Source organism: Curvibacter sp. CHRR-16, from assembly GCF_018474005.1.
Classification (GTDB): domain Bacteria; phylum Pseudomonadota; class Gammaproteobacteria; order Burkholderiales; family Burkholderiaceae_C; genus Allorhodoferax.
The window spans coordinates 173,015-230,685 of sequence record NZ_JAHCSH010000005.1 but is presented as its reverse complement, the minus strand read 5'-3'; the positions used below and the strand labels follow the sequence as shown (position 1 = coordinate 230,685).

General features: G+C 52.9%; 54 protein-coding genes and 2 tRNA genes (1 of these 56 cut by a window edge). 23 read left to right on the top strand and 33 right to left on the bottom strand.

Annotation, left to right across the window (positions count from 1 at the left end; all coding sequences use genetic code 11):
* Positions 1-66 precede the first annotated feature (66 nt).
* Both KIK84_RS12825 and KIK84_RS12820 read left to right on the top strand, forming a co-directional pair.
* Positions 67-1,380, top strand: a complete 1,314-nt coding sequence (locus KIK84_RS12825; RefSeq protein WP_214123490.1) for a polyhydroxyalkanoate depolymerase — start codon at positions 67-69, stop codon at positions 1,378-1,380.
* Entirely contained in the window at positions 1,377-2,036 is a 660-nt protein-coding gene (locus tag KIK84_RS12820; protein ID WP_214123489.1) for an RnfABCDGE type electron transport complex subunit B, read from the top strand. The genes KIK84_RS12825 and KIK84_RS12820 overlap by 4 nt, the downstream gene beginning before the upstream one ends.
* Before the next feature lie 49 nt (positions 2,037-2,085).
* On the opposite strand, the gene KIK84_RS12815 is transcribed toward KIK84_RS12820, so the two are convergent.
* The 11 genes from KIK84_RS12815 to KIK84_RS12765 form a co-directional block, all read right to left on the bottom strand.
* A tRNA-Pro gene (locus KIK84_RS12815) sits at positions 2,086-2,162 on the bottom strand.
* Between the two features lie 22 nt (positions 2,163-2,184).
* Positions 2,185-2,577, bottom strand: a complete 393-nt coding sequence (locus tag KIK84_RS12810; protein ID WP_214123488.1) for a MerR family transcriptional regulator — start codon at positions 2,575-2,577, stop codon at positions 2,185-2,187.
* A 29-nt stretch (positions 2,578-2,606) separates the two neighbouring features.
* Positions 2,607-2,924, bottom strand: a complete 318-nt coding sequence (locus KIK84_RS12805; protein ID WP_214123487.1) for an integration host factor subunit alpha — start codon at positions 2,922-2,924, stop codon at positions 2,607-2,609.
* Positions 2,925-2,938: 14 nt separating this feature from the next.
* On the bottom strand, positions 2,939-5,353 hold the full coding sequence (pheT, locus tag KIK84_RS12800; protein WP_214123486.1) for a phenylalanine--tRNA ligase subunit beta: 2,415 nt from the start codon (positions 5,351-5,353) through the stop codon (positions 2,939-2,941).
* 28 nt (positions 5,354-5,381) lie between these two features.
* The gene (gene pheS, locus KIK84_RS12795) at positions 5,382-6,458 is read right to left on the bottom strand and encodes a phenylalanine--tRNA ligase subunit alpha (protein WP_214123485.1); all 1,077 of its coding nucleotides are present in this window, start codon (positions 6,456-6,458) and stop codon (positions 5,382-5,384) included.
* A 95-nt stretch (positions 6,459-6,553) separates the two neighbouring features.
* Entirely contained in the window at positions 6,554-6,913 is a 360-nt protein-coding gene (gene rplT, locus KIK84_RS12790; RefSeq protein ID WP_214123484.1) for a 50S ribosomal protein L20, read from the bottom strand.
* A 25-nt stretch (positions 6,914-6,938) separates the two neighbouring features.
* On the bottom strand, positions 6,939-7,142 hold the full coding sequence (gene rpmI, locus KIK84_RS12785) for a 50S ribosomal protein L35 (protein WP_214123483.1): 204 nt from the start codon (positions 7,140-7,142) through the stop codon (positions 6,939-6,941).
* A 119-nt stretch (positions 7,143-7,261) separates the two neighbouring features.
* Positions 7,262-7,867: a translation initiation factor IF-3 gene (gene infC / locus KIK84_RS12780; protein WP_349815932.1), complete on the bottom strand. Its 606-nt coding sequence runs from the start codon at positions 7,865-7,867 to the stop codon at positions 7,262-7,264.
* Between the two features lie 19 nt (positions 7,868-7,886).
* Positions 7,887-9,800, bottom strand: a complete 1,914-nt coding sequence (thrS, locus tag KIK84_RS12775; protein ID WP_214123482.1) for a threonine--tRNA ligase — start codon at positions 9,798-9,800, stop codon at positions 7,887-7,889.
* 37 nt (positions 9,801-9,837) lie between these two features.
* Positions 9,838-10,851 carry a 3'-5' exonuclease gene (locus KIK84_RS12770; protein WP_214123481.1) on the bottom strand — a complete coding sequence of 338 codons (1,014 nt, stop codon included), beginning with the start codon at positions 10,849-10,851 and terminating at the stop codon, positions 9,838-9,840.
* A gap of 13 nt (positions 10,852-10,864) precedes the next feature.
* Positions 10,865-13,135 carry a YgiQ family radical SAM protein gene (locus KIK84_RS12765; protein WP_250207956.1) on the bottom strand — a complete coding sequence of 757 codons (2,271 nt, stop codon included), beginning with the start codon at positions 13,133-13,135 and terminating at the stop codon, positions 10,865-10,867.
* A 132-nt stretch (positions 13,136-13,267) separates the two neighbouring features.
* On the opposite strand from KIK84_RS12765, the gene KIK84_RS12760 reads away from it, so the two are divergent.
* Positions 13,268-15,319, top strand: coding sequence for a sensor domain-containing diguanylate cyclase (locus tag KIK84_RS12760; RefSeq protein WP_214123480.1), 2,052 nt, complete (start codon positions 13,268-13,270; stop codon positions 15,317-15,319).
* Positions 15,320-15,322: 3 nt separating this feature from the next.
* Here the strand turns inward: KIK84_RS12760 and ybgC are convergent, their stop codons facing one another.
* Genes ybgC through KIK84_RS12740 form a run of 4 tightly spaced genes read right to left on the bottom strand, consistent with a single transcriptional unit; the run spans position 15,323 to position 17,532 of the window.
* On the bottom strand, positions 15,323-15,742 hold the full coding sequence (ybgC, locus tag KIK84_RS12755) for a tol-pal system-associated acyl-CoA thioesterase (protein ID WP_214123479.1): 420 nt from the start codon (positions 15,740-15,742) through the stop codon (positions 15,323-15,325).
* Positions 15,743-15,747: 5 nt separating this feature from the next.
* On the bottom strand, positions 15,748-16,095 hold the full coding sequence (locus KIK84_RS12750; protein WP_214123478.1) for a hypothetical protein: 348 nt from the start codon (positions 16,093-16,095) through the stop codon (positions 15,748-15,750).
* A gap of 5 nt (positions 16,096-16,100) precedes the next feature.
* A complete protein-coding gene (gene rlmB, locus KIK84_RS12745) occupies positions 16,101-16,847 on the bottom strand; it encodes a 23S rRNA (guanosine(2251)-2'-O)-methyltransferase RlmB (RefSeq protein WP_214123477.1) in 747 nt (248 codons plus the stop codon).
* A 10-nt stretch (positions 16,848-16,857) separates the two neighbouring features.
* On the bottom strand, positions 16,858-17,532 hold the full coding sequence (locus KIK84_RS12740) for an ABC transporter ATP-binding protein (protein ID WP_214123476.1): 675 nt from the start codon (positions 17,530-17,532) through the stop codon (positions 16,858-16,860).
* A gap of 67 nt (positions 17,533-17,599) precedes the next feature.
* Here KIK84_RS12740 and KIK84_RS12735 point away from each other — a divergent pair, with 67 nt between their 5' ends.
* Positions 17,600-18,214, top strand: a complete 615-nt coding sequence (locus KIK84_RS12735) for an arylesterase (RefSeq protein WP_250207955.1) — start codon at positions 17,600-17,602, stop codon at positions 18,212-18,214.
* Here KIK84_RS12735 and KIK84_RS12730 read toward each other — a convergent pair.
* From KIK84_RS12730 to hfq, 8 genes are read right to left on the bottom strand one after another with little or no spacing between them, the layout of a single operon-like run.
* Positions 18,200-19,447: a PLP-dependent transferase gene (locus KIK84_RS12730; RefSeq protein ID WP_214123474.1), complete on the bottom strand. Its 1,248-nt coding sequence runs from the start codon at positions 19,445-19,447 to the stop codon at positions 18,200-18,202. The genes KIK84_RS12735 and KIK84_RS12730 overlap by 15 nt on opposite strands.
* Positions 19,448-19,972, bottom strand: a complete 525-nt coding sequence (locus KIK84_RS12725) for a phosphoribosyltransferase (RefSeq protein ID WP_214123473.1) — start codon at positions 19,970-19,972, stop codon at positions 19,448-19,450.
* 14 nt (positions 19,973-19,986) lie between these two features.
* Positions 19,987-21,363, bottom strand: a complete 1,377-nt coding sequence (locus KIK84_RS12720; RefSeq protein WP_214123472.1) for an adenylosuccinate synthase — start codon at positions 21,361-21,363, stop codon at positions 19,987-19,989.
* 24 nt (positions 21,364-21,387) lie between these two features.
* Positions 21,388-22,536: an ATP phosphoribosyltransferase regulatory subunit gene (locus KIK84_RS12715; protein WP_214123471.1), complete on the bottom strand. Its 1,149-nt coding sequence runs from the start codon at positions 22,534-22,536 to the stop codon at positions 21,388-21,390.
* 48 nt (positions 22,537-22,584) lie between these two features.
* Positions 22,585-23,484, bottom strand: a complete 900-nt coding sequence (gene hflC / locus KIK84_RS12710; RefSeq protein WP_214123470.1) for a protease modulator HflC — start codon at positions 23,482-23,484, stop codon at positions 22,585-22,587.
* Between the two features lie 9 nt (positions 23,485-23,493).
* On the bottom strand, positions 23,494-24,849 hold the full coding sequence (gene hflK, locus KIK84_RS12705; RefSeq protein ID WP_250207954.1) for an FtsH protease activity modulator HflK: 1,356 nt from the start codon (positions 24,847-24,849) through the stop codon (positions 23,494-23,496).
* 25 nt (positions 24,850-24,874) lie between these two features.
* On the bottom strand, positions 24,875-26,026 hold the full coding sequence (gene hflX / locus KIK84_RS12700; RefSeq protein ID WP_214123469.1) for a GTPase HflX: 1,152 nt from the start codon (positions 26,024-26,026) through the stop codon (positions 24,875-24,877).
* 21 nt (positions 26,027-26,047) lie between these two features.
* The gene (gene hfq / locus KIK84_RS12695; protein WP_502757558.1) at positions 26,048-26,293 is read right to left on the bottom strand and encodes an RNA chaperone Hfq; all 246 of its coding nucleotides are present in this window, start codon (positions 26,291-26,293) and stop codon (positions 26,048-26,050) included.
* A 105-nt stretch (positions 26,294-26,398) separates the two neighbouring features.
* Here hfq and KIK84_RS12690 point away from each other — a divergent pair, with 105 nt between their 5' ends.
* Positions 26,399-27,448: a quinone-dependent dihydroorotate dehydrogenase gene (locus KIK84_RS12690; protein WP_214123468.1), complete on the top strand. Its 1,050-nt coding sequence runs from the start codon at positions 26,399-26,401 to the stop codon at positions 27,446-27,448.
* Positions 27,449-27,450: 2 nt separating this feature from the next.
* Positions 27,451-28,122, top strand: a complete 672-nt coding sequence (locus tag KIK84_RS12685) for a PilZ domain-containing protein (RefSeq protein ID WP_214123467.1) — start codon at positions 27,451-27,453, stop codon at positions 28,120-28,122.
* A gap of 41 nt (positions 28,123-28,163) precedes the next feature.
* On the opposite strand, the gene KIK84_RS12680 is transcribed toward KIK84_RS12685, so the two are convergent.
* Positions 28,164-29,363 carry an amino acid aminotransferase gene (locus KIK84_RS12680; protein WP_214123466.1) on the bottom strand — a complete coding sequence of 400 codons (1,200 nt, stop codon included), beginning with the start codon at positions 29,361-29,363 and terminating at the stop codon, positions 28,164-28,166.
* 133 nt (positions 29,364-29,496) lie between these two features.
* Between KIK84_RS12680 and uvrB the strand changes: the two genes are divergently transcribed.
* The 11 genes from uvrB (at position 29,497) to KIK84_RS12625 (ending at position 38,967) form a co-directional block, all read left to right on the top strand.
* The gene (uvrB, locus tag KIK84_RS12675; RefSeq protein WP_250207953.1) at positions 29,497-31,575 is read left to right on the top strand and encodes an excinuclease ABC subunit UvrB; all 2,079 of its coding nucleotides are present in this window, start codon (positions 29,497-29,499) and stop codon (positions 31,573-31,575) included.
* A 110-nt stretch (positions 31,576-31,685) separates the two neighbouring features.
* Positions 31,686-32,222, top strand: coding sequence for a Fe-S cluster assembly transcriptional regulator IscR (iscR, locus tag KIK84_RS12670; RefSeq protein WP_214123465.1), 537 nt, complete (start codon positions 31,686-31,688; stop codon positions 32,220-32,222).
* A 7-nt stretch (positions 32,223-32,229) separates the two neighbouring features.
* Positions 32,230-33,450 carry an IscS subfamily cysteine desulfurase gene (locus tag KIK84_RS12665; RefSeq protein WP_214123464.1) on the top strand — a complete coding sequence of 407 codons (1,221 nt, stop codon included), beginning with the start codon at positions 32,230-32,232 and terminating at the stop codon, positions 33,448-33,450.
* Positions 33,451-33,468: 18 nt separating this feature from the next.
* On the top strand, positions 33,469-33,855 hold the full coding sequence (iscU, locus tag KIK84_RS12660) for a Fe-S cluster assembly scaffold IscU (RefSeq protein ID WP_214123463.1): 387 nt from the start codon (positions 33,469-33,471) through the stop codon (positions 33,853-33,855).
* A gap of 6 nt (positions 33,856-33,861) precedes the next feature.
* Positions 33,862-34,185, top strand: coding sequence for an iron-sulfur cluster assembly protein IscA (iscA, locus tag KIK84_RS12655; RefSeq protein WP_214123462.1), 324 nt, complete (start codon positions 33,862-33,864; stop codon positions 34,183-34,185).
* The gene (gene hscB, locus KIK84_RS12650) at positions 34,182-34,697 is read left to right on the top strand and encodes a Fe-S protein assembly co-chaperone HscB (protein ID WP_214123461.1); all 516 of its coding nucleotides are present in this window, start codon (positions 34,182-34,184) and stop codon (positions 34,695-34,697) included. Before iscA ends, hscB begins: the two co-directional genes overlap by 4 nt.
* A 14-nt stretch (positions 34,698-34,711) precedes the next feature.
* Positions 34,712-36,583 (top strand): Fe-S protein assembly chaperone HscA, encoded by a 1,872-nt coding sequence (hscA, locus tag KIK84_RS12645; protein ID WP_214123460.1) that lies wholly within the window; start codon positions 34,712-34,714, stop codon positions 36,581-36,583.
* Between the two features lie 3 nt (positions 36,584-36,586).
* The gene (gene fdx / locus KIK84_RS12640; RefSeq protein ID WP_214123459.1) at positions 36,587-36,925 is read left to right on the top strand and encodes an ISC system 2Fe-2S type ferredoxin; all 339 of its coding nucleotides are present in this window, start codon (positions 36,587-36,589) and stop codon (positions 36,923-36,925) included.
* Positions 36,926-37,645, top strand: coding sequence for a DNA polymerase III subunit epsilon (gene dnaQ / locus KIK84_RS12635; RefSeq protein ID WP_214123458.1), 720 nt, complete (start codon positions 36,926-36,928; stop codon positions 37,643-37,645). It begins immediately after the preceding gene.
* A 21-nt stretch (positions 37,646-37,666) separates the two neighbouring features.
* Positions 37,667-37,741, top strand: a tRNA-Val gene (locus KIK84_RS12630).
* A gap of 164 nt (positions 37,742-37,905) precedes the next feature.
* Positions 37,906-38,967: a porin gene (locus tag KIK84_RS12625; RefSeq protein ID WP_214123457.1), complete on the top strand. Its 1,062-nt coding sequence runs from the start codon at positions 37,906-37,908 to the stop codon at positions 38,965-38,967.
* Positions 38,968-39,026: 59 nt separating this feature from the next.
* Here KIK84_RS12625 and aceA read toward each other — a convergent pair whose 3' ends face one another.
* The 8 genes from aceA to KIK84_RS12585 form a co-directional block, all read right to left on the bottom strand.
* Entirely contained in the window at positions 39,027-40,355 is a 1,329-nt protein-coding gene (gene aceA / locus KIK84_RS12620) for an isocitrate lyase (protein ID WP_214123456.1), read from the bottom strand.
* A 247-nt stretch (positions 40,356-40,602) separates the two neighbouring features.
* The gene (locus KIK84_RS12615; protein WP_214123455.1) at positions 40,603-42,081 is read right to left on the bottom strand and encodes an aldehyde dehydrogenase; all 1,479 of its coding nucleotides are present in this window, start codon (positions 42,079-42,081) and stop codon (positions 40,603-40,605) included.
* A gap of 14 nt (positions 42,082-42,095) precedes the next feature.
* Positions 42,096-42,956, bottom strand: coding sequence for an ABC transporter permease (locus KIK84_RS12610; RefSeq protein ID WP_214123454.1), 861 nt, complete (start codon positions 42,954-42,956; stop codon positions 42,096-42,098).
* Positions 42,957-42,969: 13 nt separating this feature from the next.
* Positions 42,970-43,890, bottom strand: a complete 921-nt coding sequence (locus tag KIK84_RS12605; RefSeq protein WP_214123453.1) for an ABC transporter permease — start codon at positions 43,888-43,890, stop codon at positions 42,970-42,972.
* Positions 43,891-43,904: 14 nt separating this feature from the next.
* A complete protein-coding gene (locus tag KIK84_RS12600; RefSeq protein ID WP_214123452.1) occupies positions 43,905-45,005 on the bottom strand; it encodes an ABC transporter ATP-binding protein in 1,101 nt (366 codons plus the stop codon).
* A 93-nt stretch (positions 45,006-45,098) separates the two neighbouring features.
* Positions 45,099-46,265 (bottom strand): extracellular solute-binding protein, encoded by a 1,167-nt coding sequence (locus KIK84_RS12595; protein ID WP_214123451.1) that lies wholly within the window; start codon positions 46,263-46,265, stop codon positions 45,099-45,101.
* A 75-nt stretch (positions 46,266-46,340) separates the two neighbouring features.
* On the bottom strand, positions 46,341-47,747 hold the full coding sequence (locus tag KIK84_RS12590; RefSeq protein ID WP_214123450.1) for an aspartate aminotransferase family protein: 1,407 nt from the start codon (positions 47,745-47,747) through the stop codon (positions 46,341-46,343).
* Between the two features lie 27 nt (positions 47,748-47,774).
* Positions 47,775-49,142: a glutamine synthetase family protein gene (locus tag KIK84_RS12585; protein WP_214123449.1), complete on the bottom strand. Its 1,368-nt coding sequence runs from the start codon at positions 49,140-49,142 to the stop codon at positions 47,775-47,777.
* Between the two features lie 149 nt (positions 49,143-49,291).
* On the opposite strand from KIK84_RS12585, the gene KIK84_RS12580 reads away from it, so the two are divergent.
* Positions 49,292-50,248 carry a DMT family transporter gene (locus tag KIK84_RS12580; protein WP_214123593.1) on the top strand — a complete coding sequence of 319 codons (957 nt, stop codon included), beginning with the start codon at positions 49,292-49,294 and terminating at the stop codon, positions 50,246-50,248.
* Positions 50,249-50,323: 75 nt separating this feature from the next.
* Here the strand turns inward: KIK84_RS12580 and ppsA are convergent, their stop codons facing one another.
* Complete coding sequence (gene ppsA / locus KIK84_RS12575; protein WP_214123448.1) at positions 50,324-52,717, bottom strand: phosphoenolpyruvate synthase; 2,394 nt, start codon at positions 52,715-52,717, stop codon at positions 50,324-50,326.
* A 169-nt stretch (positions 52,718-52,886) separates the two neighbouring features.
* Between ppsA and ppsR the strand changes: the two genes are divergently transcribed.
* The 5 genes from ppsR to KIK84_RS12550 all read left to right on the top strand — a co-directional run.
* Positions 52,887-53,708: a posphoenolpyruvate synthetase regulatory kinase/phosphorylase PpsR gene (gene ppsR, locus KIK84_RS12570; RefSeq protein ID WP_214123447.1), complete on the top strand. Its 822-nt coding sequence runs from the start codon at positions 52,887-52,889 to the stop codon at positions 53,706-53,708.
* Positions 53,709-53,818: 110 nt separating this feature from the next.
* On the top strand, positions 53,819-55,978 hold the full coding sequence (locus tag KIK84_RS12565) for a TonB-dependent receptor (RefSeq protein WP_214123446.1): 2,160 nt from the start codon (positions 53,819-53,821) through the stop codon (positions 55,976-55,978).
* A gap of 1 nt (position 55,979) precedes the next feature.
* Positions 55,980-56,663, top strand: coding sequence for a Fe2+-dependent dioxygenase (locus tag KIK84_RS12560; RefSeq protein ID WP_214123445.1), 684 nt, complete (start codon positions 55,980-55,982; stop codon positions 56,661-56,663).
* Positions 56,664-56,676: 13 nt separating this feature from the next.
* On the top strand, positions 56,677-57,402 hold the full coding sequence (locus KIK84_RS12555; RefSeq protein ID WP_214123444.1) for an energy transducer TonB: 726 nt from the start codon (positions 56,677-56,679) through the stop codon (positions 57,400-57,402).
* Positions 57,403-57,425: 23 nt separating this feature from the next.
* A protein-coding gene (locus KIK84_RS12550) for a MotA/TolQ/ExbB proton channel family protein (protein WP_214123443.1) crosses the window boundary here: on the top strand, positions 57,426-57,671 show its 5' portion. The gene runs 465 nt beyond the window's last position; the window shows 246 of its 711 coding nt (coding positions 1-246); its start codon is at positions 57,426-57,428; its stop codon lies off the right edge, out of view.

Genomic DNA, 57,671 nt, shown 5'->3' with positions numbered 1-57,671 from the left:
ATGATGTCGCATGTTTCTTGCTTGATGCTGTTATATTGACCTCACACACATGACAGGAGTTCTTCCATGCTTTATCAGCTCTACGAAATGCAACGTTCCATGATGGAGCCTTTTGCTGATTTCGCCCAAATCGCCTCCAAGTCATTGAACAACCCACTGACGGCATTAGGACAAATCCCTTACGCGCAGCGCTGGTCAGCAGCCTACGCCTTGATGCATCGCTTGGCTAAAGACTACGAAAAGCCAGAGTTTGGTATTCGCACTATCGATGTTGATGGGGTCGATGTCGCCATACATGAGCGCATAGAAATTGACAAACCCTTTTGCCAATTGCGCCGCTTCAAGCGTTTTAGCGATGATCCAGCAACTTTGTCCAAAATGAAAGGCCAGCCTGCGGTACTGATTGTGGCACCCTTGTCAGGCCACTATGCCACATTGCTACGTGACACTGTCCGCACGATGCTCAAAGACCATAAGGTCTATATCACAGACTGGAAAAACGCGCGCACAGTGCCTTTGTCAGAAGGATTATTCCACCTTGATGACTACGTGAATTACGTGCAGGAGTTCATACGGCATGTTCAATCCAACTATAGCAACTGCCATGTGATGAGCGTATGTCAACCCACAGTTCCTGTGCTTGCGGCGGTTTCTTTGATGGCTTCGCGCGGTGAAAAAGCCCCCCTGAGCATGACCATGATGGGGGGGCCTATCGATGCGCGCAAATCACCGACTGCAGTGAACAACTTGGCCATGACCAAGAGCCACAATTGGTTTGAAAACAATGTTATTTACCGTGTTCCAGAAAGCTTTCCAGGTGCCGGCAGACGCGTTTATCCTGGTTTTTTACAGCACAGTGGTTTTGTGGCAATGAACCCAGACCATCATGCTAAGAGTCACTACGATTATTTTGAGGATCTACTCAAAGGGGATGATGCCAGCGCGGAAGCGCATCGTCGCTTTTACGATGAATACAATGCCGTACTCGATATGGATGCTGAGTACTACCTCGAAACAATTCGGGTCGTATTCCAAGACTTTGCACTGGTCAATGGCACATGGGATGTCCGCTCTCCTGATGGCAAACTCGAGCGAGTAAAGCCTGCTGATATTCGAACCACAGCATTACTGTCCGTGGAAGGAGAGCTTGACGATATCTCTGGATCCGGTCAAACCCAAGCAGTTCATGATCTGTGCAGTCAAGTCCCAATCACTCACAAACGCCATTACGAAGCCAAGGGTGCTGGACATTACGGTATTTTCTCCGGCCGCCGCTGGCGCGAAATGGTATACCCTCAAGTGAAAGATTTCATCTTGGCACACCAAACCACAATCAAGCCAGTGACAGCAGCAAAAAAATCAAAAGTCAGTATTGGATGAGCGATTTTGAAGAACGGGTTGTACAAATACATGCAGCCCTCCCCCAAACCCAATGCCAGCGCTGCGGGTTCGATGATTGCTTTGCTTATGCGCAAGCGATTGCCAAAGGCGAGGCAATTAATCGTTGCGCACCGGGTGGACAAGAAGGCATTGAGCGTATAGCCCATATTACCCAGCAAGCTTCTGTCGCTTTGGATGCCAATTATGGTCAAGAACAGGCTCGTACGGTTGTATGGATAGATGAGGATTGGTGCATTGGTTGCACGCTGTGCATGAAAGCGTGTCCAGTGGATGCGATTATTGGAACCAACAAGCGCATGCATACCGTATTGGAAAACGTCTGCACAGGATGCGAATTGTGCTTGCCAGTATGCCCTGTAGATTGCATGCGTACCGATACGGTAAGTGGTTTGCAAACTGGCTGGGCGGCTTGGTCAAGTCAGCAAGCGGCCGATGCATTGGCGCGCTATACACTGCGTCAGCAACGACAAACCAGAGAGGCGCGCATCCATCAAGAAGAAATGGTTGAAAAAGCACAGGCCAAATTAGCTGACATTGCACAGCATTCTCAGATAGCGGAGACCGCTGTACTGGATGTCAAAAAGACCATGATTGAAGCAGCGATTCAGCGCGCAAAAGTGCGACTGAAAAATTAAGCATATACAAAGAAAAAGCGCGTTAGCTTTTAGCTAACGCGCTTTGAATTGGTCGGTGTGAAAGGATTCGAACCTTCGACCCCTTGCACCCCATGCAAGTGCGCTACCAGGCTGCGCCACACACCGAAGACTTGAATTCTACACCGATTTATTTGAGCAAATCCCGAATTGCGATTAATTCTTGGCGAAGATTCGTCCAGTCTTGTTTTGTTGCTGGCCTTGGTTCCTCTAACAGCGTTTTGGAAGCCACATTCGACTCATGGGGCGCAGTAGGCGGGGCCAACTCATCCAATGCTTCTTGTATCCGGTTGCGTGCACCGCTGATGGTAAATCCTTGGTCGTATAACAACTCGCGAATACGCCGAATCATCAGTACCTCATGGTGTTGGTAATAACGGCGATTACCCCTGCGTTTGATGGGACGCAATTGGGTGAACTCTTGCTCCCAATACCGCAGCACATGCGGTTTTACATCGCACAACTCCCCTACTTCACCAATTGTGAAGTAGCGTTTCGCGGGTATAGCAGGCAACGACGACATGATCCGTCAAGTAAAGAAACTGATCTTGTTCATTCAACCACTTGAAGAGAGTCTTTCAACTTCACGCTGGGATGGAACGTGACTACATGACGCTCTTGTATGGGAATGACTTCACCAGTACGCGGATTACGCCCTGGACGGGCTGCTTTTTTACGAATCTGGAAATTTCCAAACCCACTGAGTTTGACGTCCGTACCATGCAGTAGAGACTCGGTGATTTGATCGAAGAAAGCATCTATCAAATCTTTTGCCTCGCGCTTGTTCAAACCGATTTGCTCAAACAGCAAATCGGCCAATTGCGCTTTGGTAAGCGCAGGCGTTTCAAGACTTTCGAAGGAAAAATCCATAGTGTTTAGACAAACTAAGCGCGTAAACGAGCACCAACTGCTGCCGTCAATTGTGCCAAGATTGCTTGAATACTGGCTTCAATTTCTGCCTCAGTCAAATTGCCTTGTTCACTTTGCAATACAAGACGAATGGCCCAACTGGCTTCAGCAACATCTACACCTTGTGGTTTGTAAATATCAAACAAAGTTGCATCTTGCAGGAGACCATTGGTAGGGGCTTGCCAAATCGCTCCCATCAAGTCTCCATAAGTAACGCCAGCTGGTACCAGTACAGCGATATCCTTTTGAACAGATTGGTACTTACTGACTGGCAGAGGCTTGGGAAGTGTGCGATTAAGGACCGCTTGCCAGTCCAACTCAAACACGATTGGAGCCAAAGAGAGCTCATATTTTTGCACCCACAAGGGATGCAGCTGCCCCATAAAGCCTATCACTTGGTCATCAATGTATATTTCTGCACTGCGACCGGGGTGCAAAGCAGGGTGTGATTTGGCAACGAAACGGGGGAAAAGAGGTGCCAACAGCGCTTCTACATCGGCTTTGATGTCGTAGAAATCCACTTCACGACTCTTCACACCCCATTGCATCGCTGTATGCGCGCCAGCGGCTAGCCCTGCAACGCGCATAGGTTGCTCAAATCCGCGCACGGTGGCCAGCGAGTCTGTGATTGTGCTGTTGTGCCAGAAAACACGCCCGACTTCAAAAATGCGCAAGCGTGGCTGCTTGCGAGCCAAATTGAACTGAAGCACTTGAATCAATGAAGGCACGATGCTAGAGCGCATCACATCCAGCTGGCTAGCAATCGGATTGAGCAAGCGAATAGACTTATCCACGCCCCCCAACTGTTGATTGGATGCCGAGTCAATGAAACTGAAATTGATGGTCTCTTGGTATCCAAGCGATGCTAACAAACGCTTAGCTTGGAAAATTGGACGTTTTTCCTCAGAATGAATCCGTGCTGTCACCTGCGCTAGTGGCGCGGTGTCGGGAAGGTTGTTATACCCGATGATGCGCACCACTTCTTCCACCAAATCCTCTTCAATCTGAATATCAAAGCGGTAAGACGGAACCGTGACTGTGATCACGTCACCGCCAACTTGGAATGGCAAACCCAAGCGAGAAAAAACATCGGTGCACTGTTCGCAAGTCAAAGCAATGCCAATGATTTTGGCAGCACGACTAACGCGCATGTTGACCTGTCTGGTGGCCGGCATATTAACAACTTGGTCATCGATTGGACCCACTTGCGTCTCTGATGTGCCGCAAATATCCAAAATCAACTGGGTGATGTGGTCAATATGCTCTGGTATGGATGCTGGATCGACACCTCGTTCGAAGCGATGACCTGCATCGGTCGAAAAATTAAATCGACGTGAGCGACCTGCTATAGCTTCTGGCCACCAAAATGCTGCCTCAATGTAAATATTGCGGGTTTCATCACCAACAGCGGAGGCCTCTCCCCCCATGATGCCAGCGAGAGACTCAAGTCCTGCGGTATCGGCAACCACTCCAACTTGTTCATCAACTGTGATGGTGCTGCCATTGAGCAATTTCAGTGACTCTCCAGCTCGCCCCCAGCGTACTTGCAGATCGCCAGTGATTTTGTCTAAGTCGAAAATATGCGAAGGACGCCCCAACTCAAACATCACGTAGTTAGAAATATCGACCAGTGCATTGACACTGCGTTGACCACTGCGTGCTAAACGATCCACCATCCATCTAGGGGTTATTGCCTTCGGATTAATACCACGCACAATTCGACCTGCAAAACGGCCACACAAATCCGGTGCTTGAATTTGAGCGACTTGTCGCTCTGCAAGAGTAACTGCAATGGCGCTAGTTTTAGGCTCCACAAGGGGGGCACCAGTCAGTGCAGCAAGCTCACGCGCGACCCCATAAACACTTAGGCAATGAGCCAAATTAGGTGTTAATTTGAGCGTAAATAGGGTGTCGTTGAGTTGTAGATATTCACGAATGTCTTGCCCCAAAGGCGCATCCAGAGGCAACTCCAGCAAACCTCCAGTGTCCTCGACTTTCAAGCGCAACTCACGGGCAGAGCACAGCATGCCGTAACTCTCAACTCCCCGGAGTTTTCCTACTTTGATTGAGAAGGGTTTACCATCTTCACCGGGCGGGAGTTCCGCCCCCACCAAAGCACACGGAACACGGATTCCGACTCGTGCGTTCGAAGCACCACAAACAATGGTGAGCAATTCAGCGCCAGTATCGACTTTGCATACACGCAAGCGATCCGCATTCGGATGCTGCTCTGCTTCTTTAATTTCCCCGACCACAATTTTGTGAAATGGAGGAGCAACAGGCTCCAAATCCTCTACTTCCATGCCTGCCATCGTCAATACATCGGCCAGCGCCTGTGTCGATAGCGAGGGATTACAAAATGATCTCAACCAAGATTCTGAAAATTGCATGACAAATAGGCCCGTAGGCTACAAGGTTTTATTGAAACTGCGAAAGGAAGCGAATATCGCCTTCAAAGAATTGGCGTAAATCACTCACCCCATAACGCAGCATCGCCAAGCGATCAATTCCGGAGCCAAATGCAAACCCTATATATCGCTCAGGATCTAACCCCATGTTTCGTATCACGTTGGGATGCACTTGGCCAGAGCCAGATACTTCTAACCAACGTCCTTTTAGTGGACCTGATTCAAACATGATGTCGATTTCAGCACTGGGCTCAGTGAAGGGAAAGTAACTTGGACGGAAACGCAACTTCAGAGCATTTGTCTCAAAGAACTGGGTTATGAAATTGAGATAAACAGCTTTCAAATCCTTGAAGCTGACGGCCTCACCAATCCACAAACCTTCTACCTGGTGAAACATAGGGGAGTGAGTCGCATCACTGTCTACGCGGTAGGTACGCCCAGGGGCAATCACACGAATCTCGGGCATATCCCCGGCAAATAACTGGTTCTTCGCAATATCAAAATCCCCCCCATGTTTCCTCACATGGGCCTGCGCATAACGTACTTGCATTGGACTGGTGTGTGGGCGCAAGTTGTAATAGTTGCCATCCGCACCAACCGCATCTACATAAAACGTATCCTGCATGGATCGTGCAGGATGATTGGGGGGGTTGTTCAACGATGTAAAGCTGAACCAGTCACTTTCGATTTCGGGCCCATCGGCCACGTCAAAGCCCATAGAAGCAAAAATAGCCTCAATGCGCTCTTGGGCCAATGTAATGGGGTGCAATCCACCTTGGGCAGACTGCCGCCGCCCAGGCAACGTTACATCCAATTGCTCAGATGCCAACTGTGCCTGCAATTCTTGGTCGGCTAATTCTTGGCGGCGTTGCTGTAATGCTGCCTCAATGGCTTGCTTGGCGACATTGATAGCAGCTCCTCGTGTTTTCTTCTCGTCCACAGAAAGTGCAGCCAGCCCTTTCATCAACTCCGTAACCTTACCTGTTTTACCCAGAAACAGTGCTTTGGCATTTTCTAATTCTGCAGGTGTTTGTGTATTTGCAAAAGCAGAGTGCGCTTCTTCTACAAGGGCTGAAAAATCTGTCATGTTCTATGGAGTAATCAGTAAAAAAGGGCTAGTGCATAAAGCTCTAGCCCTTTTCAGGTACGCAACCGCTACAGTTTATTGCAGCTCTGCGTGCATCAAGCAGCCAGCTTGGCCTTTACTTGAGCCACGATACCAGCAAATGCTGCCATGTCGTGGATTGCGATGTCAGACAAAACCTTGCGGTCGATCTCGATATTCGCTTTCTTCAAACCATTGGCAAATTGGCTGTATGTCAAACCACATTGGCGTGCTGCAGCATTGATACGAGCGATCCACAATTGGCGGAACACACGCTTCTTGGTGCGACGATCACGGTAAGCATATTGACCAGCCTTCATCACAGCCTGCTTGGCTATGCGGAAGACATTTCCACGGCGACCACGGAAACCTTTGGCCAGAGCCAAAACTTTTTTATGACGGGCTCGTGCGGTAACACCACGTTTTACGCGAGGCATAGTAACTCTCCTTGTACGCCGTTAATTAAATGCCTTGGCCGGGCAACATTTGCGCCATATGACCCATATTGGTCGAATGGACATTGGTTGCTCCGCGCAATTGGCGTTTATTCTTGGTAGTCTTCTTGGTCAAAATGTGGCGCTTAAAAGCTTGACCACGCTTGACAGTGCCACCTGGGCGTACACGAAAGCGCTTCTTGGCCGCGCTTTTGGTCTTCATCTTGGGCATGAATAGCTCCTTTTTTTGTGCTCACGAGGCGTCTGGAAATTGCTCCAGCCTTGTTGGCCTTGAGTCACTTCTAAATCCACCCAGATCCAAAGATCTGGGTAGCCAAGCATTATAGCCTATCAGGCCTCTGTAGTAGATTCTGTTTGGACTTTGCTTTGGCTCGCCGCGCCTGGTTTTTTCTTGCCTGGCGCAATCATCATGATCATTTGACGACCTTCCAACTTGGGAAATTGCTCCACAACAATGGAATCACCCAAATCATCACGCATGCGCTGCAACATTGCCAAACCAAGCTCTTGGTGTGTAATTTCGCGACCGCGAAAGCGCAAGGTGATTTTGCACTTGTCCCCGTCTTCTAAAAAACGGCGAATATTGCGCAACTTGATGTTGTAGTCACCGTCATCCGTGCCTGGACGGAATTTGACTTCTTTGACATCAATGACCTTCTGCTTTGACTTGGCTTCTGCAGCTTTTTTTTGCTCTTGGTATTTGAACTTGCCGTAGTCCATCAGACGGCAGACTGGTGGGGATGCTGTGGCAGCAATTTCCACCAGATCGACATCCAGCTCTCCTGCCATGCGGAGGGCCTCCATCAAACTCACAACTCCAATGGCCTCGTTGTTGGGGCCGACCAAGCGAAGCTCTGGCGCTGTGATTTCTCGATTCAGACGATGCTTGCGCTCTTCACGTTGGCGGCGATCACGAAATTCGGTAGCGATGGCTATATTCCTTTATAACAATTAATTAAATGACAGATTTTTCACGAATACTGGTCAGCACTTTTTCTGCAAAAGTTTCGATGGCCATCACGCCCAAATCCGCCCCACCCCTTGCTCGAACAGCGACTTGACCTGCGGCCATTTCTTTATCGCCAATTACAAGCAAATAAGGTATTTTTTGCAACGAATGCTCACGTATTTTAAGTGTGATTTTTTCATTGCGAACATCCAAGTTCACACGCACCCCTTGCGCTTGCAGTGTTCTCGCGACGTTGCGAGTGTATTCTGACTGCGAATCGGTGATATTTAGCACTGCAACCTGTACAGGGGCAAGCCATACGGGCAAAGCACCTGCGTGCTGTTCAATCAAAATGCCAATGAAGCGCTCTAAACTGCCAACAATTGCACGATGCAGCATGATGGGGCGATGGCGTTGACCATCTTCTCCAACAAATTCTGCGTCTAAGCGCTCTGGCAAATTGGGATCCACTTGAATAGTACCGCACTGCCATGGACGACCCAGTGCATCTTTGAGCGTGTACTCGATTTTCGGACCGTAAAACGCTCCCTCTCCCGGCAAGTATTCAAAGTCACAACCAGAAGCATGCAAACCTTCTGCCAGCGCATTTTCTGCACGATCCCAGCTTTCTTCGCTGCCAATACGCTTTTCAGGGCGAGTAGATAGCTTGTAAATAATGTCGGTAAAACCAAAGTCTTTATAGACCTTTTGAAGCAACGCCGTGAAAGCCGTGACTTCGGACTGTATTTGGTCTTCAGTGCAAAAAATATGGCCATCATCTTGTGTGAAACCGCGCACACGCATGATGCCGTGCAAGCCCCCTGTGGGCTCATTGCGGTGGCATTGACCGAACTCTCCAAACCTCAGCGGCAAATCGCGGTAGCTCTTAATGCCTTGCTTGTAGATAAGGATATGACCGGGGCAGTTCATCGGCTTGAGCGCATAGTCACGCTTTTCCGACTCGGTCGTGAACATGTTCTCACGGTACTTGTCCCAATGGCCAGTTTTTTCCCACAGCGTTTTGTCGAGGATTTGAGGCCCTTTGACTTCCTGATACCCATTGTCGCGGTACACACGCCGCATGTACTGCTCCACTTCTTGCCACAAAGTCCAGCCCTTGGGATGCCAGAAAACAGTGCCAGGAGAGTGCTCATCCAAGTGGAATAAATCCAGTTCACGTCCCAATTTGCGGTGGTCACGCTTCTCAGCCTCGTCCAGCATGGTGAGGTAACTCTGCAAATCTTCTTTGCTAGCCCACGCCGTTCCGTAAATACGCTGCAATTGCTCATTGCGGTGATCACCACGCCAATAAGCACCAGCTACTTTCATGAGCTTGAAGAAACGCAACTTTCCAGTACTGGGTACGTGAGGGCCGCGGCACAAATCCTCAAAAGCACCCTCACGGTAGAGAGAGACCTCTTCACCAGCTGGAATGCTTTGGATGATCTCGGCTTTGTATTTTTCACCAATAGAAAGGAAGTACGCCACCGCCTCATCGCGTGGCAGTACACGGCGCAATACAGACTCATCCTTGGCAGCCAGTTCTGCCATTTTTTTCTCGATGAGAGCCAAATCTTCCATGGTGAATGGACGATGGAATGAGAAGTCGTAATAAAAGCCGTTCTCCACCACGGGGCCAATGGTTACTTGCGCTTCTGGAAACAACTCTTTCACGGCGTAGGCTAGCAAATGAGCTGTCGAATGGCGAATAACCTCCAGACCGTCTGTATCCTTACCCGTCACTATGGCTACTTTTGCATCTTTTGACACGGTGTAGCTGGTATCAACCAACTGGCCATCCACCTTACCGGCAAGAGCGGCTTTGGCCAAACCTGAACCAATTGATGCTGCAATTTCAGCGATAGAAACAGCCTGTGCATACTCGCGCACAGAGCCATCGGGCAAAGTAATGTGGATCATTTTTTCTTCAGTAAAAGGTCTATTTTATCGGCGCTTGTTAGAGCCACAGCTTGCGCATACCAGAAGAGCGTGTTGTAAAGCGCTCTTGGGCTGATTGCTCCAACACACCCACCTGCACAGAGGCTGAATACACGTTGGTTTTCAACCAATGCAAAGTAGCATCCAAGGCATCGGAAGTGATATTCACCGTCCAGCACCGCTCGTCAGCATTCCAACGGTAGCCCGCTTGGCGCAAGGTGTCCTTGGCTGTGAATGGTGCTTGCAGTGCGTACACCGTCAAATAACGGGTGTGGCAACGTTCCAATACGTGTTGTAGGGCCGTATTTTCAGTCAAGCTCGTGGCTGCCAAAACCGCCAACAAGGCATGGCAATCAACCTCTGCACGGTGTGCGGCATAAAACCACCCGTGGTGTGCTGCCAAATCCTCCAAGCGCGCCGACTTGAGCCCTGAGGCTTTCCAATCCACGTCGGCCAACGAGCAAGCCCAATTGACTTGGGCAAATGGGGGCAAGCGACGCTCCACAAAGGGTCTGTCAAAAGCTGCATTGTGCGCGATCACGACGTCTGCGCCATCCAGCAAGTTGGCAATGCGTGCTTCATCGAGTTGCTGACCTTGGACATCTTCGGCGCGAATACCGGTAATGGATGTAACGGCCTCAGTGATGGGAATGTCCGGGTCTTCCAAACCGTCATAGACCTGTACATCTCCCACAGGCAAACCAGTGCGCATATCAACCGCTACTCGCAACATAGCCAACTCGATGATGCGGTCATTGGCAGTATCCAAGCCGGTGGTTTCGGTATCCAAAATCACCACCTGGCGCAGGGCATGGGCACGAACTGCGTCGGCAGAGATTTCGCCCCAGTGCAGACGCGGTTGCAAGCGGCGAAGCACCTTGTAATCAGGGTGCTGCTCCAGTGCTTGCGCCATCTCTTCAGGCGATATGGCAGCAGGCGCGGTGCGCTTTTTGCCTTTGGATACCGGCTTTGGGGTGGAGGCCAAAACCGGCTCTAGGTCGCTAAACCCGAGTCCTAATTGTTCTGCGTGCATGGTGAGGAAGCGGTTAGCGTTTTTTGCGAGGTGGCAAGCCCGTGTGCTGGGTTAGCAGGCGTCCCGGCTTAACACCGACAGGTGTGCTGTTTTTTCGACGGGCAGACTGGTAAGAGCCATCTGTCATGGGCTGGTAGGTCGGAATCAAATGGTGTTTTCCATTACCAATCAGGTCTGCGCGCCCCATCGCCTTGAGCGCTTCGCGCAGCATGGGCCAGTTGTTGGAGTCGTGATACCGCAAGAAGGCCTTGTGCAGGCGGCGACGCTTTTCGCCGCGCACGATGTCTACTTTCTCGGCCCGAGAGCTATCGCGGCTAATGCCCTTGAGCGGATTGAGTCCCGAGTGGTACATGGCCGTAGCGGTGGCCATAGGGCTAGGATAAAAGGTTTGCACTTGGTCTGCACGAAAGCCATTGCGCTTGAGCCAGAGCGCCAAGTTCATCATGTCTTCATCGCTGGTACCTGGGTGGGCGGCAATAAAGTAAGGGATAAGAAACTGCTGCTTGCCAGCCTCAGCACTGAACTTCTCAAACATTTGCTTGAAACGGTCATAGGTGCCAATACCGGGCTTCATCATCTTGGACAAAGGCCCTTGCTCTGTGTGCTCCGGCGCGATTTTTAGGTAACCACCGACGTGGTGTGTCACCAGCTCACGTACATACTCAGGCGAGCGCACAGCCAAGTCATAACGCAGCCCCGAGCCAATCAAAATTTTCTTGATGCCCTTGAGCGCACGGGCGCGGCGGTATAGCTGGATCAAATGACTGTGGTCGGTACCCAAGTTGGAACAAATGTCTGGGAATACACAGCTGGGTTTACGACAGGCAGCCTCAATTTCAGGGCTCTTACATCGCAAACGGTACATATTGGCCGTGGGTCCGCCCAAGTCGGAAATAGTACCGGTGAACCCCTGCACCTTGTCCCGAATGTCCTCAATTTCACGAATGATGGAGTCTTCCGATCGGCTTTGGATGATGCGGCCTTCGTGCTCGGTGATAGAGCAGAAAGTGCAGCCACCGAAGCAGCCTCGCATGATGTTGACCGAAAAGCGAATCATCTCCCACGCAGGAATCTTGGTCTCCCCGTCGTGGCGCCCGTTTTTATCGGCATACAAGGGATGGGGACTGCGCGCATAGGTCAAGTCAAACACATAGTCCATTTCCGCTGTGGTAAGGGGAATTGGCGGCGGATTGATCCACACCTCCCGCTTGGTAGCCCCCTCCCCGTGCGCTTGTACCAAAGCACGGGCATTGCCAGGATTGGTTTCTAGGTGCAGCACACGGTTGGCATGGGCGTACAGCACTTGATCGCTCTTGACTTGCTCGTAGCTTGGCAGGCGAATAACCGTGCGTTCGCGCGGGGTCATCAAGCGGCCGCCCTTGGCACGTTGCAAACCGTGGATTGACACCACTTTTTCAGTGGCTACCGCTGTATTGGCTGCACCTTGCGGATCGCACACCTGCCCTTGGGCTGCAGCCTGCTCTTGCTCCATGAGGTAGGGGTTGGGAATGGCATCAACAGCCCCGGGTCTATCTACTTCGGTGGAGTCGAGTACAAACCACTCATCCAGACCTGCTGAATCGTCACGGCGCACAAAAGCGGTGCCCCGCACATCGGTGATATTGTCAATGGGCTCTTTGGCGGCCAAGCGATGAGCCACCTCCACCAATGCGCGTTCTGCGTTGCCATAGAGCAGCAAGTCGCATTTGCTATCCACCACAACAGAGCGGCGAACTTTTTCACTCCAATAGTCGTAATGTGCAATGCGGCGCAAGCTGCCTTCAATTCCGCCCAGAATAATGGGCACGTCCTTGTATGCTTCGCGGCAACGCTGGCTGTACACAATGGCAGCGCGATCAGGGCGCTTACCACCTACATCACCGGGGGTATAGGCATCGTCAGAGCGGATTTTGCGATCAGCCGTATAGCGGTTGATCATGGAGTCCATATTGCCAGCTGTTACCCCCCAAAACAGATTGGGTTTGCCCAGCGCTTTAAACGGCTCGGCACTGGTCCAGTCGGGCTGGGCAATGATGCCCACGCGAAAACCCTGCGCTTCCAGCAAGCGGCCAATCACGGCCATACCAAAACTCGGATGGTCTACATAGGCATCGCCCGTGACGATGATGATGTCGCAGCTATCCCAGCCCAGCTTGTCCATTTCAGCACGGGACATGGGAAGAAATGGAGCCACGCCAAAGCGATGGGCCCAATATTTGCGATAAGCCGTCAAGGGTTTGACGGACTTTTTCGTCATCGGATCGAGGATGTCTGTGGAACTCATGCAAAAACCAAGGGTAAGTGAGTAGTGTAAGCGGTAGCCCTTCTTGGATAGGCATCTCCTAAACACAACACCGCAATTAAGGGACATAGTAGGACTGCTATTTGCAGCATTTTCAGCATGTAAGATTTGTCCATGGTCGATACGACTTCCACTTTGTTTGAGCGCTTGCCTATTGGTGTGTACCGTTTCACACCGGATGGACATTTACTGCATGCCAACACCACGTTTTGCCTCTTCAATGGCTTTAACAATGTGGAAGAACTGCGTGCTTGGTTGGAAAAACACCCGGAAGCACCGTACGTTCAACCGGATCGTCGGCAGACCTTCTGGCGCATGCTCATGCGCGACAAGCAGGTGTACCGGTTTGACTCCGAGATGTACCGGCTCAAAACTGGTGAACTGATGTGGGTGCGAGAACATGCCTATTTGGTCGAAGACAGTGATGGCAAGCCCCTGTACTGCGAAGGCACCCTCGAAGACGTCACCACAGAGTACATCGCTCGCTTTTACGTCAAACAAAACGAATCATTACTGCGCCAAGTGCTGCAAACCATGCCCGGCAATGTCTGGCTGCGCGATTTGGATGGGGTCTTCATTGCCGCCAATGACGCGTATGTCAAATCCTTGCACACCACGCATGACAAATTGATTGGCAGTCGCCTGCACGACCACATCAATCCAGTGACAGCCGATGCTATGTACCAAACTGACATATGGGTGCTGCAACGTAACGCATCTATCACCTATGAAGAACAATCGCAGGTGGATAACGAGTTGCTCCCCCATCTGTTTGAAGTGACCAAAGTGCCACTGCACGACGATGATGGCAACATCATTGGCGTACTGGGGGTTTCCAAGGACATACAAGACCGAAAGACTGCCGAAAACCTGCTACGCGAAACCACTGAGCAGCTAGAACTGGCGCTGATGGGGGCTGACCTAGGCCGCTGGAAATTGCGCATCGGGGCCGATATGGGTTTTAGCGTGGATGCCCGCACCTGCGCGATATTGGGCTATCCGGAGTCGGTATCGCAAGAAGTCAGCTCATGGGTCGATTGGATACACCCAGAAGACTGGAGCGATGTCATGACGCAGTTGCAACAGCATCTGCGAGCCCCACAAGCTGGTGTATTCCAAGGCGAATACCGCACAGCCAACGTCCATGGTGATTGGGTCTGGGTCAGTTTGCGTGGCAAAGCGGTGCAGTTTGACAAAAATGGAAGCGCCCAGTGCTTGGTTGGCACCCTTATGGACATCTCGGAGCGCAAGCAAGCAGAAGCCCAACTGCGCGCCACGCAGGCTGAATTGCAAGCCACCTTGGCAGCCGTTCCCGATTGGATGTTTGAGTTCGATGCGCAAGGAACGTTTTTGGCCATCCACTCCCAAGGCAGCAGTGCCGCCAATAGCGCCAATCTGGCCTACTACCGCTTGCACACCTCGGTGGTGGACACACTCCCCCAACATGCCGCAGATGTGTGCATGCAAGCAATTCGACAGGCCGAACAAGATGGCGCTTCGTATGGGCTGCAGTATGCGCTGGAGGAGCAAGGTTCTCCCGCTTGGTACGAACTGTCGGTGGTGCGCAAAGAAAAGCAAGACAACGAAGATCTGCGCTTTATTGCTATAGCCCGCAACATCACAGCGCGCAAACTCAGTGAAGAAGCCATGGCCCATTTGGCCTACCACGACCCTTTGACGGGGCTACCCAATCGCCGCGTCTTGATGGATCGCCTGCACAAAGCGATTGCCCAAAATCAGCACAAGAGCGAACACGCAGCCCTGCTCTTCTTGGACTTGGACCGCTTCAAGCACATCAATGACACGCTAGGCCATGAGGTGGGTGATTTGCTCCTAAAAGAAGTGAGCAAGCGACTGCAGCACAACGTGCGCTCGGTGGACACCGTTTCACGCCTAGGCGGAGACGAATTTGTGGTCTTGATTCAAGAGTTGGCCCAAGAGCGTGCGCTGGCCCAAGAGCATGCCTTGGTGGTGGGTGACAAACTGCTAAGCGCCCTCAACGCTCCCTATGTGCTCGACCAAACGCATTTGGTGACCACGCCCAGCATTGGGTTGGTGCTATTTCACGCGGAGGTCACAGACCCCACCGAATTGCTCAAGCAGGCCGATGCAGCCATGTACCAAGCCAAAAAACGGGGGCGCAACAACGTGTGCCTGCACGGCTAAGCCCTATACAGTCATCAGTACGCGAGCCACGCTATCGGGCAAGCGGCATGGCTTCCAACTAGCCTGCTCGACGCAGCCAATACGCACCGTGCTTTCAGCCAATAGTGCATCCCCGTTGCGCACGGTTTGCCGCACCACAATGCTGGCCGCACGCTGCTCCAGCAAGCTCACATCCACAGTCAACAAGTCATCTAAACGGGCGGATTTTTTGTACCGGATGTTCACATCGAGCACCACGAACACCACACCGGTGTCAGCTTGCAACTGCAGCTGCTCTACCCCCAAATGGCGCAACCATTCAGTGCGGCAACGCTCCATGAATTTGAGGTAGTTGGCGTAGAACACCACGCCTCCAGCGTCAGTGTCCTCCCAGTACACGCGAAGGGGCATCGCGTATTGCCGGGCGTTTATTGGCTCATCCATGCGCTTTAGCGAGGGCCCTCAAAGAATATGTAGTTGCCAGCGTAGTCACTGACCTCAAAATACACCTTCTTTTCACCGGGATCGGCTTGCATATTGAGGTTTTCGTCCAAGACGCCATAACCGTAGCGGTAAGGGCGTGGCTTGCCATCCTCGGTGCCCATAGCGGTAGAGAGTTTGTCGATGTGTATGAAACGGCGCACCAACTTGTCCCCAGCATAAAACTCCAGCACGCCATTGGTGCCCGTCCAGTTCTGGATTTCGCGGCCAATTTTGTTCTGCTGCTCTTGCGTACATCCCATAAGAAAAATGGCCACAAAGCCCGTCAGCATTGCTGAAGAAGCTATCTTTTTCATAGCAATCACCCCGTTTTTCGTTGGCGCAGTGCCTCGTACAAACACACACCACTGGCCACCGAGACATTCAGACTTTCCACGGCGCCTTGCATTGGAATACGCACTAGCTGGTCACAGGTTTTGCTGGTGAGTTGGCGCATACCTGCACCTTCAGCGCCTAGTACCAAGGCTACTGGCCCTTTCAAATCCACTTGGTACACGTCATGCGTTGCTTGGTCGCTGGTACCAATCACCCAGATATTGCGCTCCTTGAGCTCATTGAGCGTGCGGGCCAAATTGGTCACCATGAAATACGGCACCGTTTCGGCGGCACCACTGGCCACTTTGGCCACGGTGGCATTGATACCTGCAGCATGGTCTTTGGGCGCGATGACACAGTGTGCGCCGGCACCATCTGCTACGCGCAAGCAAGCGCCAAGATTGTGTGGATCGGTCACCCCATCGAGCACCAAAATGAGGGTCGGCTGGTCTGCTGGCAGGCTATCGAGTAAATCGTCCAGCGAATGGACTTGCGCAATCGGGTTGACCCGTGCCGCTACACCTTGGTGCCCATGACTGCCTGCCAATTTGGCCAAGCGCATGCCGTCAGCTTCTATGAGCCGCAGCCCCGCTTCTTGGGCACGTTGCACAAACTGGCGCATGCGTGCGTCACGGCGGCTCGGATCGACATAAATTTCGACAATGGATTGGGGCGCTGTTTTGACGCGCACACCGACGGCGTGAAAGCCGAACAATACTTTGGCTGAAGACATGGGGGGATTATCAGTCAGCCGTCACATGCCCAGCTGCAACTTGGATGCGGCGGCTGCAACGCTGGGCCAGTTCACGGTCATGGGTGACCAAAACCAAGGTGGTGTGCTGCTCGGCATTGAGTTGCAGCATCAACTCCATCACAGCTTGTCCTGTGGCGTAATCCAAACTACCCGTGGGTTCATCGGCCAACAGTACCTGCGGCTGTACCACGAAAGCCCGTGCCAAGGCGACGCGTTGCTGCTCCCCACCAGACAAGACCTTGGGATATGCATTCATACGCGCAGACAAGCCCACGCGTGCCAGCATGTCTTGCGCTCGTTCGCGGGCTTTGGCTACACCCACCAACTCCAAAGGCAGCATGACGTTTTCGACCGCACTCAAATGGGCCAATAGTTGGAAGTTTTGGAACACAAAACCCATGTGCCGAGCACGCAAAGCAGCGCGCTCGTCCTCCGACACAGCGAACATGTCTTGACCTGCGAGCTTGACGGTTCCCTGTGTCGGAACATCCAAACCAGCCATGATGGAGAGTAAGGTACTCTTACCAGACCCCGAAGCCCCCACAATCGCCACGGTCTCGCCCGCAGCAAGGCCAAAATGGATGTCGTGCAGAATGGGCAAAGTACCCGTGGAATCTTGCACCGTCTTGTATACGTGCTCTACCGAAATGATGTTGTCTGCCATGCTTTTCTCTGAAAAATACCGCCGCATAGTGCACTACTGCTTGTTGTCCCTTGCGGCGTGGTGGGCTATGACCACTGCCCTGCCCGCTTATGCCAACTCCGCTAACAGCGTGGCAAGCACCCCCCGCATCTTGGTGCTGGGGGACTCTCTGAGCGCCGAATACGGGCTACCACGCGGCAAAGGGTGGGTGGCTTTGTTGGAGCAACAACTGCAGCAGCGGCACATTGTCGCTCAGGTTATCAATGCGAGCATCAGCGGAGAAACCACCGCTGGCGGACGTAGCCGCTTAGCGACTTTGTTAGGGCAGCACAAACCCAGCGTGGTGGTGATCGAGTTGGGTGCCAACGATGCACTGCGCGGCTTGTCGCTGGAAATGACACAAGCCAATCTGCAAACCATGGTGGGCCAAGCCAAAGCGGCTGGGGCCAAGGTGCTGCTTGTGGGCATGCAAGTCCCCCCTAACTATGGGCCAGATTACACCCAGCGCTTTGCCAAAATCTTTGAGCAAACTGCCAAACAAGAGAGGGTGTCTTTAGTTCCGTTTTTACTTGATGGCGTAGCCAATGCTGCCAATACAGAGCAGTTATTCCAAGCAGATCGCATCCACCCAACAGCGCAGGCCCACCCCCGCATTCTGCAAAACGTGTGGCCCAGTTTACAAAAACTGCTAGCGGCTCGCTAAGAGCGACTGGTGCATAGCCTCCAAAGCCTGCATGAGGTCGGCTTGCAGGTCGGCAACCTCTTCCAATCCGATGGAAAAGCGTACCAACGTGCCTTTGGCTAAATGCGCTGGCCATGTTGTGCGCATAGTTTCTAGCTCATAGGGCACTACCAAGCTGATGGGGCCACCCCAGCTATAACCTAGCTTGAAAAGGCGCAAAGCATCGCAAAACGCATCGACAGCATGCTGGGGGTAACAGGCATCGATGATGACGCTGAACAGACCTGCTGCTGTGCCTACTGCACTGCCACACAAAGCTTTCCAGTCTTGGTGACCGGGGGATGTTTCTAGGGCTGGGTGCAGCACTTGCACAAACTCGGGCTGTTTTTGAGCCCAGCGTGCCAATGTGCGAGTAGCAGCATCGTGCGCTTGGTAGCGCAATGCCATGCTGGGCAAGCTGCGCAGAACACTCTCGACATCGTTCATGCCCACGCCAAAACCAAAACGCATGTGAGTTAGCTTGAGCTGGTGGTGCAGTGCTGCGTTGCGTGTGATGACGCTGCCCATGAGTACATCACCGCCACCACTGGGGTATTTGGTCAGCGCATGGGTGGAAATATCCACCCCTACAGAATGCGGGCCAGACTCGGCATCCAAGTCAAAAGGACGAAATGCCAGTCCAGCACCCCACGTATTGTCCAAGGCCGTAAGCACTTTGCGGCGCTGGCAAACGCGCACCATTTCCAATAAGTTGGGAAACTCCAAGGTGACCGATCCTGCCGCCTCTAGCCAAACCAGCTTGGTACGGCTGGAAATTTGGGCTTCTAAGTCCTCTGGATCCATAGGGTCGTAGTACTGGTGCGTGATGCCCCAGTTGCGCAGCTCCCCTTCGGCAATCGCTTTATTGGGTCCGTAGGCGTTGTCAGGGATCAGGACTTCATCGCCCGTTTTGAGCAGAGACAGCGCCACCAGCCCCAGTGCAGCCAAGCCGCTGGGCACCAGCAGGCATTGCAAGCCGCCCTCTAAGGCGCACAGGCGCTCTTCCAGCAGGTAGCTGGTCGGGGTGCCATGCAAACCGTAGGTGTAGCCCGATTTGTCCATCCAGCGGCGCGTGCGCATAGCTTCTGCCGTCGGGAAAAACACCGTGGATGCCTTGAATACGCCAGGCTGGGGGGCTGCGTATTGCGCAGGAGGAACATAAGGGTGGTGAATTAGCTGGGTGCGTGGATCCAGCTTGCTGTCCCAGTCAGTCAATCAAACGCTCCATTTTTCAATCAACTGCTGCGGACGCATGGCGTCATAGCCTTCGAAAGGCTGGTGAATCCATGGGTTAGTGGGCAAGAATTCCACCGAGTAATCGGGTGTGAAGACAGATACTTCTTTAGTCCAAATCACCGCACTGCGCAGCTCGGTAATCGGTGGATAGTTGTTTTTGAGCTGGTCAATCACTGCACGCAATGTGTGCCCAGAATCAGCCAAATCGTCAACCAACAGCACGCGTCCAGCAATTTCCCCTTTGGGCGTGGTGATGTAGCGGGCGATGTCCAAAGCGCCTTGCTTCGTACCAGCATCGGCACGGTAGGAGCTGGTGGACATGATGGCCAAAGGCTTGTCAAACACCCGCGAGAGGATATCCCCAGGGCGCATACCACCGCGCGCCAAGCACAAAATAGTGTCAAACTCCCAACCTGACTGGTAGACCTTAATGGCTAGCTTTTCAATCAAGTTGTGGTATTCGTCATAGCTAACGTACAAATGCTTTCCGTCTTCAGTCAACATCGGTGCGCTCCTTCTTATTCAGGCAGAAAGGGATGGTGCATCATGATCGTGTGATCGCGATCGGGGCTGGTCGATACCAAGTGAATGGGTACCCCAGTGACTTGCTCAATGCGCTGGAGATACAGGCGTGCATTAACAGGCAGCTTGTCAAACTGGGTCACACCCACGGTGCTGTCTGTCCAGCCTTCCATCACCTCGTAAACAGGTTTGCAGCGCTCAATGTCGTCGGCCCCCAAAGGAAGAATATCTATTTGCTCTCCATCGAGTTCGTAGCCAATGCACAGCTTCAACTCAGACAAGCCATCAAGCACATCCAACTTGGTGAGACACAAACCGGTCAAACCATTCACTTGGGCAGAGCGCTTGAGCAAAGCAGCATCGAACCAGCCGCAGCGGCGTGAACGACCTGTAGTCACGCCCTTTTCCGCGCCTACAGTGCTCATATGGTAGCCAGGTGTGCCGGGCTTTTCCCATTCCAACTCAGTAGGGAATGGCCCGCCCCCTACACGGGTGCAATACGCCTTGGTAATGCCCAGCACATAGTGCAGCATACCGGGGCCAACACCTGATCCAGCAGCTGCATTGCCAGCCACACAGTTACTGCTGGTCACATAGGGGTATGTTCCATGATCCACATCCAGCAAAGTACCTTGGGCACCTTCAAACAGGAGGTTGGCCCCAGTGCGGTGCGCTTCATTGAGTTCACGCGACACATCCGCAATCATGTTCCGGATGATGTTGGCGTGCTCCATCGCTTGGGCATAGACCGGTTCAAATTGGATGCGCCCATTGGCCATAAAAGGCTTGAGCACATCACCAAAGTCGAAACTTTCTGACCCCAAGAACGTGGTCAATACATGGTTGTGCAAATCCAGCAACTCATGCAGTTTGGCCGCGAAGCGCTCTGGGTGCTTTAAGTCTTGCACGCGCAAAGCGCGGCGGGCAATTTTGTCTTCGTATGCCGGGCCAATACCGCGGCCCGTTGTACCAATTTTGGCATTGCCGCCCTTCTCTCGCGCCACTTCACGCGCCAAGTCCAAGGCCATATGAAAGGGCAATATCAAGGGGCAGGCCTCACTGATACGCAAGCGCGAACGCACTTCGACACCGGCTTTTTCAAGACCTGCGATTTCTTCCAACAACTTGGCCACCGACAGCACCACACCGTTGCCGATATAGCACTTCACGCCGGGGCGCATGATGCCGCTTGGAATCAAATGCAAGGCGGTTTTCACACCATTGATAACCAAGGTATGGCCGGCGTTGTGACCACCTTGGAAGCGCACCACCCCTTGGGCGCTCTCAGTCAGCCAATCGACCAACTTGCCTTTACCTTCATCGCCCCATTGGGTACCGACTACTACTACATTGCGACCTTTGACTGCGTTCATTGCTAATGTCTCGCTGGAAATGGCTTAAACAGCCTGGACAACCCATTGACCGCCAGCCATCACCAGCTCACGATCACACTCAAACTCATCTACTTCACTTTCATGTCCCGGAAGGACACACACCACCGTCTCGCCTTGGCGGCGCAACTGGGCTATTGCTTGGCGCAATGCTGGCTCCTCTCCCCATGGTGCGCGTATGGCGGCACGCAAAGGCTGCTGCGCGACTGCATTGGCCAGTGCTTTGACATCCAAACTAAAGCCCACAGCTGGGCGTTTACGGCCAAAAGCAGACCCCACTTCGTCGTAACGGCCTCCACGGGCTACCGCATCGCTACTGCCGGGCACATACAACGAAAAACGCATGCCGGTGTAATACCCGAATCCACGTAAGTCGGCCAAATCAAAGGTAGTGCGCACAGTTGGCGCATGCAGGGACAGCCATTGCAACTGCTCCAGCGCCTCGTGAACACCTGGCAACGCTGGCAATACAGTGCGTGCTTTAGCCAAAATGCTGGCATCTCCGTATAGCTGTGGCAGTGCCAATAAGCCTTGGCGAATGGATTCAGGACAAGCTACAAGCAGCTGGGCCAAGGTCTCAGAGTCTTTGGCGCTCAAGGCTGCATGAATCGCTTCGCGCTGCCCCTGTGGTACTGCCGCTGCGTCCAGCATGGCTTGCACTACGCGGACATCAGCCATATCGAGTGTGACCTCTGACAAGCCAACCGCTTGGAGCGCATCCAACGCCAATGTCAATACTTCCAAATCCGCCTCTAGACCGGCATGCCCATACAACTCAGCACCAAATTGCAATGGTTCACGGGTAGCAAAGGGAGCTGCAGGATGGGTATGCAGCACCGGCCCGCAATAGCACAAACGGGTCACTCCTATGCGATTTAGCAAATGGGCATCGATGCGTGCCACTTGCGCTGTGGAGTCGGCACGCAAGCCAAGGCTTTTGCCAGATAACTGGTCAACCAGCTTAAAGGTTTGCAGATCCAGTGTCTGGCTGGTGCCAGACAGTAGGGATTGCAGATGCTCCAACAAAGGAGGAATAACCAACTCGTAACCATAGCAGCGGGCCATGTCGAGAAGGTTGCGACGTATTTCTTCGATGTGGCGCGCCTCTGAAGGCAGCACATCGGCAATGTGATCCGGTAGGACCCAAGCAGACATGGGAAAACTGTGCAGCTATTAAAAAGCGGATTCTACCGGGTATGGCTGTCACTTTTTCCCTGGAACGCTGGAAGCACCGTTTCGCATGACTTTGAAAAAATCCGTATTAGAGGGATCTAAGACCATCACGTCAGACTTGCTCGCAAAACTTGCCTTATAGGCTTCTAGGCTGCGATAGAACTGGGCGAACTGCGGATCCTTGCCAAAAGACTCAGCGTAAATACGTGAAGCCTGCGCATCCCCCTCGCCTTTGATTTGCTGAGCCTCTTTATAGGCATTGGCGATAATGATTTCCCGCTGACGATCGGCATCGGCACGAATTTTTTCACCTTCCGCTCCGCCAGTTGAGCGCAATTCATTGGCAACGCGCTTGCGTTCAGCCTCCATGCGTCGGTATACCGATTCGGTAATGGCTTCCACATAGTCCACTCGTGTCAGACGAACATCCACAATATCCACACCCCAAGGTTTACTGCTTTTAACAGCATTCAACACCTCTTTTTGGACGTCACTCATGAGCGCCTCTCGCTTCAAAGACAACAAATCTTTGACGGTACGCTTGTTGATTTCTTCTTGAAAAGCGTTACGCACCACTCGATTGAGCTGCGTGGCTCCAGCCAACTCGGTCAAACCAACGTTGCGAATATAGTTGGATGGATCTGTGATGCGCCATCGCACATACCAATCAATCACCACACGCTGTTTTTCTGCTGTCAGCATGGGCTCGGAGTCGGTGCTATCCAAGGTGAGTAGACGCTTGTCAATGTAGTTGACGTTCTGAAAAGGCACAGGCAGTTTGACGTGCAAACCTGGCTCCGTCACCACATCGGTGATTTGTCCAAATGCGTACACAACGCCAAACTGGCGCTGATCCACCACAAATAGCATGGAGCTGGCCACGAGCACAGCCACCACAGCAGAAATCACATAAACAATGGCTTTTTGCATGGCAAATTCCTAGCGAGGATCGCGGTCACGGGTGCGGCTGGAGTCGCGGCTGCGCGAATCGTTGCCCAAACTGTTGCTAGCAGTGCCAGCGGCACCACTTGCACTGGTATCCGAGGTTGCCGATGCAGGGTTGCTAACGGCACTTCCAACTGATACAGATGAGGTGCTTTGCATGATTTTGTCCAAAGGCAAATACAACAGATTGCCGTTCTGACGCGAGTCCACAATCACCTTCGTCACATTGCTGTATATCTGTTGCATGGTGTCCAAGTACATGCGGTCACGCAGCACTTGCGGTGCTTTCTGGTATTCGGTCAATACCGAACGGAAACGCTGCGCATCGCCTTCTGCTTGAGCCACTACACGGGCTTTGTATGCTTGCGCCTCTTCTTTCAATCGAGACGCCGTCCCCACTGCACGGGGAATCACATCATTGGCATATGCTTCGGCTTCGTTTTTGGTACGTTCGCGTTCTTGCCCTGCTTTGAGAACATCATCAAAAGACGCCTGCACTTGTTCAGGTGGGCGAACACCGCCTTGCTGCAAATTGATGCCAACGACTTCAACGCCCACGTGGTAGCGATCCAGAATTTTTTGCATCAATTCGCGCACACGGGGAGCTATCTGGTCACGCTCTTCTGACAGCGCTGCATCCATTCGCATTTTGCCCACTACTTCACGCACAGCAGTTTCTGCCGCTTGCACCACGGCCTCAGACGGGTTTTTGCTCTCGAACAAATAAGCACGCGCATCACTCAATCGATACTGCACTGCAAATTTGATATCCAGAATATTTTCATCCTCAGTCAGCATTGCAGACTCTTTCAAGCCCGTGGCCTTGAGCACACTGTCTCGGCCAATGTCCAAAGAACGAATTTGGCTAACAAAGACTGTCTCGTGGCGTTCAATCGGATACGGCAAACGCCAGTTCACACCAGCACCCACGGTTGACTTGTATTTCCCAAATTGGGTGATGACAGCTTGTTGGCCTTCTTGGACGATAAAAAAGCCCGTTCCCAACCATAGCAGCAACAAAATGCCAGCGATCGTTCCAGCCATTCCCCATACAGGCCCATTTCTGCCCGGAGTAGGCGGCTGAGAACCGCCCCCTTTGCCCAGCAATGCAGCGAATTTGCGATTCAGATCACGCCAAAATTCATCCAAGTCTGGAGGGCCATCTTGTTGGCTTTGCTGCGGGCGTATAGGGCGCTGTTCTTCTGGTTTGTCCGATGAATCACCAACAACGGGCTTGCCTGATGACGAACTGTCATCACCACGCCCCCAGCGGGGATCATTCAAATTGAACATGCCTGGTAGCCGTGCTCCCCATTCAGCCAGGCGGAGCTTGAGTGCAAAAAAAGTCATTCGCATTAACCTCTATAGGTAGGCTTTACATTGTGCCGAATTCGGCGGCATCCCCGGCGTACTCAGGGCTATTTCTCGTTGCAGCGATAGCGGCCAACTTGATTCGCAACACGTCCAGGCCCATATTGCGCATGGCGCTGACAAAAACACGCGGAACCTGCAGGCCGTCAATATCGTAAAAATCTTCCATGACAGCCGGCATGCGCTCGGCAGGCAATCGATCTACCTTATTGAAAACCAACAACTGCGGGATATCTTGGGCACCAATTTCCGCCAACACCTGCTGTACCTGCCCTACTTGTTCAGGGAAATTAGGATTGGATGCATCGACCACATGCAGCAGCAAATCAGCGTCTATTGCTTCTTGCAAGGTGGCTTGAAAGGCATCCACTAAACCGTGTGGCAAATCGCGAATAAACCCCACCGTATCGGACAAAGACACTGAACGTCCAGCCTGCGCCAAATACAACTGGCGCGTGGTGGTATCCAATGTGGCGAACAGTTGGTCAGCAGCGTACGCTTGCGCTTTTACCAAAGCATTAAAAAGCGTGGACTTTCCTGCATTGGTATATCCGACCAAGGAAATATTGAACGCATCACGACGCTCTCGCTGGCGGCGCTGAGTTTGACGCTGTTTGCGCACCTTGGCCAACCGCTCCTTTGTGCGCTTGATTGCATCGGCAATCATCCGTCGATCCAACTCAATTTGGGTTTCACCAGGACCACCACGGGTACCAATCCCACCCCGTTGTCGCTCCAAGTGGGTCCAGCGGCGAACCAATCGGGTGCTGAGGTATTGGAGTCGTGCCAATTCAACTTGCAATTTGCCTTCATGGCTGCGTGCACGTTGGGCAAATATTTCCAGTATCAGGTATGTCCTGTCGTTAACAGGCAAACCCAATGCGCGTTCAAGATTGCGTTGTTGCCCCGGACTCAGACTTTGGTCAAACAGCACCTCACTGGCACCATGTATCCGAGCTAACTCGGCAATTTCTTCGGCCTTACCCTGACCGACGAACAGCGCCGGATCAGGCGCTCTGCGCTTACACGTGATGCGTGCAACAGGATCGAGCCCTGCCGTCTGAGCCAACAAGCCAAGTTCTTCGAGTTCGGAGTCAAAAAACGGCTTCCCAAAATCAACCCCCACCAGCACTGTGGCTGTGGGGGTTTTTTCCATAGCAGTCAAAGTAGAAAGCTATTAAGCAGTGGGTTCAGCTTCGTTACCCAAGCTCAAATTCACAGCACGGCCGGGTACGATGGTGGAAATGGCATGCTTGTAAACCATTTGCGTCACAGTGTTGCGCAACAAAACGACGTATTGGTCAAAGGACTCAATCTGGCCTTGCAGCTTGATGCCGTTTACCAAGTAGATGGAGACTGGCACATGCTCACGACGCAGGGCATTTAGGAATGGGTCTTGCAAAAGTTGACCTTTATTGCTCACGATATTCTCCGTGTTCAAGAGTTTTTGAAATGGAGCGTGACGATACCACACTGGAGCCCCCTTAGGGATGAAGGACAATACAGTCATATTTTCCATAGAACATCCATGTCTCTGTTTCCCTACGCTTTGCTGCGCCCAGCGCTATTTGCTCTCGACCCTGAAAAGGCCCATGAAACCACGCTGCATCTGCTGCAACATACGCAAAACACCCCATTGCAAAAGCTGTATGCAGCGAAGCAAGTGCAAAAGCCCGTGCAAATAGCCGGTTTGACCTTCCCGAACCGTGTTGGTATGGCGGCTGGCCTAGACAAAAATGCCCTGTGCATTGATGGATTGGCCGCCATGGGATTTGGCTTTGTCGAAGTGGGGACTGTTACCCCACTGGGGCAATCTGGTAACGCCAAACCACGACTGTTCCGCTTGCCACAAGCCCGCGCCTTGATCAACCGCATGGGTTTTAACAATGATGGGTTGGATGCGTTTGTGCGCAACGTTCAGCAAGCTCGCCAGCGCCAGCGCATCATTTTGGGACTCAATATTGGCAAAAATGCCAGCACGCCTATTGACAAGGCAAGCGACGACTATTTGAAGTGCTTAGAGGGTGTTTACGCCCATGCTGACTACATCACTGTCAACATTTCTAGCCCTAACACAAAAAATTTGCGCGAACTACAAAACGATGAAGCATTGGACAAGCTGCTCAGCACACTGGACAGCGCCAGCATTCGCTTGGCGCATACGCACGGCAAGCGCAAACCAATTTTTCTCAAAATTGCTCCTGATTTGAACACCGAGCAAATTCAGTCTATAACCCATACGCTGCTGCGATATGGGGTTGCAAATGGTGCCACCAACCAGCACTGGGGCGTGATTGCGACCAATACCACCTTGTCACGCCAAGCTGTTGAAGGTTTGCCATACGCCACTGAGACTGGTGGCTTATCGGGGGCACCAGTGCGAGCAGCCAGTACCGCCGTCATACGCCAACTGCGTGTCGGCTTAGGCCCCGACTTTCCCATCATTGGCGTTGGGGGAATATTCTCTGCCGAGGATGCACGCGAAAAAATAAAAGCAGGTGCTGACCTCGTGCAAATTTATACAGGACTCATTTACCAAGGCCCATCTTTGGTGTCATCTATTGCCAAGGCACTATAACCATGAGCACTGACAACCTCCCCTTCGAGGAATCCGCTCGCCCTTACGCCCAAGCGGTAGAAAAGGCTGTATTGCGTAACCTCAACCTGCGCACAGGCATGGCCATTCAATTTCGCAAATTGGCGGCAGGTGCCAGTAAACGCGAGGGACAGTTTTACGGGGCAATTGATGGCAAGGGGGTCATGCTCGGCCCCAATGAAAAAGAAGACTTGGGCCTCAAGCAAGACGACATATGCATCGTGCGCGGCTTTACGGGCGTATACGAATTTTCGTTTGTCAGCAAAGTCTTGCAGATATTCAGCACGCCATTCCCCTACGCGCTGCTCGCCTATCCCGCAACAGTGGATGCGCAACGCGCTCGCCAGTCCATGCGCACTCCTTGCGTATGGCCTGTAGTCGTGCAAGCCGCTGCTGAAAAAATATTGGCGCAGACGGTGGATTTGAGCCCACACGGCGCCATGCTCTCAAGCGGTCAACCATTGGGGCGCGTGGGAGACTGCTTGTCGTTGCAGTTGCAAGTCACCATAGAAGGCAACGCAAGTAGCATTGGGCTGCTGGGCAATATTCGCCATCAGTCACAAACACCCGGAAGCAGTTCCTACATCAGCGGTGTTGCATTCCAAGCCACGGGAGAGCAAGAGAAACTAATGCTGCACTACCTCTGTCAAAAGTAGTGCAGACGCCAAGCCAGTTTGCTTGGCGTTCGGTCTAGCAATTAGGCAACGACCTTGGCAATCGCTTGGCACACATAATCAATATTCTTGCTATTGAGTGCCGCTACACACATACGACCTGTATCAGTGCCATAAACACCAAATTCAGAGCGCAAACGCACCATTTGGTCTTTATTCAAACCAGAGTAGCTAAACATACCAATCTGACTGGTGATGAAGCCCATGTCTTGCTTAACGCCTGCTGCCTTGAGCCCATCCACAAGCTTTTGGCGCATGGCTTTGATGCGCACACGCATGTCGCCCAACTCTTTTTCCCACAAAGCACGCAATTCTGGGTTATTCAAGACAGCAGCGACAACTGCACCGCCATGTGTTGGAGGATTGGAGTAATTGGTGCGAATCACGATCTTCAACTGGCTCAGCACACGTGCGCACTCCTCTTTGTCAGCACATACAACAGACAAAGCCCCAACACGCTCGCCATAGAGGCTGAAGCTCTTGGAGAAAGAGGTTGAAACGAAAAAATTCAAACCTGCTGCAACAAACTTGGTCACCACAGCACCGTCTTCTGCAATGCCATGGCCAAAACCTTGGTATGCCATATCCAAGAAAGCGGTCAGGCCGCGCGCCTTGACCACAGCGATCACTTGATCCCACTGGGCCGGAGTGATGTCATAACCCGTAGGATTGTGGCAACAAGCGTGCAAGACAACCACCGTCCCTGCAGCAGCTGCATTCAAACTGGCCAACATGCCTTCGAAGTTCACGCCACGGCTTGCTGCATCGTAGTAAGCGTAGGTGTCCACAACAAAACCTGCATTGGTGAACAACGCGCGATGATTTTCCCAGCTAGGGTCAGAGATCAACACCTTGGCAGAAGGATTGAGTTTCTTCAAAAAATCCGCACCAATTTTCAAACCACCTGTGCCGCCCAACGCCTGCACAGTGGCTACGCGCCCCTCGGCCAGCACCGGACTGTCTGCGCCAAAAACCAATGTTTTGACCGCATTGTCATAGGCGGCAATGCCATCGATAGGCAAATAGCCACGCGCTGCAGGCTTGTCCATCAGCGTTTTTTCTGCTGCTTGCACGCATTGCAGCAAAGGCAGCTTGCCGTTGTCATCGAAGTAAACACCCACGCCCAAATTGACTTTATTGGGATTGGTGTCAGCAGCGAATTGCTCGTTCAAACCCAGAATCGGGTCGCGAGGGGCCATTTCAACGGCGGTGAACAAAGACATGTGTGTACCTGTAGATGGTTGAAAAATAAGTCTTGCTGCACACCTTTGGTGCAGCAAGGGAGAATTTTAACAATCCAGCGCGAGTTACGGGCTTCCCCCGTAAACTTGAAAGTTTTAGCCACGGAGCGACCCTTTGAGCGCCGACACTGCAGCCCCCTCTAGCGCACATGTAGTGCGGTTCCCGGATTCCCCGTTTGAACTGCACCAACCTTATCCCCCTGCTGGTGATCAACCAGAAGCAATAGAGAAGTTGGTTTCCGGCATTCAAGATGGTGAGGTGTTCCAAACCCTCCTAGGCGCAACAGGTACCGGCAAGACCTTCACTATGGCCAACGTGATTGCCCGCCTTGGTCGCCCTGCGATTGTGTTTGCCCCCAACAAAACGTTGGCAGCACAACTCTATAGTGAATTTCGCGAATTTTTCCCCACCAATGCAGTGGAGTATTTCGTCAGCTACTACGACTATTACCAACCTGAGGCCTACGTACCGCAACGCGATTTATTCATTGAAAAAGACAGTGCCATCAATGAACACATTGAGCAGATGCGCTTGTCCTGCACCAAGAGCCTACTGGAGCGGCGTGATGTGGTGATCGTGGCCACCGTGTCGGCCATCTACGGCATCGGCAATCCCCAGAGCTACCACCAAATGGTGATGACACTGCGCATCGGAGACCGCATGGGGCAGCGCGACATGATCACCCAGCTAGTGCGCATGCAGTACCAGCGCAATGACTTGGACTTTGGCCGCGGCACATTTCGCGTACGCGGTGACACGGTCGATATTTTCCCGGCCGAGCACAGCGAACTGGCCCTGCGGGTGGAGCTCTTTGACGATGAAATCGAATCATTGCAGCTATTTGACCCGTTAACGGGCAAGCTACGCCAGCGCATTGCACGCTTCACGGTTTACCCTAGTAGCCACTACGTGACGCCGCGCGAACAAGTGCTAGTGGCAGTCGACGGCATTAAGCAAGAACTCAAAGAACGACTGACCCAATTCCACGGCATGGGCAAGCTGGTAGAAGCCCAGCGCTTGGAGCAGCGCACCCGTTTTGATTTGGAAATGCTTGTCGAAGTAGGTCACTGCAAAGGCATTGAAAACTACAGCCGCCATTTGAGCGGAGCGGCCCCAGGCGAGGCACCACCAACCCTGACAGACTACCTTCCCCGGGATTCAGTCATGTTTTTGGACGAAAGCCACGTACTAGTTGGCCAGTTGGGGGCCATGTACAACGGTGACCGCTCGCGCAAAACCACCCTCGTCGAATACGGCTTTCGCTTACCCAGCGCACTGGATAACCGCCCACTTAAGTTTGAAGAGTTTGAAACCAAGATGCGCCAAGTGGTGTTTGTCTCTGCTACGCCAGCAGAGTACGAAAAGACGCACTCCGGTCAAATCGTAGAACAAGTGGTACGCCCAACAGGCTTGGTAGACCCCGAGGTAGAGGTTCGCCCCGCCACCCACCAAGTAGACGATGTACTGCAAGAAATTCGCCTGCGCGCAGATAAGAAAGAGCGCGTGCTGATCACCACCCTGACCAAGCGCATGGCTGAACAGTTGACCGACTATCTGACTGAGAACGGTGTCAAAGTCCGCTACCTGCACTCGGACATAGACACCGTAGAGCGGGTGGAAATCATTCGCGATTTGCGTCTAGGAGAATTTGACGTCTTGGTTGGTATCAACTTGCTGCGCGAAGGTCTAGATATTCCGGAAGTCTCTTTGGTTGCCATTTTGGATGCGGACAAAGAAGGTTTTTTGCGCTCAGAACGCTCATTGATCCAAACCATAGGCCGTGCAGCGCGCAATCTACACGGCAAAGCCATTTTGTACGCTGACCGAGTGACTGACTCCATGCGCAAAGCTATGGATGAAACCGAGCGTCGGCGTATCAAGCAGATAGCCCACAACACCCAGCACGGCATCGTGCCAAAGGGCATTGTCAAACAGGTGCGCGACCTGATTGACGGCGTTTACAGCGAGAAGTCTGAAAAAGCCGCGCAGAGACAAGAACAAGCTGCTCTGCAAATGGCCGAATTAGTGGATATGAGCGAAAAAGACCTATCCAAGGAAATCAAGCGCTTGGAAAAACTCATGATGGAACATGCACGCAACTTGGAGTTTGAGAAAGCAGCACGCATTCGTGACCAATTGGCGCAGCTCAAAGAACGCACTCTCGGGGCTACTGGACACGACATCATCTCCTGAATATTGCCCCTGCTGGCCACACGGGAAAACCCGGCATAACCCGACAGATTTGGTGGGTTATCGGCTATACTTGAGCAACTTAATCAACCAATTCCTCCGAGGAGTTTGCGATGCGACTGACTACCAAGGGCCGATTCGCCGTGACAGCGATGATTGATCTGGGTTTGCGCCAAAGCGCAGGCCCCGTCACGCTGGCGGCCATCAGTCAACGCCAACAAATCTCCCTCTCTTACCTCGAACAACTGTTTGGCAAGCTGCGCCGACATGAACTGGTGGAGTCCACCCGAGGCCCCGGTGGCGGCTACACCTTGGCTCGCAAGGCGAGCGATATCACGGTGGCCGATATCATTTCCTCGGTGGATGAACCCATCGATGCCACCCAATGTGGGGGTAAAGAAAATTGCCATAACGATGGGGCCCGCTGCATGACCCATGATTTATGGGCCAGCCTCAACGCACGCATGCTCGAATTTCTGGCTTCGGTCACATTGCAAAAACTGGTAGACGACCAATTGGCCAAGGGCTTGCAAATAGACAACAAGCCGCTGGTCAAAAAAGCCATTTCCGATATGCCTGCTATACAGCCCATGCGCGCCAATGGCCCCAATTCGGTGTTCGCCTTGGGCAACACACTCGTTAAAAACTGAGAAAACCATGAGCACTACGCCCCACTTCCCTATTTACATGGACTACAGCGCCACAAGCCCTTGTGACGAACGCGTCGTAGATGCCATGATTCCTTGGTTACGCGAACACTTTGGCAACCCAGCATCCCGCAGTCATGCATGGGGCTGGGAAGCTGAGGCAGCCATCGAAAAGGCGCGCAACCAAGTAGCAGCACTCATCAATGCAGATTCGCGGGAAATTGTGTGGACCTCTGGTGCCACAGAATCCAACAACTTGGCACTCAAGGGTGCGGCCCACTTCTACCAAACCAAGGGCAAGCACATCATCACCGTCAAGACAGAACACAAAGCTGTGCTAGACACTTGCCGTGAATTGGAACGCCAAGGTTTTGATGTGACCTATTTGGATGTGAAAGACAATGGCCTGCTCGATTTGGACAAATTCACAGCTGCCATTCGGCCAGACACCATCTTGGCGTCCGTCATGTTTGTGAACAACGAAATCGGCGTCATCCAAGATGTGGCTGCTATTGGCAGCGTTTGTCGAGACAAAGGGATTATTTTCCATGTCGATGCAGCCCAAGCCACTGGCCGTGTAGCAATTGATATGGCGCAATTGCCTATCGATTTGATGAGTCTGACATCGCACAAGACTTATGGACCTAAAGGCATCGGTGCTTTATTTGTGCGCCGCAAGCCCCGTGTGCGCTTAGAAGCCCAGATGCATGGCGGTGGCCATGAGCGCGGCATGCGCAGCGGCACACTGCCTACCCACCAAATTGTGGGCATGGGTGAGGCCTATGCGATTGCCAAAGCCGAAATGGCCCAAGAAAACGCCCGTGTACAAGCACTGCACGACCGTCTGTTGAAGGGGTTGCAAAGCATTGAGCAGGTATTCATTAATGGCAGCTTGGAGCGTCGGGTGCCCCACAACCTGAACATCAGCTTCAACTACGTCGAAGGCGAGTCACTGATGATGGGCATCAAAGGTTTGGCTGTTAGCAGCGGCTCTGCATGCACATCGGCCAGCTTGGAGCCCAGTTATGTGCTGCGCGCTTTGGGCCGCAGCGATGAACTGGCACATAGCAGCTTGCGTATCACCATTGGACGCTGGACCACTGAAGCGGATATCGACTACGCCATTCAAACCATTACCCACAACGTTGCCAAACTGCGTGAACTCAGCCCCCTGTGGGATATGTACAAAGATGGCATCGACATCTCCACCATCCAATGGGCTGCACACTGATTACACAAGGATAGAACCATGGCCTACTCTGAAAAAGTCATTGACCACTACGAAAATCCCCGCAATGTTGGTGCTTTTGAAAAAGGTGACGACACCGTTGGCACCGGGATGGTGGGTGCACCCGCCTGCGGTGATGTGATGAAGCTCCAAATCAAGGTCAACCCGTCTACTGGAGTGATTGAAGATGCACGCTTTAAGACTTATGGCTGTGGATCTGCAATAGCGTCGTCCTCACTGGTTACCGAATGGGTAAAGGGCAAAACCTTGGATCAAGCAATGGCGCTCAAAAACAGCCAAATCGCTGAAGAACTTGCTCTGCCACCAGTCAAAATTCACTGCTCGATCTTGGCAGAAGATGCCATCAAAGCGGCGGTGGAAGACTACAAGAAAAAGCACCAAGGCTAATCCCACATGTCTATCTCCTTGACTCAAGCTGCTGCACGCCACGTAACCCGCTACATGGCCAAACGCGGTCATGGCGTTGGTGTGCGTTTGGGCGTTAAAACGACTGGTTGCTCGGGGCTTGCTTATCAGCTGGAATATGTGGATGAACCTCTGAGCGAAGATTTGGTATTCGAGTCTAATGCTGTCAAGGTGTTCATAGACCCCAAAAGCTTGGCTTACCTCAATGGTACTGAGCTGGACTATGTGCGCGAAGGCCTTAATGAAGGCTTTCGCTTCAACAACCCCAATGAACGTGATCGCTGCGGCTGTGGCGAATCTTTCCGCGTGTGAACCTGCAAGACAATGATTTCACCCTGCTTGGGGTGCCCAAACGTTTTGCACTGGATGCAATGGTGCTCGACCAGCAGTGGAAAAGCCTTTTGCGCCAAATTCACCCAGATAAATTTGCAACCGACAGTTCGATTGCTCAGCGCTTATCTATGCAATGGTCGGTGCGTGTGAATGAAGCCTACCAACGGTTGAAATCACCGCTCAAACGGGCATGCTACATGTGCGAACTGGCTGGTGTGCCCATCCAAGCAGAGAGCAATACCAGCATGCCCGCCCATTTCTTGATGCAGCAAATGCAATGGCGTGAAGACTTGGATGGAGCATCTACCTCAGGTGATTTGGAAAACTTGCTGGCTGATGTGCTTGCTGCCCAAAAGGAATGTGAAGCAACGGTATCCAATGCACTGGACCATGAACCGGCACAACCACTACTGGCTGCACAAACGGTACGCGCATGGATGTTTGTCGACAAATTTCGCCAAGACGTATTGCGCCGTATCAACACACTTTGATTGTCTGACACAGCATGGCTTTATTGCAAATCTCGGAACCAGGCCACTCCCCTAATCCACATGGCAGACGCTTGGCTATAGGTATCGACTTGGGCACCACCCACTCGTTGGTCGCTTCTGTGCGCCATGGTGTAGCAGAGTGCCTGCCCGATACTCAAGGCCGCTATTTGCTACCCAGCGTGGTTCGCTACATCGATGCCAAACAACGGCAAATTGGCTGGGATGCCCATAGCGCGCGAAGCGCGGATCCTGCAAACACCATTTACTCGGTCAAGCGATTAATGGGTCGCTCCTTGAGCGATGTTCCCCATGCATCAACTTTGCCGTATGACTTGGTTCAAGCCAAGGAGTCGGACAAAGGCATGGTTCTAGTTGCAACAGCAGCAGGTCACAAAAGTCCTGTTGAAGTGAGTGCAGAAATTCTGGCGACCCTGCGCCAGCGTGCGGAAGACAGTTTCGATGACGAGGTTTATGGTGCTGTGATTACCGTGCCGGCCTACTTCGATGATGCCCAACGCCAAGCCACTAAAGACGCAGCGCAACTGGCTGGGTTGAATGTTCTGCGTTTACTCAATGAACCCACTGCCGCTGCGATCGCATACGGCTTGGACAATGCTGCCGAGGGAATCTATGCAATTTACGATCTGGGCGGTGGGACTTTTGATATATCCATACTGCGCCTAACAGCTGGAGTATTTGAAGTACTTTCAACTGGTGGAGACTCAGCACTGGGAGGAGATGACTACGATCGCCTGCTAGCTCAATGGTTGTGCGCTCTAATTGGCGTCAATCCAACCACAGCAGAGCATAAATCAGCCATTCAAGAGGAAGCTAAGCGCGTCAAAGAGCAGCTCACCACCCAAACAGCGGTAACAGCTCAATGGGTTGTGGACAGCCAGCGTTATTCGACAGAAGTCAGCCAAGAGCAGTTTGCATCCATCGTGCGATCACTGACAGACAGCACCCTGCATGCGGTACGCAAGGCATTGATGGATGCACAACTCACCAAGCATGACATCAAAGGCGTTGTTATGGTGGGGGGCTCTACCCGGATGCCTTGCATACAAAAGGCTGTCGCAGACTATTTTGGACAGCAGCCACTCACTAATTTGAACCCAGACGAAGTAGTCGCACTGGGTGCTGCAATTCAAGCCAATCAATTGGCGGGCAACAATCCATCGGGTGATTTGCTGCTGCTAGATGTCATTCCATTGTCTTTGGGGATTGAGACCATGGGCGGTTTGGTTGAGCGCATCATTCCGCGCAACCAAACGATTCCTGTCGCCATGGCTCAGGACTTCACAACCTACCAAGACGGCCAAACCGCGTTAGCCCTGCATGTTGTGCAGGGTGAACGCGATATGGTTTCAGACTGCCGTAGCCTAGCCCGCTTCGAACTACGGGGCATTCCCCCCATGGTGGCTGGTGCAGCACGCATACGGGTTACCTTCACTGTCGATGCAGATGGTCTGCTGCATGTCAGTGCGCAGGAGCAAATCAGTGGAGTTGAGGCACGCATCAACGTCAAACCATCGTATGGACTATCGGATGAGGCGATCGCCCAGATGCTGCAGGATGGTTTTGCCACAGCAGAAAATGATATGCAGCAGCGTGCAGTGGTAGAGGCTCGCTTGGATGCCCAGCGCCTTGTTCTCGCAACCCAAACCGCCTTGGATGCAGATGCAGAGTTATTAACCGAAAGTGAGCTTTCTGATATAGAGGCCGCAATGTCCGCCCTACAAAGGCTAATCAATGTCAGTAACAATGCTGCTGAATTAGAAAATGCCACAGAGGCCTTGGCCCATGCAACAGAAAACTTTGCAGCCACACGGATGAACAGAAGTATTGCCCAAGCGCTCGCCGGGCAAAAAATTGATACCCTTTAACACATGCCATCCATACAAGTACTACCCCACCCTACGCTTTGTCCTCATGGCAGCACCATCGAGGCAGCACCTGGCACAACGGTTTGCGAGGCATTGCTGGAAAATGGCATAGAAATTGAACATGCATGCGATATGAGTTGCGCTTGTACCACCTGCCATGTGGTCATCAAAGAAGGCTTGCACTCCTTAAATGCCGCTGACGAAACGGAAGAAGATTTGCTCGACAAAGCATGGGGGTTGACCGCTCAGTCTCGTTTGGGTTGCCAAGCAGTGATCAGCAATACCAATTTGGTAGTTGAAATTCCGAAATACACGATCAATCACGCGCGCGAGAACCACTGAATGCGTCAAATCGTTCTGGATACCGAAACAACCGGCTTATCACCCAATGACGGTGATCGCCTAATTGAGCTAGGCTGCGTTGAATTGGTCAATCGCAAGCTCACTGGTAACAACCTGCACATTTATGTGAATCCTGAACGGGAAAGCCATCCCGATGCGCTGCGCGTGCACGGCATCACCAGTGCCTTCTTAGCTGACAAACCCAAATTCCACGAGGTGGTGGAACAGATTTTGGAATACCTGCATGGTGCTGATGAGGTTCTGATCCACAACGCACCATTTGACGTAGGATTTTTGAACAAAGAATTCCAACTGGTTGGCAAAGGCAAATTCATCGAGCATGTAGCGAAAGTTGTCGATACCTTGGCCATGGCCAAACAGATGTTCCCAGGCAAACGCAACGGTCTGGATGCACTGTGCGATCGACTAGAAGTAGATAACTCGGGGCGTACACTGCACGGCGCGCTCTTGGATGCCGAACTACTGGCCGATGTGTATATCAATATGACACGAGGGCAAAACGCCCTGTCAATTGACGAAGAAGAAGATACGCCACAAGCAGTCGTTGAACTTGAAGCGATTGATTACAGCCAATTTGATCTTCCGATTCTGCGAGCCAACGAGCAAGAGTGTTCTGCCCACGAAGAAATTTTGGCCAATCTAGACAAAGCGACTGGAAACAAGACTCTTTGGCGAAAGCACCAAGAAATCAGTATATAATCTAGGTCTTCCCTGATTACAGGGCGATTAGCTCAGTGGTAGAGCACTGCATTCACACTGCAGGGGTCACATGTTCGAACCATGTATCGCCCACCAAATTCAAGCCCCGCCTAGTGCGGGGCTTTTTACTGACTGTCTTCTGCTGCCAACAGAAGGGTTTTCACTAATCAGTAACTTCTCAACGAGTAATACACTAGAAATACATCGTCTGACGTCCGACTACGTTAGCGGTGTCTGTTCAACTTTGTGAGACAACTGACATGCAGCATTTCAAACACTCTCTTATTCCTTTGGCTTTGTGCGCAGTGGCCACTGCAGCAAATGCCCAGAGCAATATCACTACTGGCAACGATGCAGTACAAATGAGCATTTCTGGTCGAATTGATCTGGAAATGCTCAACAAGTACTCCTTGAGCACCACCAACAACACAACGGGAACGCAAGAGGCAATAGATGATGGCTCAACAGGCCGAATCAAGTTTTCTGGAACATCCAAGATTAGCGATGATCTGAATAGCTTCTTTGATTTGGAATTGCGCGCCAAATTCGACAGCGGGACTCAAGATGACTCTACAGCTCTATTTAAAGACAAAGCATGGGTTGGCTTGAATAGCGTCAAGTACGGCACGATGCGCATGGGACGCATGTCTGGACCACTGAATGACATCGTGGTTGCCGGTCGTTATGAAGCATTTGGTGGTGATAGTTATGCATCGATGGGAAGTCGCCAAGCTTCCGCCACGGACAAATGGAATAACGCTTTTAACTACCAGACTCCTGTTTTTGATGGTTTTGCAGCCGGATTCACATTCCGCAAAGGTGAATCTGCAACAGCAGCTAATTCAGCTGGTTTTTATGGCACATACGCTAATCCTGCAGGTACAGGTTTAGGTTTATCAGTCGGTTGGCAGCAAGAACAAGACAGTGTATACACCACCGCCATGAATGACATGGAAACAGCTGGTTTGGGTATCAACTACAAGTTTTCCAATAATGTGACAATTATGTCGACTTGGGCTCGTACATCACGCTTGGGCCAAAATGACAACCTGTCCAACACCACTTTCACCGCTGGTGCTAAGGTTCCATATGGACCTGGTGAAATTCGTGTCTCTTACGAAAACATCGATATGAGCGGTGCCTTCAGTACCGAAGTCGATAAAGAGCTTGTTAGCATTGGTTACCACTGGCCTCTGAACAAGAGCACCAGCGTGAACTTCTCATTGAAGAATGAAAAGAACAAGAACTTCAATTCTGACGGTTCTGACAAAAACACCGTCCAAGGTACTGGCTACGGTGTTGGCTTGCGCATGGCTTTCTAAGCAGCCAAGCTCTATAAAAAGCCACCCTCGGGTGGCTTTTTTGTTAGAGCAATTGCTTCTTAGTGAAACTGTTCTTCTTCGGTAGAACCAGTCAGCGCCTTCACAGAGGAAGAACCGCCCTGGATCACGGTGGTCACGTCGTCGAAGTAACCCGCGCCCACTTCCTGTTGGTGAGACACAAAGGTGTAACCCTTGTCACGTGCGGCGAACTCGGGCTCTTGCACCATGTTGACGTAGTGCTTCATGCCTTCGCCATTGGCGTATGCATGGGCGAACTGGAAGGTGTTGAACCAGTTGATATGTATGCCTGCCAAGGTAATGAACTGGTACTTGTAACCCAGCGCTGACAGCTCGTCTTGGAAGCGGGCAATCGTTTTTTCATCCAAGTTTTTCTTCCAGTTGAAGCTGGGCGAGCAGTTATAGCTCAGCAGCTTTCCGGGACAAGCGGCGTGCACTGCTTGGGCAAATTCACGTGCGAAACCTAGGTCTGGTGTACCCGTTTCACACCACACCAAATCGGCGTAGGGTGCATAGGCCACACCACGGCTAATGGCTTGCTCAAGCCCATTGCGCACGCGGTAGAAACCTTCTTGGGTGCGCTCACCTGTTAAGAATGGTTTGTCATTCGCATCGTGGTCGCTGGTAATGAGGTTGGCGGCTTCCGCATCGGTGCGTGCCAGCACAATGGTAGAGACCCCCATCACATCGGCTGCGAATCGTGCGGCGATCAGTTTTTCCACTGCTTCTTGGGTTGGTACTAGCACTTTCCCGCCCATGTGCCCGCATTTTTTGACAGCGGCCAGTTGGTCTTCAAAGTGAACACCGGCAGCGCCTGCAGCAATCATGTTTTTCATCAGCTCAAAGGCATTGAGCACACCACCAAAACCGGCTTCTGCGTCGGCAACGATGGGCAAGAAAAAGTCCACAAAGTCTTTGCTTCCTGGTTCGATGCCACGGCCCCACTGGATTTCGTCTGCCCGTTTGAACGTGTTATTGATGCGGCGAACCATGGTTGGAACGGAGTCGTAGGCATACAGCGACTGGTCTGGGTACATGGTTTCACTGGTGTTGCCATCAGCGGCAACTTGCCAACCAGACAAATAAACGGCTTCTAAGCCCGCCTTCGCTTGCTGCATGGCTTGTCCGGCAGAAATGGCACCAAACGCATTCACATAACCTTTTTTAGCGCCTCCGTTGACCAAGTCCCAGAGCTTCTCTGCACCACGCTTGGCCAATGTGTATTCCGGCTGCAAGGAACCACGCAAGCGAACGACATCAGCAGCGCTGTAACCGCGCTTCACGCTTTTCCAACGTGGGTTTTGTTGCCAGTCTTTTTCCAGTGCTTCTACCTGCTGCTGACGGCTCAGTTGGTTGTTCAGATTGCTCATGTTGCTCTCCACAGTGGTTGATGATGGATCAATTCTATGTCTTATATAAGACATAAGACAAAATAAAAAAGCAACGCAACGAATAAATAACCCAATAAAATCAACTACTTAACAGTGCATTCCACATTAAAAAAATACAAATCACCATAGAGAATGAAGATGACTGCATTTCAATTTGCATTTTTCGCAATGCAAAAAGAAAAATGGCCTGATGAAAATCAGGCCATGAAAGCAAGCAACAACAAACTCAGAGCACCGTGCGCAGCTTAATCCACGTGGTTTTGAGCTCCGTGTACTTGTCAAATGCATGCAAGGACTTGTCGCGCCCTATGCCACTTTGCTTGAAACCACCAAAGGGAACCGTGATGTCATCTTCGTCATAAGAATTCACATGCACCGTCCCCACACGCAGCATGCGCGCTACGGTATGGGCTTTGTTGATATCTGCCGTCCATACACCTGCATTCAGGCCGTAGCTGCTGTCATTGGCCATACTTACAGCCTGCTGTGCATCGGTAAAGCGAAAAACACCCAGCACAGGGCCAAAAATTTCTTCGCGCGCTATGCGCATGGAGGGAGAGACGCCAGCAAACACGGTTGGCTCCACATAAAAGCCACCACTGTTTTGCAGGGCTTGTTGGCCTCCCCCTAACAGTTGAGCGCCCTGCTCCAGCCCGCTTTGGATATAGCCCATCACGGTCTGTAGCTGGATGTTGTCGACCAAAGCCCCCATGGTGGTCTCGGGCAAACGGGGGTCTGCAGGTTGGTAGTCCTGCAAGCGTTGCTGCAGCCGCTCTACAAACTGGTCGTAAATACCGTCTTGCAGCAGTAAACGCGAGGGGGCGTTGCAGCTCTGCCCTTGGTTAAAAAACATGGCCGATGCGGCAGCGTCCACCGCCGCTTGCAGATCAGGGCAGTCCGCGAACACGATATTGGGCGATTTGCCCCCCAACTCAGTCCAAGCCCGCTTGAGATTGCTTTGGCCGGCCATAACGTGGATTTGCTTACCGACGCGCGTAGATCCCGTAAAAGCAATGCAATCCACATCCATGTGCAGTGCCAAAGGCGTACCAGCTTTGGGGCCCGTGCCAGGCACAACATTAAAAACACCCTCGGGCAGTCCCGCCTGCACTGCCAGTTCGGCCAAGCGCAAGGCGGTCAGCGGAGATTTTTCGCTGGGTTTGAGCACAACCGAATTGCCACTGGCCAAAGCAGGCCCCAGTTTCCAAGCGGCCATGATCATGGGGTAGTTCCAAGGAACGATCACCCCGACCACCCCCAAAGCTTCACGGGTGATGAGTGCCAGAGCAGCATCGCCCGTGGGGGCGATTTCGTCGTACACCTTGTCGCAGGCTTCGGCATACCAGCGTATGCAGTTGACCGTACTGCGCACATCGACCGATTTGGCATAGCGCACGGGTTTGCCCATGTCCAAGGTTTCCATGAGTGCCAATTCGTCGGCATGCGCAGCAATCAAGTCCGCCCATTGCAGCATGATTTTTTTGCGCTGTGCAGGCGCTTGCCCCGCCCAACGGCGGTCATTGAAAGCGCGCCGAGCAGCCGCAACTGCGGCATCAATATCCGGCGCATCACCATCGGCCACTTGGCAAATGATGCGCCCATCCACGGGGGAGATGTCATCAAACGTTTGACCGCTGAGAGCTGCACAACGTTGACCATGGATAAATGCGCGACCGTCTAGCTGTAAGCTGGCGCTGGATGACATAAACCGCTCCTTGTTTAGCGCGATGGTGCGCTGGCTAACTCTTGGCGAATGGCTGCAGCCACCTCCCGTTCGCGACGGCGAGTTTGCCGTGCCACCCATACGCTATAGCCCACAATCACAACTGTCACCGTGGCAATGAGCAAAGTAGCTGCAGCGTAAATAGTAGGGTTGATACCGCGGCGGGCGTAACCAAAAATCACTTGTGGCAAGGTGTTTACCCCTGGTCCCGAGAGAAATTCAGAAATCACCACATCGTCAAACGACAAGGTAAATGACAGCAAGAACGCAGCCAAAATGCCTTGCGCAATATTGGGCAAAGTGACCAAGAAGAACACTTGGTAAGGCTTGGCCCCCAAGTCCATGGCGGCCTCTTCTAAGGATCGGTTCATTTCCTGCAAGCGAGATTGCACCACCACCATGCCATAGGCCATACCCAGCAAGGTGTGCCCGAGGATGATGGTCAGCATGCCGCGCTCAGGCCAACCCAAGAAGTGCTGCGCCCCCACCATCAGCAGCAGCAGCGACAAACCAATGATCACCTCCGGCATGACCAATGGCGCATTGACCATGCCCGAAAAGACCGTGCGGCCAATAAAGCGTTGGTAGCGCACCAGCACAAAAGCGGCAAAAGTACCCAAAATAGCCGATAGCACTCCGGTCACCAAAGCCACCTGGAAAGACAGCCAGAAGCCCTCCACGATTTTGGTATCACGCGTGAGTGCCTCGTACCAGCGCAGCGAAAAGCCAGTGAAATGCGCATCTTGCCGGGTGCTGTTGAACGAGAACACCACCATGAACACCAAGGGCATATACAAGAACAGGTAGCACAAGGCCATCCAGAGCTTGCCAAAATGCTTGTTTGCTATATTTTTCATAGCGCCTCCAGCTTTATTGACGGGCTTCAGCGGCCGATTCGCCACTGTAGTAGTAGTACAGCGACAAGGGCACGATAATCAGACCAATCATCACCACCGACAGTGCCGTCGCGCGGGGCCAGTTGTTGCTGGTGAACATTTCATCCCACACCACGCGGCCGATCATGATGTTCTCTGGCCCCCCCAAGAGCGAGGGGATCACGAATTCGCCTACACAGGGAATGAACACCAACATGAAGCCTGCCACGATGCCAGCCTTGGACAGTGGCACCGTGATCAACCAAAACGCCTTGAATGGTGTGGTGCCTAAGTCATACGCCGCTTCGAGCAGACGGAAATCCATCTTCACCAAGTTGGCATACAGCGGCAGCACCATGAAAGGCAAGTACACGTAGGTCATGCCCACCAGCATGGACACATTGGTGTACAGCATCTGAATCGGCTCATGGATGATGCCCAGCGCCATTAGCACTTGGTTGACCACGCCTTGATCGGCCAAGATGCCTTTCCATGCGTAGACGCGCAACAAGAAAGAGGTCCAAAACGGCAGCATCACCATCATCAACAATGCTGGCCGAACACTGGGGCGCGAGCGCGCCATGAAGTAAGCAAAGGGGTAGCCAATAAACAAGCACAACGCCGCCGTGCAGAAGGCATACCACACCGAGCGCAAATACGCCTCAATGTAAATGGTGTGGAACAAACGGCCATCTTCTGCGCTGCGAAAGATAGACCAGTAGTTCTCGTACTTGAGGTGCAAAGTGCCAGTGGCGCTGTCCCACAAAGGCTTGAAGGGGTGGATATCGCCGCCCATGTCCACAAAGCTGATGTAAGCCAGAATCAGAAATGGCAGCAGAAAAAACACCACCAGCCAGGCAAATGGCACTCCAATCACGAAGCGGCGCCCCGGTACAGGCAAAGACAACTTAGCCATACAGTCCTCCTCGCTCAGTCGCGCAGCACGACGGCTGCGGTATCGTTCCACCAAAAGAAGACTTTGTCTTCCCACGTGATACTGCTTTGCTCTTGCCGATCGGTGTTGGCGCAAGTCACCTTCACCTTTTGACCCGATTCGGTCAGGACGATGTAGGTGTTGTACGACCCAAAGTAAGCAATCTCTTTGACCGTGCCGGTAAACAGGTTGTAAGACACACTGGGTTTGTCTTTGCTGATCTCGATTTTTTCGGGGCGTACTGCTACCGCTACAGGCATGTTCAGCGTACCGCTGATGCCGTGGCCTACATGGATATCGCCAATGCCCGTCGATGCAGCACAGCGATCGGGCTCATCCACCGTCAAACGCCCTTCGAACATATTCACCTGACCAATGAAGTCGGCCACAAAGCGGTTGGAGGGGTATTCGTAAATCTCTTCGGGCGAGCCTACTTGCAACACACGCCCTTTACTCATCACCGCGATGCGGTTGGCCATGGTCATGGCTTCTTCTTGGTCGTGGGTCACCATCACGCAGGTCACCCCCACCTGTTCGATGATGTTGACCAATTCAAACTGGGTCTGCTCGCGCAGCTTTTTGTCCAGCGCACCCAACGGTTCGTCTAGCAACAATAACTTGGGCCGCTTGGCCAAGCTACGGGCCAGCGCCACACGCTGCTGCTGCCCGCCCGAGAGCTGGTGCGGTTTGCGCTTGGCGTAAGCACCCAGTTGCACCAAATCCAGCATCTCCCCGACACGCTGCTTGATTTGGTCCTTGGGCATGCCTTCACGCTTGAGGCCAAAGGCCACGTTTTCCCAAATGTCCAAGTGCGGAAACAAGGCATAGCTCTGGAACATCATGTTGATGGGGCGCTGATAGGGCGGGAAATTGGCCACATCTTGCCCACCGAGCATGATGCGCCCCGATGTGGGGGTTTCAAAACCCGCCAGCATGCGCAGCAAAGTCGACTTGCCACAACCCGAGCTGCCCAGCAAGGCAAAAATTTCGCCTTGGGCGATGGACAGGGATACCTCATCCACCGCCGTAGTTTCATCAAAGCGCTTGATGACTTTTTCGGTGACCAAATAATTTGCTTGACCGGATTGCACTGGCATGTTCGACCTTTTCCTTGTGTGACCGCATGAAAAAGGGGCTGTTGATACCGCAGTACAAACAGCCCCAGACTAGCGGTCTAGTACCCGACTATGTTATTTGCCCTTCTTGAAGGCGTTGTAGGCCGCAGCCAATGCCTCACGTGCTTCGTTGGAGAAGCTGCTAGGAGGAATCATCTTACCCATGTAATCAGCGTCCACAAAGATGGTCTTGTTGGCCGTGATTTCAGGATTGACCTTGGCTGTCGCAGCCTTATTGGCATTGGGGTAACCCATGTCATTGGTCATGCGGGCTGCACTCTCTGCACGCAGGTAGTAATCGATGAACTTGGCTGCGTTGTTGGGGTGCTTGGCGTCCTTGGTGATGGCCATGGAATCGATGAACAGCAGCGCGCCAGTGGAAGGCAGCAACGCTTCGATCACGTCCTTGGAACCATTTTCTTTGGCACGAGCAGCCGCTTGGTTGATGTCACCGGACCAACCGATAACAGCGCAAGCCTTGCCACCAGCGATGTCGTCAATCATGGTGGAGCTGAACAAACGGATGTCTTTGCGCACTTTACCCAACATGGCAGTGGCTTCTTTGTAGTCAGCCGCTTCGTTGGAGTAGGCGTTTTTGCCGATGTAGTGCAAAGCCACGGACATGATCTCGGACGGAGTGTCCAAGTAAGCAATACCACAAGATTTGAGCTTGCTGGTGTACTCGGGCTTGAACACCAAGTCCCAAGCGTTTTCTGGCAGAGGTGTCTTGCCCAAAGCTTTTTCGACCTTGGTGCGGTTGATACCCACCGTGGTAAAGCCCCAAGCCCATGGCACCAAGTGCTTGTTGTCGGGGTCAGCCTTGGCCAGTACTTGCATCACGGCTGGATCCAAATTAGCCCAATTGGGAATTTGGTCTTTCTTCAGAGGCTGGAACAGACCAGCTGCCACTTGCATGGGGCTGTAGCCACCAGCAGTACCTGGCACCACGATGTCGTAGCCTGTGTTGCCTGCTACCAGCTTGGCTTGCAGTGCTTCGTTGGTTTCGAATGTGTCGTAGTTGACCTTGATACCGGTTTCTTTTTCGAAATCGGCCACCATGCCCTCTGGGATGTAGTCAGGCCAGTTGTAGATGTTCAACACCTTCTCTTCAGTGTTGGCAGGCGCTGCTGGAGCGCTCGCTACAGGCGCAGCTGCTGCGGGCGCAGCAGGTGCTTCTTCCTTCTTGCCACAGGCCGCTAAAGCCACGACCGAGAAGGCAAAAGACCAGAGGTATTTGTTCATGGTGAGTCAATCTCCAGACAACGTTAAAAAAGGAAAAGTCCGTTTTTTGATAGCAAAAAACAGACCCGCAAAAGATTATAGGGACTCGGACAGCCAACCCAAGCGCTGCAGCTCTTTTTGCGTCAAATCCAGCACCAAAAATATGCGACGCATCAGTTCATCGATATCGGTCGGCGTCATCACCAAAGGAGGGGCCACGATCATGCGGTCTCCCACCGCACGCATGATGAGTCCGTTCTCAAAACAGAAACGGCGACACACCATGCCCACCGACAAGTCTGGTGCAAAGCGCTCCAAAGTGGTGCTGTTTTTAACCAGCACAAAACCACCCACAAAACCACAGGTTTGCGCCATGGCTACGAGCGGATGGGCATTGAGCTCGGCATAGCGACTGGCGAAATAGGCGCCCAGTTCACCACGCACTTTTTGCGGCAGTTGCTCCCGCTCCATGATGTCCAAGTTGGCCAAAGCCACTGCGCACGCTACTGGGTGGCCACTGTAGGTGTAGCCGTGATTGAATTCCCCACCCTTCTCTATCAGCACCTCGGCCACGCGGTTGCCCACCATCACCCCACCCAATGGGATGTAGCCACTGGTAATGCCTTTGGCAAAGGTCACCAAATCGGGCTTGTAACCAAAGCGCTCGTAGGCAAACCAGTAGCCCAAACGACCAAAGGCACAAATCACTTCGTCGCTGATGAGCAAGATGCCGTACTTATCGACAATGCGCTGGATCTCGGGCCAATAGCTGGCAGGAGGGATGATGACGCCACCGGCACCTTGCACAGGCTCTGCAATAAAGGCTGCCACTTTGTCGGGGCCGATTTCCAGAATCTTGTCTTCCAGCCAGCGCGCTGAGCGCAAACCAAAATCAGCCTCACTTTCCCCCTCTTGGCGCTTGTCCAAGTAATAGGGTTGATCGATGTGCACGATGTTCGGTATGGGTAAATCGCCTTGCGCATGCATGCCCGACATACCCCCCAGAGACGCCCCTGCCATGGTGCTGCCGTGGTAGGCGTTGTGGCGGCTGATGATGACCTTGCGCTGGGGCTGACCGAGCAAATCCCAATAACGACGCACCATGCGCACGTTGCTGTCATTGCTCTCGCTGCCGCTGCTGCTGTAGAAAACGTGGTTGAAAGAGCGATCGCCCACCTTGGGTGCCAAGCTGGCCAAACGGGCCGCCAAGCGCACAGCAGGTTCGTTGGTGGTTTGGAAAAAGCTGTTGTAGTACGGCAGCTTGAGCATCTGGTCGAACGCCGCCTGGGCCAACTCTCGCCGTCCGTAGCCCACATTCACACACCACAGCCCGCTCATGGCATCGAGCAGTTGGTGGCCTTCGGAGTCCCACACATAAATCCCCTCAGCGCGGGTCACCACCTTGGCACCGCGGCCCGAGAGGTCTTTGAAATCCGTGAAAGGGTGCAAATAGTGGGCACTATCGAGCTCTTGAATACTGGGGGTGTGCATAGGGTTGGTCATGGTGTGGCTTTCGTTGACTGGCTGGGATCAAACATGCAGCAACAAGTGCTCGCGCTCCCAAGGGGAAATCACCATCATGAATTCCTCAAACTCCAGCTCCTTGATCTCGGTGTAGACCGTGATGAACTCTTGGCCCAGCACTTCCTGCAAATCAGTCTCACGGCGCAACCAATCGAGTGCCTCGCCCAAACTGCGTGGCAAAGCATAGGGTGACAAGTAGGCATCGCCCTTCATTTCCGGCTTGGGTTTGAGCTTGTTTTTCAAGCCCAAGTAACCGCAGGCCAGCGTCATGGCCATGGCCACGTAGGGGTTGGCATCGGCCCCAATCACCCGGTTCTCCACCCGCCGCGCTTGGGGCGTGGAAATGGGGGAGCGAATGCCCACAGTGCGGTTGTCGTAGCCCCACTCGATGTTGATGGGGGCTGCCGTTTTGCGGGACAGGCGGCGGTAGCTGTTCACATACGGGGCCACCAAGGCCATGGCAGGTGGCACGTAGCGTTGCAAACCACCGATGTAGTGCATAAACGCATCCGACGGGCTACCGTCTTCGTTGCTGAACAGGTTACGCCCCGTCGCCTTGTCCACAATGCTTTGGTGGATGTGCATCGCACTGCCTGGTTCACCCGCAATCGGTTTGGCCATGAAGGTGGCGTACATGTCGTGGCGCAGCGCCGCTTCGCGAACCATGCGCTTGAAGAAGAAAACTTCATCAGCAAGCCCCAATGGGTGGGCATGGAAGAAGTTGATCTCCATCTGCCCTGCCCCCACTTCATGGATCAGCGTATCGACATTGAGCTCCATCTTGTCGCTGAACTCATAGATCTCCTCGAACAGCGGGTCAAACTCGTTCACAGCGTCAATGCTGTACGCCTGCCGGGATGTCTCGGCACGTCCGCTGCGGCCAATGGGTGCATGCAGTAGCGTGTTGGGATCGGTATTGCGGGCTGTGAGATAAAACTCCAACTCGGGGGCCACCACCGGAATCAAACCCTCGGCTTCGTACAAATCGCACACCCGGCGCAGCACGCTGCGGGGCGCGTACGGAACCAAATTGCCTTGGTGGTCGAAGCAGTCGTGGATCACCTGCGCCGTCGGATCGGTAGCCCATGGCACGATGCGCACGGTACTGGGGTCGGGCCGCAACTGCATATCACGATCTGTGGGATCGACCACATCGTAGTAGGGGCCGCTGGCAGGAAACTCGCCCGTCACCCCCATCGCCACAATGCCTTGCGGCAAGCGCATGCCGCGGTCTTCGGTGAACTTGCCGCGTGGCAAAATTTTTCCGCGCGCAACCCCCGTCAAGTCTGGCACCAAACACTCTACTTCGGTGACGCGGCGTTCATTGAGCCACTGCTCCAAATCGTTGAAGCTCATGGATTTCTTGTCTGTCATGTCATGCTCCCGGATTGTCCCTTGCACGGTGCGTGCCAGCCGCACCGCAGAACCCACTGTAACAGCACTCCAAGGGCTTGCAGCCTCACCAAAACCCACCCTGAGCATGGTGTAAGCTGCCCTATTTGATGGATCACAACAACCTGCCCATGCTTTCGCGCACCTCTTCGCGTCCTCCCCCCCAAACATGGCTGGCCTATGTCTGCTTAGCCAGCAGCATGGCCTTGGTAGGCAGCTATGTTGCTTTGTCCAAACCCTTGGTGGCTGCATTGCCGGTGTTTTTGCTCGCTTGGTTGCGTTTTGGAATAGCTGCTGTGGCCATGCTGCCATGGTTGAAAAAACCCAGCAGTGAACCCCCGTTAAGCCGTCGAACCAAACAACTGCTGTTTTTCGAGTCTTTCTTTGGTAATTTCCTGTTCTCCATTTGCATGCTGTTTGGGGTGAGCATGACCACGGCCTTATCAGCAGGAGTCATCATGTCCAGCATTCCGGCTGTGGTGGCCGTTCTCAGTGGGGTCTTTCTGCGTGAACGCATCACCCCTCGCATCGCCATGGCCATTGGCTGCGCGGCCTTAGGAATTGGACTGCTCGCGCTATCAAAACAGGAGCATGCACAGCAAGCTGCATCTGCCTCAGAGGCTTTTTTTGGGGTGCCACTGCCTATTTGGGGCAACGTACTGGTATTTGCCGCCGTGGTCTGCGAAGCCGCTTATGCAGTGATTGGAAAAAAACTCACTGGCAGTTTGTCTCCCAAGCGCATAACAGCCTTGATCAACCTCTGGGGCTTGGCGCTCATGACCCCCTTAGGACTTTGGTTTGCTTGGGATTTCCAATGGCAACACATCCACTGGGGTAGCTGGTTGTTGCTGGTCTTTTACGCTTGGGCGGCCAGCATCGGCACGGTCTGGCTTTGGATGTCAGGCCTGCACTCCGTGCCCGCAGCTAGAGCGGGGGTGTTCATGGTGATGCTGCCCATATCAGCAGCCATTATTGGAGTGGCTGTGCTAGGCGAGCACCTGCAAAGCACCGACCTCATTGCTTTTGGCTTAGCACTGCTCGGGGTGGTACTGGCCACCCTCCCTCAGCGCAGTAAGAGCGCAGCATAAAAAAACGGAGCTACACGCTCCGTTTTTAGTCTCTCGCACAGCAAGGCAAAGTGCGCCTTGCATGGCATATCCGCCTTACTTGGCTGCCAGCTTCTGCCAAGTCTCCACCACCGAGTCGGGGTTGAGAGAGATAGAGGCAATGCCCTGCTCTTCCAACCACAGGGCAAAGTCGGGGTGGTCGCTGGGGCCTTGGCCGCAGATGCCCACGTACTTGCCTTGCTTGCGGCATGCCTCGATGGCCAGGCTGATCAGCTTCTTAACCGCAGGGTCACGCTCATCAAAGTCAGCAGCCAGCAACTCCATGCCAGAGTCGCGATCCAAGCCCAAGGACAGCTGGGTCAAGTCGTTGGAGCCGATGGAGAAGCCATCAAAGAACTCCAAGAACTGGTCGGCCAAAATCGCGTTGCTAGGCACTTCGCACATCATGACGATCTTGAGGTCATTCTCACCACGGCGCAGACCATGCTTGGCCAGCAACTCGGTCACGCGCTTGGCTTGCGGCAAGGTGCGCACAAACGGCACCATCACTTGGACGTTGGTCAGGCCCATTTCGTTGCGCACGCGCTGCAAGGCTTCACACTCCATGGCAAAGGCTTCGCCGAAGTCTTCACTGATGTAGCGCGCTGCACCACGGAAACCCAGCATGGGGTTTTCTTCCTCGGGCTCGTAGCGACTGCCGCCAATGAGCTTGCGGTATTCGTTGCTCTTGAAGTCAGACAAACGCACGATCACCGGCTTGGGCCAGAATGCCGCAGCAATCGTTGCCACTCCTTCGGCTACGCGATCCACGTAGAAAGCACGGGGCGAAGCATGGCCACGGGCGACGGACTCCACTGCCTTTTTCAGATCAGCATCCACATTGGGGTAGTCCAAAATGGCTTTGGGGTGCACACCGATGTTGTTGTTGATGATGAACTCCAAGCGGGCCAAACCCACACCTTGGTTGGGCAATTGGCAGAAATCGAAAGCCAACTGGGGGTTACCCACGTTCATCATGATCTTGACGTCGATCTCGGGCATGGCACCGCGCTGTACTTCGGTCACTTCCATTTCCAAAATGCCGTCGTAAATCATGCCGGTGTCGCCTTCAGCACAACTCACGGTGACCAGCGTACCTTCTTTCAACGTCTCGGTCGCGTCGCCGCACCCCACCACGGCGGGGATGCCCAATTCACGCGCGATGATGGCTGCATGGCAAGTGCGACCGCCGCGGTTGGTGACGATGGCGCTAGCACGCTTCATGACAGGCTCCCAGTTGGGATCTGTCATGTCGGTAACCAAAATATCGCCAGCTTGCACCTTGTCCATTTCGGCTATGTTGTCGATCACGCGCACTGGGCCAGTGCCGATTTTTTGACCAATAGCACGACCCTCGGCTAGCACAGCGCCTTTGCCCTTGAGCTTGTAGCGCAGTTCGGCTTGGCCAGCTGACTGGCTCTTCACAGTTTCTGGGCGAGCTTGCAGGATGTATAACTGTCCATCGACACCGTCTTTACCCCACTCGATATCCATCGGACGACCATAGTGCTGCTCAATCACCAGAGCGTACTGGGCCAGTTGCTGCACTTCTGCATCGGTGAGGCTATAGCGGTTGCGCTGCTCTGCGGGCACATCCACGGTTTTCACCAGCTTGCCAGAAGCCGCTTTTTCTTCGGGGCTGCTGAACACCATTTGGATCAGCTTGGAACCCAGGTTGCGGCGAATCAGGGCTTTCTTGCCTGCCTTGAGCATGGGCTTGTGCACGTAGAACTCGTCCGGGTTCACAGCACCTTGCACCACCGTCTCACCCAAACCGTAACTGGCCGTGATGAAAACCACTTGGTCAAAGCCCGACTCGGTGTCGATAGTGAACATCACACCGGCTGCGCCCAAGTCCGAGCGCACCATGCGCTGCACACCGGCACTCAAGGCCACCACATCGTGGGCAAAGCCCTTGTGCACGCGGTAGCTGATGGCGCGGTCGTTGTACAGGGATGCGAACACTTCCTTCATCTTGTGTAGCACGTCTTCGATGCCGACTACGTTGAGGAAAGTTTCCTGCTGCCCAGCAAACGATGCATCGGGCAAATCTTCGGCAGTAGCCGAGGAACGGACTGCAAAAGAAGCTTGCAGATTGTCACCTGCGAGAGTGGCAAATGCATCGCGAATGGCTTTTTCCAAATCAGCAGGGAAAGGTTGAGCCTCGACCCATGAACGGATTTCTGCACCAGCCTCCGCCAAAGCGCGAACGTCTTCGGTATCCAAGGCAGCCAGACGCTTGCTGATGCGATCAGCCAAGCCGTCGTGGGCCAAAAATTCCCGAAATGCGTGCGCCGTCGTGGCAAAGCCTGTAGGCACTTTCACGCCTTGGGGCAGGTTGGCAATCATCTCGCCCAAGCTGGCGTTTTTACCGCCCACTACTTCGACGTCTGACATGCGCAGGCGCTCGAAAGGAATAACCAGCTCAGTAGGACTGATGCGTTGTGACATAAGGATGCTCCAGAGTTTAAAAACCGGTACTGCGGCCTACCACGGAAACGCGCCTGTTGTTGCTCTTGTGGGCTTATGTAACCACTTGGTAATCACGCCAAACCCAGCGATTGTAGGGCCTTGCATGCACTATGCTTGGCGCAACTTTGTAATCGTCTTTTTTCTTGCTATGGCCCATCGCACCGTATTTTTTATCTCTGACGGCACTGGCATTACCGCCGAGACTTTTGGCAACGCCATACTGGCGCAATTCGAAGCCGAAATGCGTCACGTGCGCCTACCGTTTACCGACACCGTAGAGAAAGCACACCAAGCAGTGCGGCAAATCAATCATGCAGCCGACATTGATGGCAATCGGCCTATTGTTTTTACTACTTTGGTCGACATGGATGTGGTGCGTGTCATCCAGCAAGGCTGTAAAGGCATGCTGCTGGACATGTTTGCCACATTCGTGACACCACTGGAAAACGAGCTGCACATCAAATCCAACCACCGCATTGGCCGTTTCAGCGATGCCAGCAAAAGCAAGGAATACAACGCGCGGATCGAGGCAATTAACTACGCACTGGCACACGACGATGGCCAAAGCAACCGTGACTTGGAGGTCAGCGATGTCATTCTTGTAGGTGTCAGTCGCAGCGGAAAAACTCCTACTTCGCTTTACTTGGCCATGCAGTATGGACTCAAAGCATCCAACTACCCATTGATTCCCGAGGACTTCGAACGCCGTCAGTTACCGCCTGCATTGGTACCCCACAAAGCCAAAATATTTGGCCTCACTATTCAGCCAGAGCGACTTTCAGAAATTCGCAACGAACGCCGCCCCAATTCACGCTATGCCTCTTTAGAAAACTGCCGCTACGAAGTCAGTGAGGCCGAAAGCATGATGCGCCGTGCTGGTATTCGTTGGCTATCCACCACCACCAAGTCCATCGAAGAAATAGCCACCACCATCTTGCAAGAAATTCATCCAGAACGGTTGATTTACTGAGCGCAATACCGAAGCCCTATTTAGGGTTTGCCCATAGCAACAAACAAGAATTGTTATCATTACTACTTTTACCAACTTAGCAGAAAAATAGCATGTAAAAAGTAGTACCGATGGGCGCACTTCTCCCAATTGGCGCCGCATTGATGATGTCAGGGCATAGTAGCTGGGCAGAAGAACCCAAAGCTTTGCGCGAAGTGACCATTACCGACCAAAGCACGCAAGAAGATGAAGACCCCAAGGCCACTTTTAATGCCCGCAGGACCACTATCGGCAAGGGCAATCAAGCCTTGCGTGATATTCCTCAGTCTGTGACAGTGGTGACAGAGAAGCTCATCAATGACCGCAACCAAGACACTCTCAAAGATGTGTTGCACCAAACTGCAGGCATCACATTCCAAGCGTCCGAAGGCGGTGAAGAGGACATCAAACTGCGTGGCTTTTCTTTAGCAGCAGCAGGCGATATTTACCTTGATGGAATACGCGACTCCGCCTTTTATGAACGTGATACCTTCAACATGGAGCGCGTGGAAGTGCTGCGTGGCTCTGCTTCGCTGTTGTTTGGCCGCGGCTCTACGGGAGGCGTAGCCAACCAAGTCAGCAAGAAAGCCCGTGCTTGGGATGAAAGTGAAGTGGATACCACGGTGGGCAACCACAACTACCGCCGCGTGACAGGTGACTTCAACATCCAGACGGGTGAAAACGAAGGCCTGCGCATCAATGCGATGGTCACAAAGGCCGATAACAACGGCGCTGGGAGCAAAATTGATAAAAAAGGCTTGGCCATCGAATACCGAGTTGGGATTGGTGAGGTGGATGAAAATTACTTCGACCTCTACAGCATCAACAACAACAACGGCATTAACTACGGTATTCCATGGGTGAACAGTGGCGCACAACGCACCATTGCACAGTACATTGATCCATCGAATTACTATGGTATGGCCAGTGACTACAACCGCACGACTGGCAATTTTTTGACCGGCGGGAATATTCACCGCTTTGAAGACAACAGCGAGCTACACACACGAGTACGTGTTGGCAAGTCGACTCGGGACTTAAGATCAGCAGCTAACCGCTGGATTAATACCACTACGCAAGACAATATTTCAGATAACTCGCTAATTGGTCGTGGATCAATTCAAGGCGGTACTTACAGAGACAATACGAAAATTCAAGATCTCGCTGGTGTTTATTTCCAGAGCGACTACAGCAAAGAATTTGAAGCTTGGGGCTACAAGCATCAGCTGTTGAGCGGCATAGATGCTGCATACGAAGAAAAAAATGTCTATGCAGCAAGTCCAATCTCTGGAAAGCCCAACACAAGCGTTGGAACACCAGACGATGGGGCTTGGGTTGATGAAGACGCCCGCGCAGTCAGTAGAACCGGCGGTTTTCGTGCCAACAACTTTGGACTGTACGCCCAAGATACTGTGCACCTCACAGAGCAGTGGAAGGCGATCGGTGGACTGCGCTTTGACAAAATGCGTGGCGGCTACGACACCTTCAACCAAAACACAGGTGCCTTAACTGCCACATACAGCCAAGCCATATCCGCATGGAGCCACCGATTTGGAGTGCTGTACCAACCCAATGAGCAATGGTCTTACTATGCCTCGTATGGCACATCGTTCAACACATCAGGAGACACCTACTCTTACAACGCCGACACCGTCAGCGTCGACCCAGAGAAAAGCCGCAATATCGAATTTGGTGGTAAATATGACAGCCCCAACCATGACTACAGCTTGCGCTGGGCTGCTTTCTATTCGACCAAATACAACGAACGCAATACCGACCCAGATATTAATCAGGTGGTGCTATCAGGTCGGCGTCATGCTTCCGGTATGGAGTTTGATTACGCAGGCAGATTAGGCAAAAACTGGGAAATCTATACGTCCTATATGTGGATGCCCGATGCATTGATCGATGCCAACACTGCAACTACCGGCGAACTTGAAGGTGCACGCCCATCTATGACGCCCGTACACAGTGGATCGGCATGGGCGACTTACAGCTTCAATGAAACATGGCGCAGTGGTGCAGGCATCAACTTCCGCAGCGAGCAAACACCGAACCGCAACCCCGGGTTCAAAGTACCTGGCTACGCTACCTTGGATTTGATGACCGAGTACCAGTACAGCAAGAAGGTCACCATCAAAGGCAATGTCACCAATGCACTAAACAAACTCTATGCAGATGCCCTTTACACCAACTTCTATGTGCCGGGTGCAGGACGCCTGATCCAAGTAGGGGTTAACGTCAAGTTCTAAGATGATTATTCGGATTCCACAACTCCTGACAGCAGAAGAAGTGCAAGAGATCCGCCGCCTGCTCCAAGATGCCCCTTGGAGCGATGGGGCCCCTACAGCGGGGCCTCAAGCGCGCGAGGTCAAACACAACCAGCAGCTTGACCACCAAACAACGCAGGCTACGGCTATTCGCCAAATGGTGCTGAGTGCGCTCGACAGAACTCCATTATTTTTTTCTGCCACCTTGGCCAAAAAAGTGTTTCCGCCACGGGTGAACCGCTATAGCGGGCCCTTGAACCACTTTGGCAAGCATGTGGATGGCTCGGTACGCTATATGCCTGGTACCGGCGAGCGGGTGCGCAGCGATATTTCTTGCACCGTTTTCTTCTCCGATCCCGACAGCTATGAAGGCGGTGAACTGAGTATTTCGGACACCTATGGCGAACAATCCATCAAGCTGGCTGCTGGTGACATGATCATTTACCCCAGCACCAGTGTGCACGAAGTCAAACCCGTAACCCGAGGGGAGCGTTTGGCGTGCTTCTTCTGGATTGAAAGCATGGTCGGTAGCGACGAAAAACGCCGCCTGCTGTACGACTTGGACATGAACATCCTTGGCTTGCGCGCGCAGTACGGCGACAACGAACAGACCGTGGGCTTAACCAGCGTTTACCACAACCTCATTCGCATGTGGGCGCAGACTTGAGCTAGTGCAAAGCATGAACACAACTACCCTTAGCAACCACAACACGCGCAACAGCCTCTCCATCGGCGCTGTAGTGGCCCTGCACGCAGCGCTGCTCGGCGCAGTAGCTTATTTATCAACGCAACCTGACGACATTCAAGAGCCTTTGCTGTTGCAGGCCATTTTGGAAGATACCAGTCCCAGTGTGCCAATGCCTCCCACGCCTACTAAGGAGCCTCGCATTGACAATCAAAAACCAGTTTCGCCCGTCAAACCAATCCTGACACCTGCTCCACAACCACGTCCCCCTGAACCCCAGGTGGCACCAGTGGCAGAAGCCAAATTGGTGGAGGCAGTTCCTGCACCCACGCCCACACCAGCCGTGGCTAGTAGCAGCAAAACCATGGACAACAGTCAGCAAACAGCAGAAAGCAGCAAGGCCAACACGGGACATGCTCCTCCAGCCAGCGCCCCCAAAATGGTGCAACCCACTACCGATGCTGACTTTTTGTGTGCTGCCCCCCAATACCCAGCACCTAGCAAACGGTTCAAAGAAACAGGCCGTGTTGTCATCAACCTGTTGATTGACCCCACGGGCAAAGCGGCGCAAGCCAGCATCAAAACCAGTTCTGGCTATCCCCGCTTGGATCAGGCTGCACTCAGTGCGGCCCTGAAGTGCCGCTTCAAACCAGGCACTCGCAATGGCGTACCGGAAGCCATGTCCTACGAGTGGCCATTTACATTCGTACTCAACGACTAATTACTATCAAAGGAACACCGCATATGAACAACACAGCAGGAATCATGGGCTTTTGGCTCCAATCGGACTGGGTCGGCAAATCGGTAGCGTTGCTACTGCTGGCAATGTCTATCGCTTCATGGGCCGTTATCGTCATCAAAGCGCTTGATGCTTGGCGCTACAAGCAGCAAGCCAAGAAAACCGAAGCCTTTTGGCACAGCGAAACCTTGCCGCAAGCCCTGCAAACGTTGGGGGAGGCAGACAACAACCTCTTCACCGACTTGGCACTG

Excerpts from the sequence above, each read along its gene's own strand:
- KIK84_RS12750 (WP_214123478.1), bottom strand. The coding sequence starts at position 16,095 with ATGAAAAAGATAGCTTCTTCAGCAATGCTGACGGGCTTTGTGGCCATT.
- fdx (WP_214123459.1), top strand. The coding sequence starts at position 36,587 with ATGCCATCCATACAAGTACTACCCCACCCTACGCTTTGTCCTCATGGC.
- KIK84_RS12610 (WP_214123454.1), bottom strand. The coding sequence starts at position 42,956 with ATGAAAAATATAGCAAACAAGCATTTTGGCAAGCTCTGGATGGCCTTG.
- KIK84_RS12595 (WP_214123451.1), bottom strand. The coding sequence starts at position 46,265 with ATGAACAAATACCTCTGGTCTTTTGCCTTCTCGGTCGTGGCTTTAGCG.
- KIK84_RS12735 (WP_250207955.1), top strand. The coding sequence starts at position 17,600 with ATGACCACTGCCCTGCCCGCTTATGCCAACTCCGCTAACAGCGTGGCA.
- KIK84_RS12555 (WP_214123444.1), top strand. The coding sequence starts at position 56,677 with ATGAACACAACTACCCTTAGCAACCACAACACGCGCAACAGCCTCTCC.
- ppsR (WP_214123447.1), top strand. The coding sequence starts at position 52,887 with ATGGCCCATCGCACCGTATTTTTTATCTCTGACGGCACTGGCATTACC.
- KIK84_RS12580 (WP_214123593.1), top strand. The coding sequence starts at position 49,292 with ATGCTTTCGCGCACCTCTTCGCGTCCTCCCCCCCAAACATGGCTGGCC.
- KIK84_RS12805 (WP_214123487.1), bottom strand. The coding sequence starts at position 2,924 with ATGGATTTTTCCTTCGAAAGTCTTGAAACGCCTGCGCTTACCAAAGCG.
- hflK (WP_250207954.1), bottom strand. The coding sequence starts at position 24,849 with ATGACTTTTTTTGCACTCAAGCTCCGCCTGGCTGAATGGGGAGCACGG.
- hscA (WP_214123460.1), top strand. The coding sequence starts at position 34,712 with ATGGCTTTATTGCAAATCTCGGAACCAGGCCACTCCCCTAATCCACAT.
- KIK84_RS12760 (WP_214123480.1), top strand. The coding sequence starts at position 13,268 with ATGGTCGATACGACTTCCACTTTGTTTGAGCGCTTGCCTATTGGTGTG.
- hflX (WP_214123469.1), bottom strand. The coding sequence starts at position 26,026 with ATGGAAAAAACCCCCACAGCCACAGTGCTGGTGGGGGTTGATTTTGGG.
- iscR (WP_214123465.1), top strand. The coding sequence starts at position 31,686 with ATGCGACTGACTACCAAGGGCCGATTCGCCGTGACAGCGATGATTGAT.
- dnaQ (WP_214123458.1), top strand. The coding sequence starts at position 36,926 with ATGCGTCAAATCGTTCTGGATACCGAAACAACCGGCTTATCACCCAAT.
- rpmI (WP_214123483.1), bottom strand. The coding sequence starts at position 7,142 with ATGCCCAAGATGAAGACCAAAAGCGCGGCCAAGAAGCGCTTTCGTGTA.
- KIK84_RS12685 (WP_214123467.1), top strand. The coding sequence starts at position 27,451 with ATGAGCACTGACAACCTCCCCTTCGAGGAATCCGCTCGCCCTTACGCC.
- KIK84_RS12715 (WP_214123471.1), bottom strand. The coding sequence starts at position 22,536 with ATGTCTGCTTGGGTCCTACCGGATCACATTGCCGATGTGCTGCCTTCA.
- thrS (WP_214123482.1), bottom strand. The coding sequence starts at position 9,800 with ATGATCCACATTACTTTGCCCGATGGCTCTGTGCGCGAGTATGCACAG.
- KIK84_RS12810 (WP_214123488.1), bottom strand. The coding sequence starts at position 2,577 with ATGTCGTCGTTGCCTGCTATACCCGCGAAACGCTACTTCACAATTGGT.
- KIK84_RS12690 (WP_214123468.1), top strand. The coding sequence starts at position 26,399 with ATGTCTCTGTTTCCCTACGCTTTGCTGCGCCCAGCGCTATTTGCTCTC.
- KIK84_RS12615 (WP_214123455.1), bottom strand. The coding sequence starts at position 42,081 with ATGTCATCCAGCGCCAGCTTACAGCTAGACGGTCGCGCATTTATCCAT.
- KIK84_RS12625 (WP_214123457.1), top strand. The coding sequence starts at position 37,906 with ATGCAGCATTTCAAACACTCTCTTATTCCTTTGGCTTTGTGCGCAGTG.
- KIK84_RS12560 (WP_214123445.1), top strand. The coding sequence starts at position 55,980 with ATGATTATTCGGATTCCACAACTCCTGACAGCAGAAGAAGTGCAAGAG.
- KIK84_RS12565 (WP_214123446.1), top strand. The coding sequence starts at position 53,819 with ATGGGCGCACTTCTCCCAATTGGCGCCGCATTGATGATGTCAGGGCAT.
- hflC (WP_214123470.1), bottom strand. The coding sequence starts at position 23,484 with ATGCAAAAAGCCATTGTTTATGTGATTTCTGCTGTGGTGGCTGTGCTC.
- KIK84_RS12600 (WP_214123452.1), bottom strand. The coding sequence starts at position 45,005 with ATGCCAGTGCAATCCGGTCAAGCAAATTATTTGGTCACCGAAAAAGTC.
- ybgC (WP_214123479.1), bottom strand. The coding sequence starts at position 15,742 with ATGGATGAGCCAATAAACGCCCGGCAATACGCGATGCCCCTTCGCGTG.
- KIK84_RS12820 (WP_214123489.1), top strand. The coding sequence starts at position 1,377 with ATGAGCGATTTTGAAGAACGGGTTGTACAAATACATGCAGCCCTCCCC.
- KIK84_RS12765 (WP_250207956.1), bottom strand. The coding sequence starts at position 13,135 with ATGAGTTCCACAGACATCCTCGATCCGATGACGAAAAAGTCCGTCAAA.
- KIK84_RS12665 (WP_214123464.1), top strand. The coding sequence starts at position 32,230 with ATGAGCACTACGCCCCACTTCCCTATTTACATGGACTACAGCGCCACA.
- aceA (WP_214123456.1), bottom strand. The coding sequence starts at position 40,355 with ATGAGCAATCTGAACAACCAACTGAGCCGTCAGCAGCAGGTAGAAGCA.
- pheS (WP_214123485.1), bottom strand. The coding sequence starts at position 6,458 with ATGACAGATTTTTCAGCCCTTGTAGAAGAAGCGCACTCTGCTTTTGCA.
- iscA (WP_214123462.1), top strand. The coding sequence starts at position 33,862 with ATGTCTATCTCCTTGACTCAAGCTGCTGCACGCCACGTAACCCGCTAC.
- rplT (WP_214123484.1), bottom strand. The coding sequence starts at position 6,913 with ATGCCTCGCGTAAAACGTGGTGTTACCGCACGAGCCCGTCATAAAAAA.
- KIK84_RS12725 (WP_214123473.1), bottom strand. The coding sequence starts at position 19,972 with ATGTTGACTGAAGACGGAAAGCATTTGTACGTTAGCTATGACGAATAC.
- KIK84_RS12770 (WP_214123481.1), bottom strand. The coding sequence starts at position 10,851 with ATGCACGCAGAACAATTAGGACTCGGGTTTAGCGACCTAGAGCCGGTT.
- KIK84_RS12825 (WP_214123490.1), top strand. The coding sequence starts at position 67 with ATGCTTTATCAGCTCTACGAAATGCAACGTTCCATGATGGAGCCTTTT.
- KIK84_RS12590 (WP_214123450.1), bottom strand. The coding sequence starts at position 47,747 with ATGACCAACCCTATGCACACCCCCAGTATTCAAGAGCTCGATAGTGCC.
- KIK84_RS12585 (WP_214123449.1), bottom strand. The coding sequence starts at position 49,142 with ATGACAGACAAGAAATCCATGAGCTTCAACGATTTGGAGCAGTGGCTC.
- KIK84_RS12680 (WP_214123466.1), bottom strand. The coding sequence starts at position 29,363 with ATGTCTTTGTTCACCGCCGTTGAAATGGCCCCTCGCGACCCGATTCTG.
- ppsA (WP_214123448.1), bottom strand. The coding sequence starts at position 52,717 with ATGTCACAACGCATCAGTCCTACTGAGCTGGTTATTCCTTTCGAGCGC.
- pheT (WP_214123486.1), bottom strand. The coding sequence starts at position 5,353 with ATGCAATTTTCAGAATCTTGGTTGAGATCATTTTGTAATCCCTCGCTA.
- iscU (WP_214123463.1), top strand. The coding sequence starts at position 33,469 with ATGGCCTACTCTGAAAAAGTCATTGACCACTACGAAAATCCCCGCAAT.
- KIK84_RS12605 (WP_214123453.1), bottom strand. The coding sequence starts at position 43,890 with ATGGCTAAGTTGTCTTTGCCTGTACCGGGGCGCCGCTTCGTGATTGGA.
- KIK84_RS12740 (WP_214123476.1), bottom strand. The coding sequence starts at position 17,532 with ATGGCAGACAACATCATTTCGGTAGAGCACGTATACAAGACGGTGCAA.
- KIK84_RS12720 (WP_214123472.1), bottom strand. The coding sequence starts at position 21,363 with ATGAACGCAGTCAAAGGTCGCAATGTAGTAGTAGTCGGTACCCAATGG.
- rlmB (WP_214123477.1), bottom strand. The coding sequence starts at position 16,847 with ATGTCTTCAGCCAAAGTATTGTTCGGCTTTCACGCCGTCGGTGTGCGC.